50 protein-coding genes and 1 pseudogene (1 of these 51 running past the window's edge) are annotated in these 57062 nt (G+C 71.0%); 22 read left to right on the top strand and 29 right to left on the bottom strand.

The features are described 5' to 3' along the window. Window positions 1-491: 491 nt before the first annotated feature. Window positions 492-995 (bottom strand): CAP domain-containing protein, encoded by a 504-nt coding sequence (locus tag DPQ23_RS12825; RefSeq protein ID WP_112875192.1) that lies wholly within the window; start codon window positions 993-995, stop codon window positions 492-494. 244 nt (window positions 996-1239) lie between these two features. Here DPQ23_RS12825 and DPQ23_RS12830 point away from each other — a divergent pair, with 244 nt between their 5' ends. From DPQ23_RS12830 to DPQ23_RS12840, 3 genes and pseudogenes are all read left to right on the top strand, one after another. Further along, window positions 1240-3117, top strand: coding sequence for an acyl-CoA synthetase (locus tag DPQ23_RS12830; RefSeq protein ID WP_112875193.1), 1878 nt, complete (start codon window positions 1240-1242; stop codon window positions 3115-3117). A gap of 178 nt (window positions 3118-3295) precedes the next feature. Further along, on the top strand, window positions 3296-4252 hold the full coding sequence (locus tag DPQ23_RS12835) for a rhodanese-like domain-containing protein (protein ID WP_240602733.1): 957 nt from the start codon (window positions 3296-3298) through the stop codon (window positions 4250-4252). Further along, window positions 4249-4500: pseudogene (locus DPQ23_RS12840) on the top strand (HNH endonuclease family protein); the annotation flags it as partial. The gene DPQ23_RS12835 and the pseudogene DPQ23_RS12840, both read left to right, overlap by 4 nt. Here the strand turns inward: DPQ23_RS12840 and DPQ23_RS12845 are convergent. The 4 genes from DPQ23_RS12845 to rimO all read right to left on the bottom strand — a co-directional run bounded on the left by DPQ23_RS12845 (window position 4501) and on the right by rimO (window position 9633). Beyond that, window positions 4501-5295 carry a methyltransferase domain-containing protein gene (locus DPQ23_RS12845; protein WP_162630740.1) on the bottom strand — a complete coding sequence of 265 codons (795 nt, stop codon included), beginning with the start codon at window positions 5293-5295 and terminating at the stop codon, window positions 4501-4503. It lies immediately after the preceding pseudogene. 366 nt (window positions 5296-5661) lie between these two features. Further along, window positions 5662-7317 carry an energy-dependent translational throttle protein EttA gene (gene ettA / locus DPQ23_RS12850; protein WP_112875195.1) on the bottom strand — a complete coding sequence of 552 codons (1656 nt, stop codon included), beginning with the start codon at window positions 7315-7317 and terminating at the stop codon, window positions 5662-5664. Between the two features lie 67 nt (window positions 7318-7384). Beyond that, window positions 7385-8254, bottom strand: coding sequence for a sulfotransferase family protein (locus tag DPQ23_RS12855; protein WP_240602736.1), 870 nt, complete (start codon window positions 8252-8254; stop codon window positions 7385-7387). Then, complete coding sequence (rimO, locus tag DPQ23_RS12860; RefSeq protein WP_112875196.1) at window positions 8251-9633, bottom strand: 30S ribosomal protein S12 methylthiotransferase RimO; 1383 nt, start codon at window positions 9631-9633, stop codon at window positions 8251-8253. The genes DPQ23_RS12855 and rimO overlap by 4 nt, the downstream gene beginning before the upstream one ends. Before the next feature lie 160 nt (window positions 9634-9793). On the opposite strand from rimO, the gene DPQ23_RS12865 reads away from it, so the two are divergent. Next, the gene (locus tag DPQ23_RS12865) at window positions 9794-10285 is read left to right on the top strand and encodes a hypothetical protein (protein ID WP_205961465.1); all 492 of its coding nucleotides are present in this window, start codon (window positions 9794-9796) and stop codon (window positions 10283-10285) included. Window positions 10286-10354: 69 nt separating this feature from the next. Here the strand turns inward: DPQ23_RS12865 and DPQ23_RS12870 are convergent, their stop codons facing one another. The 5 genes from DPQ23_RS12870 to DPQ23_RS12890 all read right to left on the bottom strand — a co-directional run bounded on the left by DPQ23_RS12870 (window position 10355) and on the right by DPQ23_RS12890 (window position 14746). Then, a complete protein-coding gene (locus DPQ23_RS12870) occupies window positions 10355-11116 on the bottom strand; it encodes an ABC transporter permease (RefSeq protein ID WP_112875241.1) in 762 nt (253 codons plus the stop codon). 5 nt (window positions 11117-11121) lie between these two features. Further along, complete coding sequence (locus tag DPQ23_RS12875; RefSeq protein WP_112875197.1) at window positions 11122-12048, bottom strand: ABC transporter ATP-binding protein; 927 nt, start codon at window positions 12046-12048, stop codon at window positions 11122-11124. A gap of 177 nt (window positions 12049-12225) precedes the next feature. After that, the gene (locus DPQ23_RS12880; protein ID WP_112875198.1) at window positions 12226-13038 is read right to left on the bottom strand and encodes a lysophospholipid acyltransferase family protein; all 813 of its coding nucleotides are present in this window, start codon (window positions 13036-13038) and stop codon (window positions 12226-12228) included. Continuing rightward, entirely contained in the window at window positions 13038-13892 is an 855-nt protein-coding gene (locus DPQ23_RS12885) for a cell division protein FtsX (protein ID WP_170310797.1), read from the bottom strand. The genes DPQ23_RS12880 and DPQ23_RS12885 overlap by 1 nt, the downstream gene beginning before the upstream one ends. Before the next feature lie 179 nt (window positions 13893-14071). Then, the gene (locus DPQ23_RS12890; protein ID WP_112875199.1) at window positions 14072-14746 is read right to left on the bottom strand and encodes a cell division ATP-binding protein FtsE; all 675 of its coding nucleotides are present in this window, start codon (window positions 14744-14746) and stop codon (window positions 14072-14074) included. 171 nt (window positions 14747-14917) lie between these two features. Here DPQ23_RS12890 and DPQ23_RS12895 point away from each other — a divergent pair, with 171 nt between their 5' ends. Continuing rightward, a complete protein-coding gene (locus DPQ23_RS12895) occupies window positions 14918-15949 on the top strand; it encodes a zinc-ribbon domain-containing protein (RefSeq protein ID WP_162630741.1) in 1032 nt (343 codons plus the stop codon). 190 nt (window positions 15950-16139) lie between these two features. On the opposite strand, the gene DPQ23_RS12900 is transcribed toward DPQ23_RS12895, so the two are convergent. The 6 genes from DPQ23_RS12900 to argH all read right to left on the bottom strand — a co-directional run bounded on the left by DPQ23_RS12900 (window position 16140) and on the right by argH (window position 22256). Next, window positions 16140-18731: a DUF4175 domain-containing protein gene (locus DPQ23_RS12900; RefSeq protein ID WP_240602746.1), complete on the bottom strand. Its 2592-nt coding sequence runs from the start codon at window positions 18729-18731 to the stop codon at window positions 16140-16142. A gap of 104 nt (window positions 18732-18835) precedes the next feature. After that, on the bottom strand, window positions 18836-20101 hold the full coding sequence (gene lysA / locus DPQ23_RS12905) for a diaminopimelate decarboxylase (RefSeq protein ID WP_112875201.1): 1266 nt from the start codon (window positions 20099-20101) through the stop codon (window positions 18836-18838). Beyond that, the gene (locus DPQ23_RS12910; RefSeq protein WP_240602748.1) at window positions 20101-20358 is read right to left on the bottom strand and encodes a DUF2834 domain-containing protein; all 258 of its coding nucleotides are present in this window, start codon (window positions 20356-20358) and stop codon (window positions 20101-20103) included. Before DPQ23_RS12910 ends, lysA begins: the two co-directional genes overlap by 1 nt. Window positions 20359-20360: 2 nt before the next feature. After that, the gene (locus DPQ23_RS12915) at window positions 20361-20597 is read right to left on the bottom strand and encodes a hypothetical protein (RefSeq protein ID WP_112875202.1); all 237 of its coding nucleotides are present in this window, start codon (window positions 20595-20597) and stop codon (window positions 20361-20363) included. Window positions 20598-20667: 70 nt separating this feature from the next. After that, entirely contained in the window at window positions 20668-20832 is a 165-nt protein-coding gene (locus tag DPQ23_RS12920; RefSeq protein WP_112875203.1) for an argininosuccinate lyase, read from the bottom strand. Then, window positions 20829-22256 carry an argininosuccinate lyase gene (argH, locus tag DPQ23_RS12925; RefSeq protein ID WP_112875204.1) on the bottom strand — a complete coding sequence of 476 codons (1428 nt, stop codon included), beginning with the start codon at window positions 22254-22256 and terminating at the stop codon, window positions 20829-20831. Before argH ends, DPQ23_RS12920 begins: the two co-directional genes overlap by 4 nt. Before the next feature lie 21 nt (window positions 22257-22277). Here argH and DPQ23_RS12930 point away from each other — a divergent pair, with 21 nt between their 5' ends. Then, the gene (locus tag DPQ23_RS12930) at window positions 22278-22904 is read left to right on the top strand and encodes a TlpA disulfide reductase family protein (RefSeq protein ID WP_112875205.1); all 627 of its coding nucleotides are present in this window, start codon (window positions 22278-22280) and stop codon (window positions 22902-22904) included. Here DPQ23_RS12930 and DPQ23_RS12935 read toward each other — a convergent pair. Next, the gene (locus DPQ23_RS12935; protein ID WP_112875206.1) at window positions 22901-23473 is read right to left on the bottom strand and encodes a DNA-3-methyladenine glycosylase I; all 573 of its coding nucleotides are present in this window, start codon (window positions 23471-23473) and stop codon (window positions 22901-22903) included. The genes DPQ23_RS12930 and DPQ23_RS12935 overlap by 4 nt on opposite strands. Window positions 23474-23562: 89 nt before the next feature. On the opposite strand from DPQ23_RS12935, the gene DPQ23_RS12940 reads away from it, so the two are divergent. Next, a complete protein-coding gene (locus DPQ23_RS12940; protein ID WP_112875207.1) occupies window positions 23563-24396 on the top strand; it encodes an EAL domain-containing protein in 834 nt (277 codons plus the stop codon). A 188-nt stretch (window positions 24397-24584) separates the two neighbouring features. Next, entirely contained in the window at window positions 24585-25310 is a 726-nt protein-coding gene (phbB, locus tag DPQ23_RS12945) for an acetoacetyl-CoA reductase (RefSeq protein ID WP_112875245.1), read from the top strand. 230 nt (window positions 25311-25540) lie between these two features. On the opposite strand, the gene DPQ23_RS12950 is transcribed toward phbB, so the two are convergent. After that, window positions 25541-28072, bottom strand: coding sequence for a transglycosylase domain-containing protein (locus DPQ23_RS12950; RefSeq protein ID WP_112875208.1), 2532 nt, complete (start codon window positions 28070-28072; stop codon window positions 25541-25543). A 384-nt stretch (window positions 28073-28456) separates the two neighbouring features. On the opposite strand from DPQ23_RS12950, the gene DPQ23_RS12955 reads away from it, so the two are divergent. Then, the gene (locus DPQ23_RS12955) at window positions 28457-29848 is read left to right on the top strand and encodes an ammonium transporter (protein WP_112875246.1); all 1392 of its coding nucleotides are present in this window, start codon (window positions 28457-28459) and stop codon (window positions 29846-29848) included. 75 nt (window positions 29849-29923) lie between these two features. Here the strand turns inward: DPQ23_RS12955 and DPQ23_RS12960 are convergent, their stop codons facing one another. Beyond that, window positions 29924-30925: a polyprenyl synthetase family protein gene (locus tag DPQ23_RS12960; RefSeq protein ID WP_112875209.1), complete on the bottom strand. Its 1002-nt coding sequence runs from the start codon at window positions 30923-30925 to the stop codon at window positions 29924-29926. 72 nt (window positions 30926-30997) lie between these two features. On the opposite strand from DPQ23_RS12960, the gene DPQ23_RS12965 reads away from it, so the two are divergent. From DPQ23_RS12965 to DPQ23_RS12975, 3 genes are all read left to right on the top strand, one after another. Beyond that, window positions 30998-31204: a putative signal transducing protein gene (locus DPQ23_RS12965; RefSeq protein WP_112875210.1), complete on the top strand. Its 207-nt coding sequence runs from the start codon at window positions 30998-31000 to the stop codon at window positions 31202-31204. After that, entirely contained in the window at window positions 31201-31956 is a 756-nt protein-coding gene (locus DPQ23_RS12970; RefSeq protein WP_112875211.1) for a tRNA1(Val) (adenine(37)-N6)-methyltransferase, read from the top strand. Before DPQ23_RS12965 ends, DPQ23_RS12970 begins: the two co-directional genes overlap by 4 nt. Before the next feature lie 72 nt (window positions 31957-32028). Next, window positions 32029-32193, top strand: a complete 165-nt coding sequence (locus tag DPQ23_RS12975) for a YdcH family protein (RefSeq protein WP_112875212.1) — start codon at window positions 32029-32031, stop codon at window positions 32191-32193. A 76-nt stretch (window positions 32194-32269) separates the two neighbouring features. On the opposite strand, the gene DPQ23_RS12980 is transcribed toward DPQ23_RS12975, so the two are convergent. Beyond that, on the bottom strand, window positions 32270-32866 hold the full coding sequence (locus tag DPQ23_RS12980; RefSeq protein ID WP_112875213.1) for an MlaC/ttg2D family ABC transporter substrate-binding protein: 597 nt from the start codon (window positions 32864-32866) through the stop codon (window positions 32270-32272). Beyond that, the gene (locus tag DPQ23_RS12985) at window positions 32856-33617 is read right to left on the bottom strand and encodes an MlaA family lipoprotein (RefSeq protein WP_112875214.1); all 762 of its coding nucleotides are present in this window, start codon (window positions 33615-33617) and stop codon (window positions 32856-32858) included. Before DPQ23_RS12985 ends, DPQ23_RS12980 begins: the two co-directional genes overlap by 11 nt. A 237-nt stretch (window positions 33618-33854) precedes the next feature. Here DPQ23_RS12985 and DPQ23_RS12990 point away from each other — a divergent pair, with 237 nt between their 5' ends. From DPQ23_RS12990 to hflX, 6 genes are all read left to right on the top strand, one after another. Continuing rightward, entirely contained in the window at window positions 33855-35597 is a 1743-nt protein-coding gene (locus DPQ23_RS12990; RefSeq protein ID WP_112875247.1) for a type I secretion system permease/ATPase, read from the top strand. Continuing rightward, window positions 35594-37066: an HlyD family type I secretion periplasmic adaptor subunit gene (locus DPQ23_RS12995; RefSeq protein WP_112875215.1), complete on the top strand. Its 1473-nt coding sequence runs from the start codon at window positions 35594-35596 to the stop codon at window positions 37064-37066. The genes DPQ23_RS12990 and DPQ23_RS12995 overlap by 4 nt, the downstream gene beginning before the upstream one ends. 137 nt (window positions 37067-37203) lie before the next feature. After that, window positions 37204-38577, top strand: coding sequence for a Trk system potassium transporter TrkA (gene trkA / locus DPQ23_RS13000; protein ID WP_112875216.1), 1374 nt, complete (start codon window positions 37204-37206; stop codon window positions 38575-38577). Continuing rightward, window positions 38577-40232 (top strand): TrkH family potassium uptake protein, encoded by a 1656-nt coding sequence (locus DPQ23_RS13005; protein ID WP_112875217.1) that lies wholly within the window; start codon window positions 38577-38579, stop codon window positions 40230-40232. The genes trkA and DPQ23_RS13005 overlap by 1 nt, the downstream gene beginning before the upstream one ends. 143 nt (window positions 40233-40375) lie before the next feature. Then, the gene (hfq, locus tag DPQ23_RS13010) at window positions 40376-40609 is read left to right on the top strand and encodes an RNA chaperone Hfq (protein ID WP_112875218.1); all 234 of its coding nucleotides are present in this window, start codon (window positions 40376-40378) and stop codon (window positions 40607-40609) included. Beyond that, on the top strand, window positions 40610-42031 hold the full coding sequence (gene hflX / locus DPQ23_RS13015) for a GTPase HflX (protein ID WP_112875219.1): 1422 nt from the start codon (window positions 40610-40612) through the stop codon (window positions 42029-42031). A 372-nt stretch (window positions 42032-42403) separates the two neighbouring features. On the opposite strand, the gene ntrX is transcribed toward hflX, so the two are convergent. The 5 genes from ntrX to dusB form a co-directional block, all read right to left on the bottom strand. After that, window positions 42404-43789, bottom strand: coding sequence for a nitrogen assimilation response regulator NtrX (gene ntrX, locus DPQ23_RS13020; RefSeq protein ID WP_112875220.1), 1386 nt, complete (start codon window positions 43787-43789; stop codon window positions 42404-42406). Then, window positions 43786-46053 carry a sensor histidine kinase NtrY-like gene (locus tag DPQ23_RS13025; RefSeq protein WP_240602750.1) on the bottom strand — a complete coding sequence of 756 codons (2268 nt, stop codon included), beginning with the start codon at window positions 46051-46053 and terminating at the stop codon, window positions 43786-43788. Before DPQ23_RS13025 ends, ntrX begins: the two co-directional genes overlap by 4 nt. An 83-nt stretch (window positions 46054-46136) precedes the next feature. After that, window positions 46137-47609, bottom strand: a complete 1473-nt coding sequence (locus tag DPQ23_RS13030; protein ID WP_112875221.1) for a response regulator — start codon at window positions 47607-47609, stop codon at window positions 46137-46139. Window positions 47610-47621: 12 nt separating this feature from the next. Further along, entirely contained in the window at window positions 47622-48767 is a 1146-nt protein-coding gene (locus tag DPQ23_RS13035) for a two-component system sensor histidine kinase NtrB (RefSeq protein ID WP_112875222.1), read from the bottom strand. Continuing rightward, entirely contained in the window at window positions 48764-49792 is a 1029-nt protein-coding gene (gene dusB / locus DPQ23_RS13040) for a tRNA dihydrouridine synthase DusB (RefSeq protein ID WP_112875223.1), read from the bottom strand. Before dusB ends, DPQ23_RS13035 begins: the two co-directional genes overlap by 4 nt. Window positions 49793-50053: 261 nt before the next feature. On the opposite strand from dusB, the gene DPQ23_RS13045 reads away from it, so the two are divergent. From DPQ23_RS13045 to DPQ23_RS13060, 4 genes are all read left to right on the top strand, one after another. Further along, the gene (locus DPQ23_RS13045; protein WP_112875224.1) at window positions 50054-51436 is read left to right on the top strand and encodes an L-serine ammonia-lyase; all 1383 of its coding nucleotides are present in this window, start codon (window positions 50054-50056) and stop codon (window positions 51434-51436) included. A gap of 125 nt (window positions 51437-51561) precedes the next feature. Next, window positions 51562-52203: a hypothetical protein gene (locus DPQ23_RS13050; protein ID WP_112875225.1), complete on the top strand. Its 642-nt coding sequence runs from the start codon at window positions 51562-51564 to the stop codon at window positions 52201-52203. A 135-nt stretch (window positions 52204-52338) separates the two neighbouring features. Next, window positions 52339-54579, top strand: coding sequence for a YjbH domain-containing protein (locus tag DPQ23_RS13055; RefSeq protein ID WP_112875226.1), 2241 nt, complete (start codon window positions 52339-52341; stop codon window positions 54577-54579). Then, window positions 54558-55220: a YjbF family lipoprotein gene (locus tag DPQ23_RS13060; protein WP_240602752.1), complete on the top strand. Its 663-nt coding sequence runs from the start codon at window positions 54558-54560 to the stop codon at window positions 55218-55220. The genes DPQ23_RS13055 and DPQ23_RS13060 overlap by 22 nt, the downstream gene beginning before the upstream one ends. A gap of 184 nt (window positions 55221-55404) precedes the next feature. Here the strand turns inward: DPQ23_RS13060 and DPQ23_RS13065 are convergent, their stop codons facing one another. The 3 genes from DPQ23_RS13065 to DPQ23_RS13075 all read right to left on the bottom strand — a co-directional run. Beyond that, a complete protein-coding gene (locus DPQ23_RS13065) occupies window positions 55405-55647 on the bottom strand; it encodes a hypothetical protein (protein ID WP_112875228.1) in 243 nt (80 codons plus the stop codon). 194 nt (window positions 55648-55841) lie between these two features. After that, window positions 55842-56621: a metal ABC transporter permease gene (locus tag DPQ23_RS13070; RefSeq protein WP_112875229.1), complete on the bottom strand. Its 780-nt coding sequence runs from the start codon at window positions 56619-56621 to the stop codon at window positions 55842-55844. Next, window positions 56614-57062: the 3' portion of a metal ABC transporter ATP-binding protein gene (locus DPQ23_RS13075; RefSeq protein ID WP_112875230.1), read on the bottom strand. 355 nt of this gene lie beyond the right edge of the window; 449 of the gene's 804 nt are visible here — the last part of the coding sequence; its start codon lies beyond the right edge, outside the window; its stop codon occupies window positions 56614-56616. The genes DPQ23_RS13070 and DPQ23_RS13075 overlap by 8 nt, the downstream gene beginning before the upstream one ends.

Consider the following 57062-nt stretch of genomic DNA (forward strand, 5'->3'; position numbering starts at 1 on the left):
CGGACATGGAACCTCCCTTTCTTCGGCGCATCCCCCGCAAGCCCTCCACGCCCGCAAGGAAGCCGCTACAGCGACCCGCCCGAACAGACGCTAGCAGCATTGATATGTCCTTGTCACATGCAAACGCCTCAATGCAAATGCCTTCGCACGGGACCGAATGCAGGCGTGGCGATATGCCTTGGACAAAGCCTCCTGCATTGCCGCGCGGCAGACTGTGCAATTTGCAACAATTGGAATCACGCGCGACGGACCCCATTGCAGAGCGCCCGCCGAATCAACCGCAGCCCTGCTTGCATCTGTTCGCACGATCATCCCGGGAATGCAGAGGGACCGCCGGACCGGAATGGGCAGCAGGACTGCCGCATTTCGCAGCAGGCCCGATACGGCGCGCCCCGCCTGTAAAGCGGCACGGCAGGCCGGCTGTCTCGGCCTGCCGCAGCCAACGCCCCGTCCTGCACCCGGGACGCGGATCACCGGTTGCGCCGCAAGCCTCAGCGTCCCTTTGGCGCGGCATAGACGGCCGCCCAGAAGACCGTCCTGCCGTCCGACCCCACGGCCCGGCCAATTCCATAGTCGCGGACCTGCGGGATCAGGATGTTGTCCAGGTGCCCCGGCGAGCCGGTCCACGCACCCAGCACCTGTCCCAGGCCGAACGGCCCTGCGGCAATGTTTTCCGCGGTGATGCGCGGGGCATAGCCCATCTGCTTGACCCGCTGCGCCGGGCCTGTCGTCCGGCTGCCGCGATGCGCCATCGTCCCGCGCCGCGCCATGTCGCAGGCATGTGCGGCCGCAACCCGGGCCAGCACCGCGCTGGGGCGCACCGCGGCCAGCCCCGCCCTGGCCCGCACCGAGTTGGTTGCCACGGCGCCGGCGCGGTTGTCCTGCGCGCTGGTCGGCGCGCAACGGGCGGCGCCGGGCGGCGCCGCCCTGACACTGATGTCCGCCCGCGCCATCGTCACGCTGGCGGCCAGTGCGGCGCCGATGAGCGCCGTCATCACAGCTTGTCCTGCACGCATCAGAAGTCCTCGTCCAAACCCCGGCACGATCCGGGCAGCCGCAGCACCCGATCAACCAAGGGTTGTAAAGGACTTGGGCACCGCGTTGCAAGGCAATCCCACTGACGCTGCGTTGCACAGGCCCGCCATGCTTGCCCGGCCGGCGGAAATCGGCCCATTGTGCGCACAGGGACCGGCCAGCCAGCCGGCAAAGGCCGGACAGCCCGGCCAGTTGGGGGAGAGCATGGGCCGCTTTTCGAGCATCGCAGACCGGGACCGGATCGAAGGGCAGGCCGCCTATGAGGATCGGGACCTGCCCCGGACGATCCATCGCTTTCTGACCGACGTCTCGGACCGGCACGGGACAAGGCCCGCCCTTTCGTTCCAGCTGATGTCGGACCCGCGCGCCCGCGCCTGCACCCTGACCTGGACCGAGCTGCACGAACGGGTCACCGAAACCGCCAACCTGTTTCGCAGCCTTGGCGTGGGACCGACCGACACCGTGGCCTATCTGCTGCCGAACTGCCTCGAGGCGCCGATCGCGCTGCTGGCGGGCGCGACGGCCGGCATCGTGAACCCGATCAATCCCCTGCTGGAGCCTGACCATATCGCCGGCATCCTGCGCGAGACGCGCGCCAAGGTGCTGGTCACCCTGAAGTCCATGCCGAAAAGCGATGTCGCGCAAAAGGCCGCCGCGGCGCTGACGCTGGCCCCGGGCGTCGAGACCGTGCTCGAGGTGGATCTGGCGCGCTATCTGACAGGCGCCAAGAAGCTGGTCGTCCGCTTCATCCGGCCGCGCGTGGTCGCCCGCCACAAGGCGCGGATCCTTGATTTCGAGGCGGCGGCATCGGGTCAGCGTCACGACAAGCTGACCTTCGACGACCCTGTGCAGGACCGCGTCGGGGCCTATTTCCACACCGGCGGGACGACGGGCATGCCCAAGGTCGCGCAGCACAAGGTGTCGGGCATGATCTACAACGGCTTTCTGGGGGGCGAGCTGCTGTTTGACGAAAGCGACGTGCTGATGTGCCCGCTGCCGATGTTCCACGTCTTCGCGGCCTATCCGATCCTGATGTCCTGCGTCCGCTCGGGGGCGCACATGGTCATGCCGACGCCGGCCGGCTATCGCGGCGAGGGGGTCTTCGACAACTTCTGGAAGCTGATCGAGCGCTGGCAGGCGACGTTCCTGATCTCGGTTCCTACCGCGATCGCCGCGCTGATGCAGCGCCCCGTGAACGCCGACGTCTCGTCGCTGCGCACCGCGATCTCGGGCTCGGCCGCGCTGTCGGTCGAGCTTTACAACCGCTTCAAGGCCGCGACCGGGGTCGAGATCGCCGAAGGCTACGGCCTGACCGAGGCGACCTGCCTGGTCAGCTGCAACCCCGTGGACGGGCTGAAGAAGGTGGGCTCGGTCGGCATTCCCCTGCCCTACACCCATGTCCGCATCCTGCGCCACGGGCAGGCGCAGGTCGAGGATTGCGACGTCGACGAGGTGGGCGAGATCTGCGTGGCCAACCCCGGCGTCTTCGAGGGCTCGACCTACACCGAGGCCGACAAGAACCGCGACCTGTTCGCCGAGGGGCACTATCTGCGGACCGGCGACCTGGGCCGGTTGGACGCGGACGGCTATCTGTGGATCACCGGGCGCGCCAAGGACCTGATCATCCGCGGCGGCCACAACATCGACCCGGTCCAGATCGAGGAAGCGATGCTGAGCCATCCGGCCGTGGCCGTCGCGGGCGCCATCGGCCAGCCCGACAGCTTTTCGGGCGAACTGCCCTGCGTCTATGTGGAACTGGTCGCGGGTGCCCAGGTGTCCGAGGCCGAGCTGATGGACCATGCCCGCCGCCACATCCACGAACGCGCGGCCGTGCCCAAGCACCTGGAGATCCTGCCCGAACTGCCCAAGACGGCGGTGGGCAAGATCTTCAAGCCAGACCTGCGGCGCCTTGCCATCGATCGGGTGCTGGACGCCGCGCTGGCCGGAACGGGCGCCCATGTCGTCGAGGTGGTCGAGGACCGCAAGCGCGGCCTGGTGGCCCGGATCGCGCGCGGCCACGCGGACGAAGCCGCGCTTCGCGCCCGGCTGGGCGAGTTCACGGTGCCCTGGGACCTGGTCTGACCGCCGGGCAAGGGCCGGCGCGGCTGGCGACCTGCCCGCGTGGCACCGCGGGCAGCGGCGCGCCCGCGGGACCCTGCGGGCAGACCGCCCGGCCAACGCGACACGGATGCGATTTCCCCTATGCGACCCGCGCGGCACCCGTGCTAGGCTGTCTTGGACCATCCGGGAGAGACGTGCCATGATGCGCCTGCTGACCACCGCCGCCCTGCTGGGCCTGACGACGCTGCCCGCCGCCGCACAGACCGCCGGCCCGGGCGAGGCGATGCAGGCCACGGCCCCGACCGCCCCGGCCCCTGCGGCAGCCGAGGCCCCCCTGCGCGTCGGAATCACCGCCGCCATGCCCCAGGCCGAGTTCCGCACCCCCGAGGGCACGTTCATCATCCGCCGAGACCAGACCCCCGGTGCGACGCTGACCGGCGACTGGGCGCTGACCGGCCACGACTGCCCGCCGTTCTGCATCCAGCCCATGACCCCCGCCCCTGGCGTGACCACCGTGGGCGAGCTGGAGCTGATCGAGGCGATGACCGCGGGCGACACCCTTTTGGTCGATGGCCGCACGCCCGACTGGTTCGCGGGCGGCACCATCCCCGGCGCGATCAACATTCCCTATACGCAGGCGATCGAGCGGCTGGCGGAACTGGGCTGCGAGCCGGACTTCGACGGCAAGTTCGACTGCACGCAGGCCCGCAAGGTGATCCTGTTCTGCAACGGCATCTGGTGCGGCCAGTCGCCGACCGCGATCCGTGCGATGATCGACGCAGGCTATCCGGCCGACCGCATCAGCTATTACCGCGGCGGCATGCTGGACTGGCGGCTGCTGGGCCTGATCGTGCAGGGCGGGGGCGCGCCGGCCAAGACCGACCCGATCGCCGCGCAGGACGTGACGCCCGCCGACCTGGGCACCCCCGGCGCAGGCGCGGCCTCGGCCGCGGCGGACGGCCTGGCGCAGAACGCGGGGCAGAGCGTACCGGACGGGGTGACGACACCGGCCGAAAACCCCGTCGTGGACGCCACCGCCGAAGAGGCCGCCGAAAGCGGCGCGACCCCGGTTGCAGGCGAGCCCACCGCCGCGGGCCCCGGCGACACCGCCCGCCCCGCCGAGGCCGGGGATGACGGGCGCCCCCCCGCCGAGTGAAAGGCGCACGCCCTGCCGGCCAGGGCGGCGACGGCGAAGACCCCGTCTGCCCCCTGTGCCTGCGCCCGATCCCGCCGGGCGTGCCGCAAAGCCGCCACCACCTGATCCCCAAGCTGCGCGGCGGCAAGGGCGGCCAGACGGTGCTGGTCCACCAGGTCTGCCATTCCACGATCCACCGCACGCTGGGCGAGACGGACCTGGCCCGCAACTATGCCACCGTCGAGGCCCTGCGCGCGCATCGCCATCTATTAGAGCCTCATTAATTCCTGGCGCTCATCACACGGCAGACCCTGCGTAGATAAAAAATTCTTCATGCCCACATCCGGGCCCACTTTCTTGAGGGCCTCAACTATAATCAACGTTGCAAATAAAGAAATTTTTTTGTCGCGGCATAATTTTCTAACTCCATGCTGAATTCGATCCAGCATCGGGAATTTTCTATAGTAGTCATGCCCGTAAAAGGCGCAGGACTTGACCTCGCCAAACCCAGCCCGGACAAAACGATGTTCAATCGTTGCAGCTCGCCCTCTGAGGCCCGAATAAAAGGCCGGAAACTTCTTATGTTTGCTGCTGCCAGTGTCTCCACGGCGCTCATCGATAAGATATAAGACAGATTTACTTATTCCCTCAGGCAGCAACCAGTTTGCAAGAAGAGGAGCGGAGTAAAGTTTGGGCGCTAAATGAAGAACAGTTCCGCCAGGTTTGAGCAATTGAAATATGTTTTCATCCATGCGGTGAGAGTTGCGAATATGCTCAGCAAACATCCTTGAAAAAACCACATCGAATTTTCCGACTAGATGACACGGCACTTTCCCCGCGGCATCGAAAACCTCTCTCGCAAAACAACTTGGTAGCGTTGAAAGCTCTTTACTATCAATATCATTTACATAATATTTCACACCGCGTGGCAAATTCTGTTCAGAGAAATGCGGCCTCCCTCCCCCTCCCAACTCCATTATATTCGGAGATTCGTACCGCGCCAATATCTCCATGAGAGATTGATGAAAAACGTCTTGAGCAAGCTCGGCGTTCAAGTGAGTCATCTCAGCTATCATTCTATAAGGATCTCCTACTCAGTTACGAGCAATAAATTGCAAGGAATCTTTGAGAGCCTCAGCGCCTTTACTGCATTTAATTTTTTTACACGCTTATCAGCCGCCTGCGCGCACCGCGCAATTCGCCTAAAGGGACTCGGGCGCCCCCACCCCATCCGCGATGGCCGCGCGATTCAGAGCGGGCGAAAATGACGGCGACAAAAATGTCCGAATATCGACCAAGGTTGGATCAAAGCCGCGCGCAGGCCCGATGAACTCCTCGTAGTGCATGCGGACAGTTGGCTCCGGGTCAGAACTTCAAACTTATCAGTCGACGATTTTGAAATTTTCAGCCGGCTCCAGCCGGCGCAACCCTCACCTCGAAAACTTCTTATACTTCACCCGCTTCGGCTCGATCGAATCCGGCCCCAGCCGCCGCACCTTGTCCTCTTCATAAGCCTCGAAGTTCCCCTCGAACCATTCGACATGGGCGTCGCCCTCGAACGCCAGGATATGCGTGCACAGACGATCCAGGAAGAACCGGTCGTGCGAGATGATGATCGCGCAGCCGGCGAAATCCTCAAGCGCGGCTTCCAGCGCCTGCAGGGTTTCCACGTCCAGGTCGTTGGTCGGCTCGTCCAGCAGCAGGACGTTGCCGCCGGATTTCAGCAGTTTCGCCATGTGGACGCGGTTGCGCTCGCCGCCCGACAGCAGGCCCACCTTTTTCTGCTGGTCAGCCCCCTTGAAGTTGAAGGCCCCGCAATAGGCGCGGCTGGCGATCGTGGCGTCGCCCAGCGTGATGATCTCGGCCCCGCCCGAGATCTCCTCCCACACCGTCGCATTCGGGTTCAGTGCGTCGCGGGACTGGTCGACATAGGACAGTTGCACCGTCTCGCCCAGCACGATCTGGCCCTCGTCGGGCTGCTCGTTGCCGGTGATCATGCGAAACAGCGTCGATTTCCCCGCCCCGTTCGGGCCGATGACGCCCACGATGGCGCCCGGCGGGACCGAAAAGCTCAGATCCTCGATCAGCAGCTTGTCGCCCATGGCCTTCTTCAGGCCCGTGACCTCGATCACCTTGCCGCCCAGCCGCTCGCCGTTCGGAATGACGATCTGTGCGTTGGCGATCTTTTCACGTTCGGATTTCGACGCCATTTCGTTATAGGCATTGATCCGCGCCTTCTGCTTGGCCTGCCGCGCCTTGGCGCCGGCGCGAATCCAGTTCAGTTCGCGCTCCATCGACTTCTGCTTGGCCTTGTCCTCGCGGGCCTCCTGCAGCAGCCGTTTCGCCTTCTGCTCAAGCCAGGCGGAATAATTGCCTTCGTAGGGGATGCCCCGGCCGCGATCGAGTTCCAGGATCCAGCTGGTGATGTCGTCCAGGAAATAGCGGTCGTGCGTCACCGTCAGGATGGTGCCGGGATATTCGATCAGGTGCTTTTGCAGCCAGGCGATGGTTTCGGCGTCCAGGTGGTTGGTCGGCTCGTCCAGCAGCAGCATGTCGGGCGCCTCGAGCAGCAGCTTGCACAGCGCGACGCGCCGGCGCTCGCCGCCCGACAGGCTCTCCACGTCCGCCTCGTCGGGCGGGCAGCGCAGGGCCTCCATCGCGATGTCGACCTGGCTGTCCAGGTCCCACAGGTTCTGCGCGTCGATCTCGTCCTGCAGGGCGGCCATCTCGTCGGCCGTCTCGTCGGAATAGTTCATCGCCAGCTCGTTGTAGCGGTCGAGCTTGGCCTGCTTGGCGCGGACGCCCTCGATGACGTTGCCGCGCACGTTCAGCGCGGGATCAAGCTGGGGTTCCTGCGGCAGATAGCCCACGGTCGCGCCCTTGGCGGCCCAGGCCTCGCCCTGGAAATCCTTGTCGATGCCGGCCATGATCCGCAGCAAGGTCGATTTCCCTGCCCCGTTCACGCCGACGACGCCGATCTTGACGCCGGGCAGAAAGTTCAGGTGGATGTTCTCGAACGTCTTCTTTCCGCTGCCATAGCTCTTGGACACGCCGTCCATGTGATAGACGTACTGATAGCTGGCCATGATCCGCCTCGTGTTCGCTGGGTTGGGTGCTGTCTAGGCCACCTTGGCGCCAAGGAAAAGCACGCGCCTAGCGCATCTGCGCCGTAAACGCCGGCCCGAAGGTCGCCTCGAGGAAGGCGAACTGCGGCTCGAGCCGGGCGCGCAGGGCAAGGCGGGCGGGTTCGGGGACCGAGAGGCCCGAGGCCGCGGCAAAGACCTTGGTGTCGGCGTTGCGATAGTCGTGCGGATCCAGGCCGCAGAACGCCTCGATGTCGCGCAGCACGCCCGCTGGATCGGCGGCGATGCGGCCGAAGGGCAGGATCATCAGCCGGTCGGGCCCGAACCGGGCCTGCCAGCGCGGGACATAGCTGGCATAGTCGCCGCGGTCATACAGGACCGGGTCGTCGATCTCGGCCATCCATGCCTCGACCGAGGCGGGGCGGCGGTTCTTGCGGCTGAGGTTCATCTTCAGCTGGCTGATCGCGCGATCGACCGGGTGGCGCAGGATGTAGACGAATCGCGCCTGCGGCAGGAACCGGGCGACGAAGTCCACGCCCTCGTCCGGCAGGGTCGAATATTCCGGCGTGATGTCGCAGGCGATGGTGCCTAGGGGGGCCGGGGCAAAGACCTGCTTGTACCAGTGGTTGGTGAACATCTCGCCCCGCGTGATGCGGTCGAGATAGGCGGCAAGGGACGCGGGGATGGTCTGGCCCTTGCTTTCATAGCGCTTGTGCTGGTTCTGCCGTGCGCGGCGGAAATGCCAGGGCAGCCAGTCGCGGTGTTCCGGGATGAACCGATGGTTGAAGAACTGCGCTTCCTTGAAGGGCGGCGTCCAGACCTGCGGGTGCTGCGACAGCATCTGCGACAGCCATGTGGTGCCCGCCTTCTGCGCGCCGATGCCGACGATGCCGGGCTTTTTCGGCCGCCCCTCGGGGTCCCATTTGGGCAGGTCGGTCACACCGACCCCCACAGGTCGTATTCGCCCGCCTCGTCCACCGTGACCGTCACCAGATCGCCGGGCGACAGCGTGTCGAACCCCCGGTCGATGAACAGGTTGCCGTCGATCTCGGGGGCGTCGGCCATGGTGCGGCAGGTGGCGCCGGCCTCGTCCACGCTGTCCACGATGACCTGCTGGCGCGTGCCGACCTTGGCCGCCAGCCGTGCCGCCGAGATGGCCTGCGCCCTGGCCATGAAGCGATCCCAGCGGTCCTGCTTGACCGCATCGGGCACGTGGTCGGGCAGCGCGTTGGCGCGGGCGCCGCGGACGTTTTCGTACTGGAAACACCCCACGCGATCCAGTTGGGCCTCGTCCAGCCAGTCCAGCAGGTACTGGAACTCGGCCTCGGTCTCGCCGGGGTAGCCGACGATGAAGGTCGAGCGCAGCGTGATGTCGGGGCAGGCCCCGCGCCAGGCGGCAATCTCGTCCAGCGTGCGGGCGCTGGCGGCGGGCCGCGCCATGCGCTTCAGCACGTCCGGGTGGGCGTGCTGGAACGGGATGTCCAGATAGGGCAGCACCCCCGCCCCCCGCGCCGCCGTGTCCGCCATCAGCGGGATCAGGTCGCGCACATGGGGATAGGGATAGACATAGTGCAGCCGCACCCAGGCCCCCAGGGACCCCAGGTCGCGGGCCAGGTCGGTGACATGCGCGCGGTGGCCGCGTTCGGTCGCGTGGCGGCGGTCCAGCCCATAGGCGCTGGTGTCCTGGCTGATCACCAGCAGTTCGCGCACGCCCGCCTCGACCAGCCTTTCGGCCTCGCGCACGATGGCGTGGGCCGGGCGGCTGACCAGACGCCCGCGCATGTCGGGGATGATGCAGAACTTGCAGGCGTGGTTGCAGCCCTCGGAAATCTTCAGATACGCAAAGTGGCGCGGCGTCAGGCGCACGCCCGAGGCGGGCAGCAGGTCGATGAACGGGTTGGGCGACGGCGGCACGGCGGCGTGGACCGCGTCCAGCACCTGTTCGTACTGGTGCGGCCCGGTCACGGCCAGCACGCGGGGATGCGCGCCGGTGATATAGTCGGGTTCCGCCCCCAGGCAGCCGGTGACGATGACGCGGCCGTTCTCGGCCAGCGCCTCGCCGATGGCGTCCAGGCTTTCGGCCTTGGCGCTGTCCAGAAAGCCGCAGGTGTTCACGATCACCGCGTCGGCGCCGGCGTAATCGGGGCTTATCGCATAGCCCTCGGCCCGCAGGCGGGTCAGGATGCGTTCGCTGTCCACCAGCGCCTTGGGGCAGCCAAGGCTGACCATGCCGATGGTGGGCTGGCCGTCGCGGCGGTCAGCCCCAAAGGACGGCGCGGGGGCCAGGTCCGGCCGCAGGTTCGGAGGATTGAGGCTCATGCCCGCGCATATAGCGACGTTGCGCGCCGACGCAAAGCGCCTGCGGATAGGACGGCGCGTTGCGCCTGTCGCGTGCGGGTGAGGGGGGACGGACGCGGGCGGCGGGCGCCTCGCGCAACCGTGGCTTTCCACCGCCGGCGCCGCGCGGCAGGATGGCGCCATGTTCAGACAACCGCTTCTTGCCGCGGCGCTGGTGCTGGGGTGCCTTTCGGCCGCCTGCGCGGGACCGCTTCCGCCGCTGCGCGCGCCCGCGCCCTTCGCGGACCTGCATCAGGCCGCCGCGCAGGCCAAGCCGATCATGATCGTGAACGACAAGGGCGGGAACGTCATGGCCGCCGTGCAGCGCCGCGCCCGGCTTGAATCGTCAGGCCGCCCGGTCGAGATCCGCGGCTATTGCCGGTCGGCCTGCACGCTGTACCTGACCATGGCGAACGCCTGCCTGGGGCCAAAGGCGACCGTGGGCTTTCACGCCCCGCGCCTGCCGGGCACGCGGATCATCCCGCCGCTGGTCGATCAGATCATGGCGGCCCATTACCGGGGCGGCATCCTGCGGAAATGGAACGACGAGTGGCGCCACAAGCTTGAGATGACCAAGCTGAGCGCGCGGCAGGTCAAGGCGCTGGACCCGCAGATCCGGCTGTGCCCGCGCTAAGGCCCGATCCGCCGGCGGCCCGTCGTCGTGCCTGACCCGGCAGTGCCCCCCGCACCGGCGCGCCCCGGCCTAGTCGCGCAGCCGCCAGCCGGTCGCAAAGATCCACCGGATCGCCGCAAGGCAGATGGCGATCATCGCCGTCACCGCCACCAGCGACAGCCCGACGGGCACGTCGGCAAAGTCGAAGAACGACCAGCGGAACCCCGAGATCAGGTGCAGGACCGGGTTGAACCGCGCGATCGAATCCCATGGCCGCGGCAGCATCGAGGCCGAGTAGAACGCGCCCCCCAGAAACACCAGGGGCGTGATGACCATCATCGGGACGATTTGCAACTGCTCGAAGTTGCGCGCCCACAGCCCGATGATGAACCCCAACAGCGAGAACGCCACCGCCGTCAGGACCAGAAAGGCCAGCATCCAGACCGGATGCGCGACATGGACGCCGACGAAGAAAAAGCTGGTCAGCAGGATCACCAGCGCGATCAGCACGGCCTTGGCGGCGGCCGCGCCCACGAACCCCAGCGTCACCTCGACCCAGCCGGTGGGCGCGACCAGGTATTCATAGATCGTGCCCGAGAACTTGGGGAAATAGATGCCGAAGCTGGCGTTCGACACCGATTGCTGCAGCACCGTCAGCATCATCAGACCCGGCACGATGAACGCGCCATAGGCCACGCCCTCGATCGACTGGATGCGTCCGCCGATGGCTGCGCCGAAGACGATGAAATACAGCACCGTGGAAATCACCGGCGAGGCGAGCGACTGCCAGATGGTGCGGAAAAAGCGCGACATCTCGTGGTGAAAGATGGCTTGGACGGACGGCCAGTTGATCGCGCTCATGCGTTCTCCTCCAGCAGCGCCATGAACACCTGCTCCAGCGACGATTGCCGGGTCGAGACGTCCCGCACCCCGACCCCGCGCGCGTTCAGGTCGGCCAGCAGGCGCCCGATGCCGGTGCGTTCCGCCCGCGCGTCATAGTCATAGGTCAGCACCCGACCGTCATCGGACAGCGACAGGCCCTGCCCCCGCCAGTCGGGCGGCAGCTCGCCCAGCGACCGGTCCAGTTCGACGCGCAACTGCTTGCGGCCGAACTCCTTCATCAGCTCGGCCTTGGGCCGCACCAGCAGCAGCCGGCCCTTGTCCACCACCCCGATCCGGTCGGCCATGTCCTCGGCCTCCTCCAGGTAGTGCGTCGTCAGGATGATGGTCACGCCCGCATCGCGCAGGTCGCGGACGACCTGCCACATCTCGCGGCGCAGATGCACGTCCACGCCGGCGGTGGGTTCGTCCAGAAACAGCACCTTGGGCCGGTGTGACAACGCCTTGGCGATCAGCACGCGCCGCTTCATCCCGCCAGACAGTTCGCGCGTCTTGGAATCGCGCTTGTCCCACAGGGCCAGCGACCGCAGCAGGCTTTCCAGATAGGCCTCGTCCGGCCCCTCTCCGTAAAGGCCGCGCGTGAACCGGACGCTGGCCGCGACCGTCTCGAAGGGTTCGAGCGCGATTTCCTGCGGCACCAGCCCGATCAGGCGGCGCGCGGCGCGCCAGTCGCTGCCGATGTCGTGACCGCCCACCCGCACCGTGCCGGATGTCGGCACGACCAGGCCGCAGATGATCGAGATCAGCGTGGTCTTGCCTGCGCCGTTCGGCCCCAGCAACGCTAGGATCTCGCCCTGCTCGATGGTCAGCGACACGTCGTCCAGCGCGTGCGTGCCGCTGTCATAGCGCTTGGAGAGGTGGTCGATCTGGATGATGGCGGACATGGCGCGGGCTCCGGCTGGCGGCGGCCCGCCAAGGGCTAGGCGGCGCAGGCCGCGATGTCCAGCGGCACGGGGCACGCCCGGCTGAGGGGGGGCGGGCTGCGCAAGGTGTGCCTTGTCCCGCGCGGGGATCAGCGGACGCAACCGGCCGCACCGGACGGGCTGCGGGGACCCGCGCGTTCAGGCCGCGGGCGCGGGCAGCGCAAGGCCCGCCTCGACCATCAGCCGGTCGGATGCGGCCTCGACCTGCGCCTCGACCTGCGCCAGCAGGTCGGCCGGGGGCAGACCGGGGGGAACGGGGGCAAGAAACTCGATCACCGCCACGCCCGGCCGGACCCGCAGCCCGTCGCGGGGCCAGAACATGCCGCAGTTGACCGCCACCGGCTGGCAGGGCAGGCCCGTCGCCTGATACAGCGTGGCGACCCCCGCCTTCCACGGGCGGCGCGCGCCGGGCAGCGTGCGCGTGCCCTCGGGATAGATGATCAGCTGGCCCAGGCCCTGCGCCATCGCGGCATTCACCGCCCGGATCATGGCGCCGCGCGCCTCGGCCCCGCGGCCCCGGTCGATGGGGACCGATCCCACCTCGCGTGCGAACCAGCCCATGATCGGCACGCGCATGATTTCCTTTTTCATGATGAACGCGCGCTGCGGGCAGGCGTGGGAAATCGCCAGGATGTCCAGAAAGCTCTGGTGCTTGGCCGCGACGATGCAGTCGGCCGCGGGGGGCGTGCCCCGCACCTCGACCCGCACGCCGAAATGCCAGCGCGCTGCGCGCAGCATATGGGCGATCCAGACCGTCGCCACCCGCTGCGCGCCCTGTCGCCCGCCGGTCAGCGCCTTGGGCAGGCCCCACAGCCCCAGAACCAGCGTGGCCAGGCCGACGTGCAGGTAATACGTCGCGGACCGCAGCCACCACAGCGGCCCCAGCCGCCCCGGCCGGTATCCCGGACGCCCGGCAGGGGCCGGCGCGCTGTCGGACACGGCGGCCGGCATCAGCGCACCTCGCGCAGCATCCGCAGCGCGGCGGCGCGGGTCGCGGCAAAGCCCAGGGCGGCCGCAATCGCCGGGATCAGCAGCGGCCACAGCCACCCCCACCCGCTGAAGCCCAGGCCGGTCAGAAACCCGCCCGCCGCCTGCATGTCAGGCAAGGCCCAGATCGCGGCCATCCCGACCAGCGTCCCCACGGCCGCGCCGCCCGCCGCCCGCCGCGTGAAGCGGCGCACGAACGCGGTGGCGATGGTCAGGTCGCGCGCCCCGATCAGCCGCATGACCCGGATCACCTGCCCGTTCGCAGCCAGGGCCGCCTGCGCGGCCAGCGTCAGCATCGCGGCCGAGGCCGCCGCGATCAGGGCCAGCGACAGCCAGCCCAGCACCCGCAGCCGCCCCGCCGCCTGAATCAGCGGGCGGCGCCATTCCGTGTGATCGTCCAGCACCGCGCCCGGCGCCTCGCCCGCCAGCCGCAGGCGCAGCGCCTGCGGATCAAGGCCGTCGCCCTGCTGCACCTCGATCAGGCGCGGGACGGGCAGCGCATCGACCGGCACCTCGGGGCCGAACCACGGCTCCAGCAGGGCGGCGACCTCGGCCGCCGGCAGTTCGCGCGCGGCGGCGACGCCCGGCGTGGTGGTCAGCGCGGCCATCGCGGCCGCCGTCTGGGCGTCCAGTTCGGCCGCGGGCGCCGACACCCGCACCGTCAGGGTCTGCGCCAGCCCCTCGGCCCAGCGGTCGGCCAGCCGCCCCGTGGCCAGCGCCAGGGCCAGCGCGAACACGGCCAGGAATGCCATCACGCCGGCGGTGAACATCGTCAGCCGCGCGGTCGCGCCGCTGGGGGGCACGATGCGGTCGGCCATCCCGGCCTCGCGTCCGATCAGCGCCCGGCCCAGCGTCCGCAGGTCAAGCGCCCGCAGATCGGCGCGGATGCGGCGCACCCGCACAGCCTTGACGCCGGCTGCGGCGTCGGTGCCCGCGCCGGCCGCTGCCGCCTGCGCGGGCGATTCCACTGCGTCTGCCGCAGGGATGTCGCCGCGGCTCAAAGCTCGGCCCCCGCGCTTTGCAGCCGGCCGCCCGCGATCCGCAGCACCCGCGCCGCGACATGCTGCTTGGCCGCCCGGATCAGGTTGAGGTCGTGGGTGGCGACCAGCACGGTCTTGCCCGAGCGGTTCAGCTCGATCAGCAGTTGCAACAGCCGCATCGACATCTCCCAGTCCAGGTTGCCCGTCGGCTCGTCCGCCAGGATCAGGTCGGGCGACAGGATCACCGCGCGGGCCAGCGCCGCGCGCTGGCGTTCGCCCCCCGACAGGGCTGGCGGCAGCGCGCGGGCCTGGCTGGTCATCTGGACCCAGGCCAGCAGGTCGCGGATTGCCTGCATGTCCACCGGCTCGCCCGCCAGCATCATCGGCAGGGCGATGTTTTCCGCCACCGGCAGATGATCCAGGAACTGGGTGTCCTGGTGGACGACGCCCACCCGGCGGCGCAGCGCGGCGATGGCGTCGCGGCCCAGCCCCGCCACGTCCTGACCAAAGGCCACGAGCTTGCCCCCCGTGGGCAGCAGATCGGCGATGCACAGCCGCAGCACGGTGGTCTTGCCCGATCCCGACGGCCCGGTCAGGAAATGGAACGAGCCGCGCGGCAGGCTCAGCGACATGCCGTGCAGCAGCGCGCCACCGCCGCGATAGCCGAATGCCACATCCCGCATCTCGATCACGCCCGCACCTCCTGGGCCGGTTCTTGTCCGGCCCGTTGTTCTCTCGGTCCGCTCGTCCTCGACCCACCGGGGGCCGGGCTGCTTGGCGACCGGACCGGGCGTTGATAGAACGTCCCGGCGGCAATGGAAACCACGGGCCGGGCGCGCGCCGGCCACGACGGGAATGGACTCATGCGGCTGGTCTGCCCGCGCTGCGGCGCGCAGTATGAAATCGACGATGACGCGATCCCGTCGCAGGGGCGCGACGTGGAATGCTCGTCCTGCGACAATGTGTGGCGGGCGACGCGCCCGTTCGATCCGGGTGCGCGTCCCGCGCTCAGCCGCCCGCTGAACGATTCGGTGCTGGAGATCCTGCGGCAAGAGGCCGCGCGCGAGCTGGAGGCCCGCGCGGCCGAGCGCGCCGCCGAACGTGCGGTCGAGCGCACGGCGGTCGCGCTGGCGCAGTTCCAGCGGCCGCGCACCGCCGGCGGGCCGGACATGCCGGCGCCGGAGGACGAGGGCCGCGCGACCGGCACCCCTGCGGCGCGGGTCGCGCCCGGTGATCTTGGCGTCGCGGACGGGATGCAGAGCGAGGACAGCGATGGGGCTGTCGGGTCGCCCGTGCCGCCGACTGCGCGCGACAGCGCACCCGCGGGGGTCCTGCGCGCCACGGACAGCCCCCCCGCCGCGGCGCGGGACGAGGCGCTGTCCGGCGGCGCAGAGGACGCGATCCCGCGGCGCCGCAACCCGCCGGTCGCCGTGCGCCCCCCGTCGCCGCCCGTTGCCGCATCACCCGCCGATTCGCCCGGCGGCGCGCGGCGTGACCTGCACGGGGGCACGGCCGACCTGCCGGACGATCCCGGCGGCGCGGCCCCCTCGGCCGATCGGCCTTTGCCGCCCTCGCAGCGCGCAGCCCTGCCGCGCACCGCGCCTGACCCGGTCGGGGCGGCGGTGCCTTACCCTGCCGCGCATCCCGCGCCCCCTGCCTCGGCCCGCAGCCGCGCCCGCGCCCGCCGGGATGCGGGGTTTCACGTCGCGGTCGTGGTCGCGGTGGTCGCTGTTGCGCTGTATGCGCTGGCCCCCAGGCTGGCCGAACAGGGTCCGCTGGGCGCCCGCCTGCTGGAATGGCACGCGCAGGTGAACACCGGGCGCGACTGGCTGGCCGCGCAGGCGGATCGGCTGATCGGGGACGGGACCACCACGGCAGAGCCTGCCGCCGAGTAAGCCGCAGGCCGGCGCCGTCCCGTCCTGTGGGCGCTCATCGCGCTCTGTCCGGGGGCGCGCGCCCCGCGCTGCCTGATGCCGTGGTCCCGGACTGCCGCCGTGCTGCCCGGCGACGCCCGCCCTGCCTCTGTCCTGCGCCAGCGATTCGGGGCTGGCTGACGCCACTGCCCCCATTCCACGGGCTGCGCCCTCAGAAGCGGTCCAGCAGCCGTCCCAGATAATCGCGCTCGTCGCGCGGGCGGTCGGGCTGACCGCTGCGCCGGCGGATCTCGTCCTGCAGGTCGCGGGCGCGGCCGGTGCCGTCCTGCGCGTCGGCAAGCGCGTCGCCCGTGGTGACGGTGCCGCCCTGACCGCCCAGGTCGCGGCCCAGGGGATCGCGGCCGGTCTGGCGGGTTCCGCGCCCGTCACCGCCATCGGCGCGGGCCCCGCCCTGCTGGCCCGGCGTCTGGCCCTGCCCGTCCTGGCCCTGCCCCTGACCCTGATCGCCGGACTGGCCCTCGGCCATGTCGCTCAGGGCGCGCATCCCCTCGCGCATGGCCTCGATCGCGTCGGCCTGGCGGTCCATGGCGCCTGCGGGATCGCTTTCGCGCAGCGCGCGCTCGGCGTCCTCCATGGCGCGGCCGGCCTCGTCCAGCTCTCGGCCGGCGCGATCGCCTGCCTCGGACCCACGGCCCGGCAACAGGCCGCGCTGGCGCCCCAGCTCTTCGCGCAGCGCCCGCTGGCGGTCGGCCAGCGAGCCCCCACCTTGCTGGCTCCCACCCTGCTGCCCTGCACCGGGCTGGCCCTCGCCGGGTTGACCCTCGCCCGGTTGGCCCTCGCCCGGTTGGCCCCCGCCCTGCTGTCCCTCGCCCGGCTGCCCTTGGCCCTGCTGCCCCTCGCCCGGCGACGGCTCGCCTGAAGGGGGGCCGCCGCGCTGCCAGTCGCCCAGCGGGTCCTGCGCCTGCCGCATCGCCTCGTCGGCCAGGCGCTGCTGTTCGCGCAGCGTCTCGGCCAGCTGGCCCGAGGGGCCTTGCCCCTGCCCGCCCTGCCCGCCCTCGCCCTGCGTGACCTTGAGGTTTTCCATCATGCGGTTGAACTGTTCCAGCAGCTCGGCGGCCTCGGCCATCCGCCCCTCGTTCATCAGGCGCTGGATCTCGTCCATCATCTGCTGGATCTGGTCGCCGGTGATCTGCTGGCCCTGCTGCGGCGCGCGGTCGAACCGTTCGGCCGGGTCCTGGCCCTGCTGGGCAAGCATCTCGGTATAGGCGTCGGTCGCGGCCTTCAGCTCGTCCATCAGCTTCTGGATCTCGTCGGGGCTGGCGCCGTTGCGGATCGCCTCGGACAGCCTCTGCTGCGCCTGCTGCATCCGGGCCAGCGCGTCGGGCAGGCCGCCGTCCTCGATCGCCACGGCAGCGGTCCACAGCGCCTCGGCCAGCCGGTCGCGCACCTCGGGGGACAGGGGGCCGGATTCCAGCGCGGCCACGGTCTGCGCGACGGTGCGCGCCGTGTCCGGGGTCAGCGTCGGGTCGGGCCGCCAGATCGCCGCGCGCAGCAGCTGCGCGCTGCGGGCCGCGTTTTCGCGCGACCACAGCAGGTCGCGGCGCAGTTCCACCAGCGCGGCGGCCAAGGGGTCGAAGAACCGCCGCCCCGGCAGGATCATGGCGGTGGGCGGGGTGTCCGCCGCCTGGCCGATCCCGTCCGCGACCGTCAGGCGCAGCGTGACAGGCAGGTTCGCCCAGGGGTGACGGGCCAGGTCGGCCGCCAGCGTCCCCGTCACGTCGCGCCGTGCCCCGGCGCCCGGCAGCGGCAGGTCCAGCACCAGCGGATCGCGCGGCTCGGGCGCGGCGGCCAGGCCGTAGCGGCGATCGACGGCCGCCAGGTCCAGTGTCACCTGCGCCTGGCCCGTCGCGATCCCGTTGTCGTCGCGGGCCGTGAATCCCTGGACCAGCCGCCCGTCGGCGCGCCGGTCCGCCAGCGCGGCAAGGGTCACGGCCGGACCCTGGTCGGGCACGACCGTAACCGCGAACCGCCGCTCGCCCACGGCGACCGCGCCATCACGCTCGGCCGTGAACGCGGGCGCGTCGGGGGGGGCTGCGGGGTCCGCGGGGCCGATGTCCTGCGCCACCGCCGTGCCCGAACCATACAGGCGAAAGGTCAGGACCGAGCCCTCGGGCACCGTCAGCGCGTCGTCCGGCAGCGCGTTCAGATAGATCGTCGGCCGCCGGGTATAGTCGGGCGGCGCGGCCCACCCCTCCCACGCGGGACCGGCGGGGGCGGCATCACCCGTCGTGACGGTGGGTTTCCACGTCGCGGCCAGGGCGGCAAGCCCCTGCCCGGCCGGTCCCACGCCGCCGAACAGCACCGCCATCGCCAGCGCCGTCAGCGCGGCCAGCCGCAGCGCGAACGGGTCCCGCCGCGCCAGCCCGGCATCGGGCGCGACGGGCCGGGCGCGGGCCGCGGCGTCGCGGGCGGCGTCCAGATGCGCGCGCCACAATCCGTCCGCGGCCGCGCCGCCCAGGGCCATCCGGTCGCCCAGCGTCTCCAGCGGCCGTCCCGGCAGGGTGGCATCGACCCGCGCCAGCGCGGCGGCGGCCCCGGGCCTGCGAAAGCGCGCCGTGCCCACGGCAACCGACAGCACCATCGCCGCCGCCCACAAACTCAGCGCCAGCGCCAGCGCGCGGGCCGGCAACGGCGCGACCAGCCCCAGCGCCAGCGCCGCCAGCGCCAGCGCGGCAAGGCTCAGCGCCGGCCAGAAGGCGCGCAGCAGTGATTCGTACCACAGGCCCCACAGCGTCCAGCGCACCGCGCGCCGTGCGACAGCAGGTGCCGCGGCCGGAATCGCGGCCGCGTCGGCCCACGCGCCGTCGTCCGCCGCCGGCCCAGCGTGCGTGCTGTGCCGGCGGCGTCTCACAGCCAGGCCGGGATGCTGTCGCGGGCCAGCATCTCCTCGATCGTGGGGCGGGCGCGGATCAGCGCCCAGCGGTCGCCCGACACCATTACCTCGGGCACCAGGGGCCGGGTGTTGTATTCCGACGCCATCACCGCGCCGTAGGCCCCGGCCGAGCGGAACGCGACAAGCTCGCCCGCCGCCAGCGCGGGCAGCTGCGCCCCGCGGGCGAAGGTGTCGCCCGTCTCGCACACGGGGCCGACCACATCGACGGGGGCCACCGCCGCGCCGACCGCCGGCTGGCGCACCGGGACGATGTCGTGGTGCGCGTCGTACATGGCGGGGCGGATCAGATCGTTCATGGCGGCATCCAGGATCAGGAAGTCCCGCCCCTCGCCCTGCTTGAGATAGATGACCGAGGCCAGCAGCACGCCCGCGTTGCCCGCGATGTTGCGGCCCGGCTCGATCTGGATCTCGCACCCCAGATCGCCCACCGTCTCGCGCACGACCTGGCCGTATTCCATCGGCAGGGGCGGCGCGGCGTTGTCGCGGCGATAGGGGATGCCCAGCCCGCCGCCCAGGTCCAGGCGCGTGATCGCATGGCCGTCCGCACGCAGGGCACGCGTCAGACCGGCCAGCTTGGCATACGCCGCGCGATAGGGGTCCAGGTCGGTCAGCTGGCTGCCGATGTGCATGTCGATGCCGGTGACGCGCAGCCCCGGCAGGGCCGCGGCGTGGGCATAGACCGCGCGGGCCCGCGCAATCGGGATGCCGAACTTGTTTTCGGACTTGCCGGTGGCGATCTTGGCATGGGTGCGCGCATCCACGTCGGGATTGACCCGCACGGTGATGGGCACGACGGTCCCCATCGCGTCGGCCACGGCCGACAGGGCGGCCAGTTCGGCCTCGGATTCCACGTTGAACTGGCGGATGCCGCCCGAGATCACCGACTGCATCTCGTCCCGGGTCTTGCCCACGCCGGAAAACACGATCCGTTCGCCCGGAACGCCCGCGGCGCGCGCCCGGCAGTATTCGCCCCCCGAGACGACGTCCATGCCCGCGCCCAGGTCGCCCAGCAGGCGCAGCACGGCCAGGTTCGAGTTCGCCTTGACCGCAAAGCAGACCAGGTGGTCGGTCCAGTCCAGCGCCTGACGGAACAGGGTGAAATGCCGCGTCAGGGTGGCCGCGGAATAGACATAGACAGGCGTGCCGACACGGGCCGCGATCTGGGGCAGCGGCACGTCCTCGGCGTGCAGGACGCCGTGGGCATAGTTGAAGTGATCCATCAGGCGACCCTGCGCGAACGTAAGAACAGATATAGGGGCAAGGCGCAGCCAAGGCCAAGCGCAAGCGCAGGCAGCGTCACGAGCGCGCCCCAGTTGCGGCGCACCATGGTTTCCACCAGGCACCACGCCGCCAGCGCGGCGATGCCGGCCCAGTCGCCGCCCACCGGCGGCGGCCAGTCGGCGGCCCAGCCCAGCGCCGCGCCGATCCCCGCCAGACCCAGCCACAGCAACCGCAGCGGGGTCAGGCCGAACGGCACGGTCAGCGCGGCTCCAGCCCGACCAGATCCTCTCCCGACAGCGAGACGGGCGCGTGCCGCCGCGACGGGTTATAGACGTAGGTTCCCTTCTGGATCATCACCGCCTCCTGCGCGCTGCCCACGGTGCTCGAGGTGGTGGGCCCGCCGCAGGCGCCAAGCGCCGCCAGCGCCGCCACCCCCCCCGCTGCCCGCCAATATGTGATCCGCCGGTGTGTCGTCGATTTCAGGCCCATCGCCATGCTCTCTGTCCTGTCCTGCCTCGTGCGGCCGTCTGCGCGGCCCTTTGTGTTTCGCCTCGCGCCCGCGGCGTCAGGGCCGGGCGCGCGGTGCGTCGTCGTCTGCCGGCACGCTGATCGTCAGGGTGGCGCCGGTCTGCAACCCCTCGTCCCCCGCCGGGCGTTGCGGCGGTCCATCGACCCCGCAGGCCGCCAGGGCCATCGCCAGCCCCGTGACCAGTGCAAGCCGCCGCATCATCCCCAACTCTCCATGATGCCGCGCCAGCGCGCGACCTGCGCACGCACCTGATCGGGCGCCGTGCCCCCATAGGATTGCCGCGATGCGACCGAGTTGTGAACGCCCAACACGCCGAATACCGCATCCGTGATCGCCGGATGCACCGCCTGCATCTCGGCCAGGGTCAGGTCGGGCAGATCGACGCCGCGCGCCTCGGCGGCGGCGACCAGGCTGCCGGTGACGTGGTGGGCGTCGCGGAACGGCAGGCCCGCCGCCCGGACCAGCCAGTCGGCCAGGTCTGTGGCGGTGGAAAACCCCGACGAGGCCGCGGCCTCCAGCCGGTCACGGTTCACGGTCAGGTCGCCGATCATGCCGGTCATCGCGGCCAGCGCCAGCATCAGCGTGTCGGCGGCGTCGAAGACCTGTTCCTTGTCCTCCTGCATGTCCTTGGAATAGGCCAAGGGCAGGCCCTTCATCACCGTGAACAGCGCCACGGCCGCCCCCAGGATGCGGCCGATCTTGGCGCGGATCAACTCGGCCGCGTCGGGGTTGCGCTTTTGCGGCATGATGCTGGACCCGGTGGACCAGCGGTCCGACAGCGCGACAAAGCGGAACTGCGCGCTGGACCAGATCACCAGTTCCTCGGCCAGCCGGCTCAGATGCGTGGCGCAGATCGCGGCGGCGCTCAGGAATTCCAGCGCAAAGTCCCGGTCGCTGACGGCGTCGAGGCTGTTGGCCGTCGGCCGGTCGAAGCCCAGCGCCGCGGCTGTCGCGTGGCGGTCGATCGGGAACCCCGTTCCCGCCAGCGCGGCCGAGCCCAGGGGCGATTCGTTCATCCGGGCGCGCGCGTCGGTGAACCGGCCGATGTCGCGGCCCAGCATTTCCACATAGGCCATCATGTGATGGCCCCAGGTGACGGGCTGCGCGGTCTGCAGGTGGGTAAAGCCGGGCATCACCCAGTCCGCCCCCGCCTCGGCCTGCGCCACCAGCGCCCCGATCAGCGCCCGCAGCCCGCCCACCGCCGCGTCGCACTGGTCGCGCACCCACAGCCGGAAATCCGTCGCCACCTGGTCGTTGCGCGACCGCGCCGTGTGCAGCCGGCCCGCCGGCTCGCCGATCAGCGCCTTCAGCCGCGCCTCGACGTTCATGTGGATGTCCTCCAGCGCCGTCTGGAACCGGAATGCGCCCCCCTCGATCTCTGACAAGACGGTGAGCAGGCCTTCCCCGATGGCGCGGGCGTCGCTATCGCTGATGATGCCCTGCGCGGCCAGCATCGCCGCGTGGGCGCGGCTGCCCCGGATGTCCTGGGCGTAAAGCCGGCGGTCGAACCCGATCGAGGCGTTGATCGCCTCCATGATCGCGTCCGGCCCGGCGGCAAAGCGCCCGCCCCACATGCTGTTCGCGGCCCCCGTCGCGGCATCAGTGGGGGCGGGGCGGTCGGTCATCGTCTGTCCTTCGGAGGTTTCATGCTGCGTTCCCTGGTGCTTTATACGGCGCTCGCCCTTGGCGCAAACCTGCCCGCCGGCGCCTCGGCCGCACCCGCGGGCAGCCCCGATTCGGCGCAGCCCGCGGCGGCCCCTGCGCCGGCCCTGACCGCCACGCCCCCAGGTCCCGTGGACTGGCAGGCGGCGCGGGACGCAGGCCTGCCCAAGCTGATCGAATCGACGCCCGCCCCTGCCCCAGACCTGCCGTTTTCCGACCTCGACGGGGGCGCCCACAGCCTTGCGGACTATCGCGGCAAGCTGCTGCTGGTGAACTTCTGGGCGACCTGGTGCGCCCCCTGCCGCGAGGAGATGCCCTCGCTGGACGCCCTGCAGCGGCAGATGGGCGACGACGACTTTGCCGTTCTGACCATCGCGTCGGGGCGCAACCCGCCACCCGCCATCCGCAAGTTCTTTGCAGAAGCCGGGATCACCGACCTGCCGACGCTGACCGACCCCTCGATGGCGCTGGCCCGCGCCTTCGGCGTGCTGGCGATGCCGATCAGCGTGCTGATCGACGCCGAGGGGCGAGAGATCGCGCGCATGGCGGGCGACGCGGACTGGGCCTCGCCCGCCGCGCTGGCGCTGATCGGCCAGCTCAAGGCCCGCTAGCGCCCGGCGCCCAGCCGGTCGGGGTGGCGGTGGCATCCGGTCAGGTGGTCGTTGACCATCCCCGTGGCCTGCATGAAGGCATAGGCGATCACCGGCCCGCAGAAGCCGAAGCCCCGTTGCTTCAGCGCCCGCGCCATGGCGGCGGATCGGGCCGTCTGCGCGGGCACGTCGGCGGCCGCGGTCCAGCGGTTGCGCACCGGCGCGCCGCCGACGAAATCCCACAGGAAGGGGGCGAAGCCCTCGGTCTCCTCGATCCTCAGCCAGGCTTGCGCGCCACGCACCGCGGCCTCGATCTTGCCGCGGTGGCGGACGATCCCCGGGTCGGCCAGCGCCCGCGCCACCTCGGCCTCGCCCCAGCGCGCGACGCCGGCGGGGTCGAAGCCGTCGAACGCGCGGCGGAAGGCCTCGCGCTTTCTCAGGATGGTGATCCAGCTCAGCCCTGCCTGGAACCCGTCCAGCACCAGCTTTTCCCACAAGGCGCGCGGATCGTGGTCCGGCACGCCCCATTCGTGGTCGTGATAGGCCACATACAGCGGATCGGTGCCGCACCAGGCGCAGCGCTGGACCATCGCGTTAACCTTCCCCGCGGATCACGGCTCATCTTTACGGGATGTTAGGGCATTCTCGCCAGTGTGTCCGTACCACGAAGGAGACCGCCATGACCCGATTCGACGCCGATCAGGACACATCCCCGCAGCGTGGGTCGCCCCTGGACTTCGCGGTCGGCGAGTTGTCGCGGCTGACGCTGACGACCGTTCAGCGCGCGGTCGAGCGGGGCGACGGGGTGCTGGCCTTTCAGCCCGTGGTGCAGTCCAGCCGCCCCGACCAGCCCGCCTTTCACGAGGGGCTGATCCGCATCATCGACGACACTGGCCGCTTCGTGCCCCTGCGCGATTTCATGTGGCACGCAGAAACGACCGAGCTGGGGCGCAAGATCGACTGCCTGGCCCTGGCGCTGGGCTTGCGGGCGCTCGCCGAAGAGCCGGGGCTGCGGCTGTCGATCAACATGTCGGCGCGGTCCATCGGCTATCCGCAGTGGCTTGAAACGATGCGCCGGGGGATCGGTGCGGACGACAGCCTGGCCGAGCGGCTGATCCTCGAGATCACCGAAAGCTCGGCCATGGGCATGGCGGACCTGGTGATCCAGTTCATGCGAGAGTTGCAGGGCCGGGGCGTCAGCTTTGCGCTGGACGATTTCGGCGCAGGCTATACCTCGTTCCGGTATCTGCGGGACTTCTCGTTCGACATGATCAAGATCGACGGGCAGTTCATCCGCGCCATTTCGGACCAGCCCGACAACCAGGTCCTGGCCCGCGCTCTGCAATCCATCGCCCATCATTTTGACATGTTCACCGTCGCCGAACAGGTCGAGACGGCAGATGACGCAGCCTATCTGATCGACATGGGCATCGACTGCCTGCAAGGGTTCTATTTCGGGGCGCCGACGATCAATCCGCCCTGGCGCGCGCCGCATTCGTCGGCGCGGCGGTGACCGCCGGCGCCGGAACCCGCCCGGGGAAAGGGCGTTCTTTCGCAGATAACGGACCGGCCCCGGCTTGATTGCAGCCACAGGGCGCACAGTGGCAAACCGCCTGCTTGAACCGCCCTCTTGCGAAACAATCTGTCTCGTTCTAGGCCTTGGACGCAACAGGATTGCGAGTGGCTGTCAAGGAGGGGACGATGGCAAGAGTGGCATTGGTGACGGGGGGATCGCGCGGGATTGGCGCGGCGATATCAAGGGCGCTGAAGGACGCAGGCTACACGGTCGCGGCTAACTATGCCGGCAATGACGAGGCCGCGCAGGCGTTCACCGCCGAAACCGGCATCCGGACGTTCAAGTGGTCGGTGGCCGATTACGACGCCTGCGCCGCAGGCATCAAGCAGGTCGAGCAAGACCTGGGACCCATTGACGTGCTGGTGAACAATGCGGGCATCACCCGCGACAGCATGTTCCACAAGATGACCCCGCAGCAGTGGAAAGAGGTCATCGACACCAACCTGACCGGGCTGTTCAACATGACCCACGGGGTCTGGAGCGGCATGCGCGACCGCAAGTTCGGCCGCATCGTCAACATCAGTTCCGTCAACGGCCAAAAGGGTCAGGCCGGGCAGGCCAACTACTCGGCCGCCAAGGCAGGCGACATCGGCTTTACCCGGGCCCTCGCGCAGGAAGGCGCGCGCATGGGGATCACCGTCAATGCCGTGGCGCCCGGCTACATCGGCACGGAAATGGTGCGCGCCATCGACGAGAAGGTGCTGAACGAGCGCATCATCCCGCAGATCCCCGTCGGGCGCCTGGGCGAGCCTGAGGAAATCGCGCGCTGCGTGCTGTTCCTGGCGTCGGACGACGCAGGCTTCATCACGGGTTCGACCATCAGCGCCAACGGGGCGCAGTTCTTCGCCTGACGACACCGCACGACAGGGCCGGCCCGCCCGGGCCGGCCCATCAGGCACCGCGCGCCGGCTGCCAAACCGCCCGTGGCCCGCATCTCGCCCCAGGGCGCCCGGGGTCGATCACGGGACACCTCCGCAGGCCGCACGCCAAGCCATTGCGCTGCCGGCAGGACCGACAGCCTCCCAGAAAACCACCTGCTGCCCAAGGACAACCCGCCGCGCCCGCGCTGCAGTCGTCCTGCTCAGTTCAGTCCCGGAATACCCTGCAGCGCCTGGCTCAGCGCGTCATCGACGGCCGTGGGATCAGCCAGATCCGCGGGCGGCACGTCGGCCACGCCCGCCCGGGCCTCCGCCACGGCGGCCTCCATGGCCAGGGCCGTGTCGGCGGTCCCCACCGTCGATTCGCGGCTGCGGGGCGGGGCGGCGAGGGCGTCGGGCACCGGCGTCACCCGCACCTCGGCCGGCACCGGCGCGGCCGTGACCTCGACCGGGGCGGGCTGGGGCGCGGGCGCCGGGGCGGGACCGCCCATCGCCTCGGCCATGGCGGCCGACAGCGCGTCGGGCTGCCCGTTCGCGGCGCCGATCTCGACCGAGGGCGCGACCTGCCCCTCGACCGGCTGGGCCGCGGCCACGGCCTCGGCCAGCGCGGCGGCCAGCGGGTCGTTGGCGTCCGTCGAGATGACGTCGGACGCCACGATCACCTGCCCCGCCGCACCGGGCGCCACGACATCCAGCGACTTGGCGGGCAGGCCCTCATGCACCTCGGACATCACCGCCTGCCAGATCTCGGCCGGCAAGCCGCCCCCGGTCACATCCTTCAGCGGGGTGTTGTCGTCATAGCCCATCCACACGCCGGTCACGTACTGCTCGGTAAAGCCGATGAACCAGGCGTCGCGGTACGAGGATGTCGTGCCGGTCTTGCCCGCCGCCTCGCGGCCCTCCAGCCGGGCGCGGCGGCCGGTGCCGTTCTCGACCACCTGCGTCATCATGTAGATCAGCTCGCTTGCCGCCTTGGGCGAGATCACGCGTTCGCCCAGGCCCCCCGCCTGCCCGATCAGCGGCTTGTCGTCGCCCTTGATCCGCAGCTCGACCAGCCCGTAGGGCCGCACCGAGGTGCCGCCATTGCGGATGCCGGCATAGGCGCCGGTCATTTCCAGCAAGGTCGATTCGTCCACGCCCAAGCCCAGTGCCGGACCCGTGGCCATGTCGTTGGCAAAGCCGAAATCCTGCGCCACGCGGCGGACGTTGTCGCGGCCGACGGCCTCCTGCAGGCGGATCGCGGCGGTGTTGATCGACTGCGACAGCGCGGTCGTCAGGGTGATCGTGCCCTTGTAGTTGCGGGTATAGTTCTTGGGCGACCACGGGCCCGATCCCTTGACGTGGATCGTCAGGGGCGCGTCCTGGATGGTGTCGTTGGGGGAAAACCCCTGGTCCAGCGCCGCGGCATAGATGAAGGGCTTGAAGGACGAGCCGGTCTGCCGCTTGGCCTGGGTCGCGCGGTTGAAGGTTCCGGTCGTGGTCGTGTCGCGCCCGCCGATCATGGCGCGGACCGCGCCGTCGGCCGACATCACCACCACGGCGGCCTGCGCCTTGGACCCGTCCTTGACCTTTTCGTCGAACACGCGGGCCAGCGCGCGCTCGGCGGCCCGCTGGATCTGCTGGTCAAAGGTCGTGGTGATCGTCACGTCCTCGGTGGTTTCCGTGGTCAGAAAGCCGGGACCGGACTCCATCACCCAGTCGGCGAAATAGCCGCCCGCCCGCGCCGCCGCCGCCCGGCTGAGGACGGCGGGACTGGCGCTGGCCGCGGCGAACTCGGCATCGTCCAGATAGCCCTGGTCGTGCATCAGCCCCAGGATCACCGCCGCGCGGTCCTGCGCGCGCTGGAGGTTCGACACCGGCGAGAAATAGCTGGGCGCCTTGAGCAATCCGGCCAGCATGGCGGCCTCGGCGGCGTTCACGTCGGCCGCGGGCTTGCCGAAATAACGCTGGCTCGCCGCCTCGAACCCGCGGGCGCCGGCCCCCAGATAGCTGCGGTTCATGTAGATGTTCAGGATGTCCTGCTTGGAATATTTCGCTTCCATGGCAAGGGAATAGGGAACTTCCTTCACCTTGCGCCACAACGAGGACCTGCGGCACTCGGTCTCGTATTCCGCTTCGGACTTCCACTTGATGGGATCGAACTCTTCGCCCAGGCACAGCAGCTTGGACACCTGCTGCGTGATGGTCGAGCCGCCATTGCCCTCCAGCGGGCCGCGGCCCTCGGCCATGTTGATCTTGATGGCACTGGCGATGCCGCGTGGGTCGATGCCCAGGTGGGAAAAGAACCGCTTATCCTCGGTGGCCACGACCGCGTTCTTCAGAACCGGCGCGATGCGGTCGGCGGACACGGTGTTGAAGGTCTCGCCCCGCCAGGCGAACACCCGGCCATCGCGGTCCAGCATCGTCACCGATCCGCGCGCCCGGCCGTCAAACAGCGCCGAGGGTTCCGGCAGCGTGGACCAGTAATAGGCGACCGACACGCCCAGGATCAGGGCGATGGTCAGCCCCAGCCGCCACAGCGATCCCCACACGACCCGCCAGAACAGGCCGAAGGTGCCGGCGATGCCGCGGGTCAGGACGTTGCCGCGCCGGCGCCGGGGCGGCGGCGGGGGTGCCCCGCGCCGGCGCGCCGCCTGCGGCGGCAGCCCGCCCGAGGGGGGCGAGCCGCCCGGCGGCGTCGCATCGGGATAGCGCTTGTCGGCGGTGATGCGCCGCGGACCTGTCGGTCGTTTCATGCCTGTGTTCCTGCCCGGCCGTCCGCGCGGCCTTTCGCGCCTCATACAGCAGCCCGCCCCTGCTGCAAACAGCCGCGGGGGCCCGTGCGCGCGCGGTCGCCCAGTCGTGACCTGCCGTGTTGCGCGCCAGCCTGCCCCGCTGCTGCCGGGTTTTTGGGCAGCGGCGCGCGGCGGGCAGCGCGCGGGCCGGGGCAGGCTGGACCCGCGTGCCCCGCGCAGGCCCCCTGACGTCGTGGCGGCCCGACCCGCGGGCCGCGTCAGACGGATCGAGGGAAGATGACCCACAGCCCCATGCTGCCGGCCCCGTGCCGCCCGCCCTGCCCCGCCCTGCACCCCCGGGCCTCCGCGCCGACACCGTGGCGCCGCGCCCTGCCCGTGGTGCTGATGGCCGCCGCCCTGCTGGCGGGGGCCGACAGCGCCCTGGCGCAGGCCGCGGCGGACGCCGCAGTCGCGGCGCCGACGCCCGTCCCGGTGCCCGACAAGGGCGACACCGCCTGGGTGATGATCTCGGCCATTCTGGTGATGATGATGACCCTTCCCGGCCTTGCGCTGTTCTATGGGGGGCTGGTGCGGTCGCGCAACGTGCTGTCGGTGCTGATGCAGGTGCTGGCCACCTTCAGCGTGATGGCGATCCTGTGGGTCGCGTTCGGCTATTCGCTGGCCTTCACCGGGGCCGCCACGGCCGAGGACGCAGGCCCGCTGACCCCGTTCATCGGCGGGCTGTCCAAGGCGTTCCTGGCGGGCGTTAACACCGGCACCGTCGCGGAAAGCTTTTCCACCGGCGTCTTCATCCCCGAATATGCCTTCGTGATCTTCCAGATGGCCTTTGCCTGCATCGCGCCCGCGCTGATCGTCGGCGCCACCGCCGAGCGGATGAAGTTTTCGGCGATCCTGGCCTTCGTGGTGATCTGGTTCGTGTTCTCGTATCTGCCGATGGCCCACATGGTCTGGTGGTGGGGCGGCCCCAGCGCCTATGGTGCGCCGTCGGGCTATCTGTTCGGGCACGGCGCGCTGGACTTTGCCGGCGGCACCGTCATCCACATCAACGCGGGCATCGCGGGGCTGGTCGCGGCCCTCGTCGCCGGCCCGCGCGTGGGCTGGGGCAAAGAGCTGATGGCCCCCCACAACCTGACCTTTACCCTGATCGGCGGCTGCCTGCTGTGGATCGGCTGGTTCGGCTTCAACGCGGGGTCCAACCTCGAGGCGAACGGCCTGACCGCGCTGGCGATCCTGAACACCGCCGTCGCCACCGCCGCCGCGGCCCTGGCGTGGAGCTTCGGGGAATGGATCATGCGCGGCCACCCCTCGCTGCTGGGGGGCGTGTCGGGCGCGGTCGCGGGGCTGGTCGGGATCACGCCGGGCGCCGGGTTCGTCGGCCCCATGGGGGCGATCGCCATCGGCCTGATCGCCGGCCTGGCCTGCATGTGGGTTGTCGTGGCGCTGAAGGCGCGCATCGGCATCGACGACAGCCTGGACGTGTTCGGCATCCACGGGGTCGGCGGCATCGTCGGCGCGATCCTGACGGGCGTGTTCGCCGCCCCGTCGCTGGGGGGCGCGGGCGTCTTCGACTATGCCGCGGGCGCGGTCGCCGCGTTCGACATGGGCCATCAGGTCTATGTGCAGGCGCTGGGGGTCGCGGTCTGCGTCCTGTGGTCGGGCCTGGTGTCCTTCGTGGCCATCCACCTGGTCAGGGCCGTGATCGGCCTGCGCGTCAGCACCGCCGACGAACGCCAGGGGCTGGACCTGACCACCCACGGCGAGAACGCCTACAACTGAGGGGGGTGCCTGCGCGACGACAAGGCCCGGCGCAGCTGCCGGGCCTTTTTGCGTGACCTGCGGCACGCTGCGTCGTCAGGCGACCCGCGCCACCACGAACTCTGCGAGGTCGGCCAGCAGGTCGCGCAGCTCGCCCCCCGGCACCGCGCCCAGCGCCGTCCGCGCCCGCCCGGCCCAGTCCAGCGCATCGGCCCGCGCCGCCGCGATGGACCCGTGGCGGGCCAGGATCTCCAGCGCCCGGTCCAGGTCGCCGGGGCGCTGCTGGCCCTTCTCGATGGTGCGTTCCCAGAAGGCGCGCTCGTCGTCGTCCGCCGCGGCCACCGCCTTGATGACCGGCAGCGTCAGCTTGCGCTCGCGGAAGTCGTCGCCGACGTTCTTGCCGATCGTCTCGGTCGAGCCGCTGTAATCCAGCACGTCGTCCACGATCTGGAACGCGATCCCCAGCGCATCGCCATAGTCGTGCAGCGCCTGCACCTGTGCGGGCGTGCCGCCTGCGATCACGCCCCCGACCTCGGTCGCGGCGGAAAACAGCGCGGCGGTCTTGCCGCGGACGACCTGCAGATAGATGTCCTCGTCGGTGGCCAGGTCCTGCGCGGCGGTCAGTTGCAGCACCTCGCCCTCGGCGATGGTGGCCGAGGCGCTGGCGAGGATGTTCATGACGCGCATGCTGCCCGTCTCGGTCATCAGCTGGAAGCTGCGCGCGAACAGATAGTCGCCGACCAGCACGCTGGACTTGTTGTCCCACAGCAGGTTGGCGGTGGGGCGTCCGCGGCGCTGGCGGCTTTCGTCCACCACGTCGTCGTGCAGCAGCGTGGCGGTATGGATGAACTCGACCGTGGCGGCCAGCAGGTGATGGTGCGTGCCCCGATAGCCCAGCAGGCGCGCGGCCGCGATCGTCAGCAGCGGGCGCAGCCGCTTGCCGCCGGCGCCGACCAGATGGGCCGTCACCTCGGGGATGCGGGGGGCGTGGCGGCTTTCCATCCGGGTGCGGATCAGCGTGTCCACCGCGGCCATGTCGGCGGACAGCAGGCCCGACAGCCGGTCCAGCGGTTTCGAGACGTGTTCGGTCACACCCATGTCACCCACCCTTTCCGCGAGGGGGATTGCCACGCCGTGGACAGTTTCGCAACCGCGCCCTAGCGTTGGGGGATGAAGGAAATCCTGCGCGCCACCGACCCGCTGACCCTGACCCATGCCGCCGCCGTGCTGGCGGGCGAAGGGATCGCCAGCTTTGAATTCGACCGGCACATGAGCGTGCTGGACGGCTCGATCGGCATCCTGCCGCGGCGACTGATGGTGGCCGACCGCGACCAAGCCCGGGCCGGCGCGATCCTGCGCGACCTCGGGATCACATGATCGAGGCGCCCGACGGCGCAACGCGCCGCGATGCGTTCCTGGGCGGCCGCCTGCATCTGACGCAGCCTGCCCGCGGCTATCGCGCCGGGGCCGACGCGGTGATGCTGGCCGCGGCCTGCTCGGCTGCACCGGGGACGCGTGTGCTGGACCTGGGCTGCGGCGCGGGGGCGGCGATGCTGTGCCTGGGGGTGCGGGTGCCCGGCCTTGACCTGACGGGCGTGGAACGCGACCCCGGCATGGCCGACCTGGCCCGCGACAACGCGGCCGCCAACGCCATCGTGGCGCGCGTCGTCACCGCGGACGTGACCGCCCTGCCCGCGGCCCTGCGCGCCGAACGCTTTGACCATGCGATCGCCAACCCGCCGTTCTTCGGTCCCGGCACCCAGGCGCCCGATCCCGCGCGCGCCGCCGCCCGGCACGAGGACGCCCCCCTGCCCGCCTGGATCGACGCCGCCCTGCGCCGGCTGCGTCCCGGCGGCACGCTGACGCTGATCCACCGGGCCGAGGCGCTGGACCGCATCCTGATCGGGCTGGACGGGCGGGCGGGCGATGTGGCCGTGCTGCCGGTCGCGGCGCGGGCCGACCGTGCCGCCGGGCGGGTGATCGTGCGGGCGCGCAAGGGCGCGCGCGGACCGCTGCGGCTGCTTGCGCCCTTTGTCATGCACGCCGCGGCGGCACATCTGCGCGACGGCGAGGATCTGACGCCCGCCGCGCAGGCAGTTCTGCGACACGCGGCGCCGATCGCGCCATAGTTGTCGCCGGGGGGTGACAGAATCGGGGCGTTGTGATGGAATCGTGACACCGACCACAGTCAGGAGGATGAGATGACCGTTCAGTCCCATGTCCAGGAACTGCGCAGGAAGCACCAGAATCTGTCGGAGGAGGTCGAGCGCGCGCAGCGTACGCCCAGCGCGGACGACCTGGCCATCGCAGCCATGAAAAAGGAAAAGCTGCGGCTCAAGGAGGAAATCTCTCGTCTCAGCCACTGACGACGGACCGCCACGCGCGCGGACATGGAACGACAAGGCCGGCGCCCGCGCGCCGGCTTTTGCCATTCGCCGGCGGTCAGCCCGCCTGCCGCAGGTCGGCGGTCAGCGCGCCGACATCGCCGCGGCGGCGGGCCAGCATCGCCGCGATCTCCTCGCGTTCCGAGGCGAGCATGTTCACCCCCTCGATGATGATGTTGAAGAACTTGGGCCGCCCCGAGCGATCCGAGACATGCCATTCCACCGCCATCGGGCTTTGCCCGCGCAGATAGGCGGTCGACTGGACGGCCCAGAAGGATTTCAGCGGACGCGCGCCGTTGACCTCGACCCGGCCGCCGATGAACTCGCGAAAGCGCTTGCCGTACTTGCGCCCGATGTATCCCTGCAGGGCGGCCTTGAACGCCTTGAACTGGGCGGGATCGACCTGGCGCGCCGCCGGCCCCAGGGCCGAGCGCGCGATGGCGTCCACGTCGGCATGGCGGGCGAAGATGCCCTCGAATTCGCGATACATCTGCGCGGGCGCGCGGCCCGAGTTGATGATGGCATAGACCTCCTCGACCGCGCGCTGGATCAGCGCCACGGCGGCGGACTGGTCCAGCGCGCGGGCCGGGGCCGCAACAAGGATGCAGCCCCCGGCGATCAGGCCCAGGACGCCGCGGCGTGTGTCATTCGGCATAAGGGTCAATGGCGTCCTGCTCCTGCTTCAGTTCGAACCGGCGGTGCTGCAGGTACAGCAGCCGGGTCTGCGCGTAACTGTCGGCACTCTCGTGCAGAACCGAGTCGACGGTCGAGCCGAATTGCGTCCGATCACCCGCTTTTGACGCGACCCGCGCGGCCAGCTTGGCCGTCCGCTGATCGCGGTTCAGCCAGTTGTCCACGGGATCGATCACCGTATTGACGATCATGCCGGCCAGGTCGCGTTCGGTGGACGGACCCAGCACCGGCAGTTCCAGATAGGCCCCCTCGGGGACGCCCCAGACGTGCAGCGTCTCGCCGAAGTCGGTGTCGATCTCGGGCAGGGCAAAGTCGGCGCCCGCGGGGTCCAGCACGCCGCCCAGGCCCACGGTGGTGTTGACCAGGAACCGGAACGTGTTGCGGATCGCGGGTTCGGGCCGGCCCTGCAGCAGGCTGTTGACCACCTTTCCGGGCAGCGACAGGTTGGCGCTGACATTGCCGATCATCTCGATCGGTCCCGGCGGCGCCGCATTCGGCCCCCCCGCGGTCGCCCCCTTCGCAGTCGTGGCAGCAGGTGCGGTGGGCGCGTTTCCGCCGGCCCTGCGCGCCAGCGGGCGCAGCACGGTGGCGTCCAGCCCCTTGTTGAAGGCATGAACACGCCGGTTGAACGGCTCGTAGGGATCATTGACCCCGCCCGGCGGCGCCGAGGCGCAGGCGGACAGTGTCAGAAACAGCAGGATGGCTGCGCGCACGAACGGTTCCTTAAGGCTTGCCCGGCTATCAGGGCGGCGACGGACTGGTGAACTGGGGCCTGTTTCGGCGCCTGCCGATGGGATAGACAAGGGATTGACGCGCGGCAACCGCTGCGCCACGGACCGGACGCGCTGGCGGGACAACGCCCGCGCGGGTCACGCGACGATGCGGCCGGGCAACCGGCAGGCAGGACGACACGAGCGGCGGCGGCCGCGCAACTTGGGATGACGGGAACGATGGTGGCGATACCGGGACGCCATGACGGGTTTGCCGAACTGCGCGCCGCGCGGGGCGGAAACGCCGGTCTGATTGCGGCGGTCGCGGTGTTTTCCGTGGCCGTCAACCTGCTGAACCTGACCGGCCCGCTGTTCATGATGCAGGTCTATGACCGGGTGCTGGGCAGCGGCTCGGTCCCGACACTGGCCGCGCTGTTCGGGCTGGTGGCGTTCCTGTTTGCGATGATGGGCGTGATCGACCTGGCGCGCAGCCGGGTGATGTCGCGGGTGGCGATGCGCTTTCAGGACCGGCTGGAATCGCGCGTGTTCCAGGCCGCCCTGCAGGACGGCGCGCTGACCGGCCAGCAGGCCGCGGCCCAGGGCGGGCTGCGCGATCTGGAGGCGGTGCGCCAGTTGCTCGGCTCTCCGGTGCTGATGGCGCTGTTCGACCTGCCGTGGGCGCCGGTGTTCCTGGCGGGGCTGTTCCTGTTCCATCCCGTGCTGGGCGTGGTGGCGGTGATCGGCGGGCTGATCCTGGTCCTGACAACGTATCTCAACCAGCGGCTGACGCGCCTGCCGTTGCAGACGGCCGCAGTCGCGGGCCAGTCGGCCGACCGCGCCGCCGATCTCTATCGCGACGAGGGCGAGCTGATCGGCGCGCTGGGCATGCGCAAGGCCAGCTTTGCCCGCTGGCGCGGCGCCCGCGACCGGGCGGCCGGCGCGACGATGGTGGGCAGCGACCGCGGTGCGCTGTTCGCGGTCTTTTCGCGCACCTTCCGGCTGTTTCTGCAATCGGCGCTGCTGGCCGCAGGCGCCTGGCTGGTGCTGCGCCAGCAGGTGACGCCGGGGGCGATGATCGCCAGCTCGATCCTGATGGGCCGGGCGCTCGCGCCCGTGGAACAGGTCGTCGGCGGCTGGTCGCTGGTCCAGCGCGCGACGGACGGCTGGAACCGGCTGGGCGGGCTGCTGTCGCGCCGCCCGCCGGAGCCCCAGCGAACCCCCCTGCCCCGTCCCGCCGCCCGGCTGGAGGTCGCGAACCTGTCCGTGGTGCCGCCGGGGCAGACCTCGGCCACGCTGCGGGGCGTCAGCTTCGTCGTGGGGCCGGGCCAGGCGCTGGGCGTGATCGGCCCGTCGGGGGCGGGCAAGTCGACGCTGGCGCGCGCGCTGATCGGGGCATGGCCGCCAGCGGCCGGCAGCATCCGGCTGGATGGCGCCACGCTGGACCAGTACGACCCCGACGTGCTGGGGCGGCTGATCGGCTATCTGCCGCAGCAGGTGACGCTGTTCGACGGCACCATCGCGGAAAACATCGCGCGCCTGTCGCCGCGCCCGGACCCCGACGCGGTCGTCCGCGCCGCCACCGCCGCCGCCGCGCACCGCATGATCCTGGACCTGCCGCAGGGCTACGACACGCCCATCGCGCAGGCGGGGGCGCGGCTGTCGGGGGGCCAGATCCAGCGCGTGGGCCTCGCGCGGGCGCTGTATCAGGACCCGGTCCTGTTCGTGCTGGACGAGCCGAACTCGAACCTGGACAACGAAGGGTCCGAGGCGCTGAACATCGCCATCCGCGCCATCAAGGCCCGCGGCGGCGCGGTCATCATCATGGCGCACCGCCCGGCCGCCATCGCGGAATGCGAACTGCTGCTGGTCATGGAACAGGGACTCCGCCGCGCCTTCGGCCCGCGCGACGAGGTGCTGAAATCGACCGTCAGCAACGCCGAGCAGATCACCCGCAGCAAGGGCGCGGGCGGAGGTGTGACATGACCCGGCAGCCGTCCCCCTCGCAGGGCTCCCCGGGCAAGATCAGCCCGCGCCCGGCCCCCGTGGCCACGGTCGATCCGGCAGCACCCCTGCCGCGCCTGATGCCCGCCCGCCCGTCGGCACCCCAGGGCACCCAGGGGGTCCCCGCCGACCCGCCTGCGTCCGACCGGGTCGATCCCGCGCGCCGCTGGCCGGCCCGCGGCGCGCTGTGGCTGGGGCTGATCGGGATGCTCGTGCTGATCGGCGGCTTCGGCGGCTGGGCCGTGTTCTCGCGAATCGCGGGGGCGGTCGTGGCGCCCGGCCTGGTCGAGGTCGAACAGCACCGGCAGGTCGTCCAGCACCCCGACGGCGGCGTCGTGGCCGAGATCCTCGTGCGCGAGGGACAGCGCGTCCAGGCCGGCGACACGCTGATCCGGCTGGACGGCTCGCTGCTGAAGACCGAACTGGCCATCGTCGAGGGGCAGTATTTCGAGGTTCTCGCCCGCCGTGGCCGGCTGGAGGCCGAGCGGGCCGACGCCGACAGCATCACCTTCCCCGACGAGCTGCGCCGGGTCGCGGCCGAGCGCCCCGAACTGCGGACCCTGATGGAGGGCCAGGTCAGCCTGTTCGAGACGCGCCGCGACACGCTGGCGCAGTCCGTGGACCAGCTGGACAAGCAGGCCGAGCAGGTCCGGCTTCAGATCGACGGGATCGACGCGCAGACGACCGCGCTGGTGACCCAGCGCGAACTGATCGGCGAGGAGTTGACCGATCAGCGCAGCCTGCTGGACAAGGGCCTGGCCCAGGCGCCCCGCGTGCTGGCGCTGGAACGCGAGGCCGCGAGCCTCGACGGCCGCCGCGGCGAGGCCGTCGCCCTGCGCGCCCAGAGCGAGGCGCGGCTGACCGAGATCGACATCACCAAGCTGAAGCAGGCCGCCGAGCGCCGCGAGACGGCCGAGACCGAGTTGCGCGACCAGGGCTATCGCGAGCTTGAGCTGGCCGAGCGCCGGCGCGGGCTGACCGAGCAGGTCTCGCGGCTCGACATCCGCGCCCCGGTCGCGGGCATCGTGCTCCAGATGCAGGTGACGACACCCCGGTCGGTCGTCCGCGCCGCCGACCCGGTGCTGCACATCGTGCCTCAGGACCGTCCGCTGGTGATCGCGGCGCGGATCGCGCCCATCAACATCGACGAGGTCAGCGCGGGCCAGGACGTCAAGCTGCGGTTCTCGGCGTTCTCGAGCCGCACGACGCCCGAGATCCAGGGCGTGCTGGCGCAGGTCTCGGCCGACGCCGTGGCCGATCAGGCGACGCAGGTGCAGTACTACCGCGCCGAAGTCACCATCCCCGAATCCGAGCGCGCCAAGCTGGGCGAGCTGGCGCTGGTCCCCGGAATGCCGGTCGAGGTGTTCATCCAGACCGGAGAGCGAAGCCCGCTGGCCTATCTGCTGCGCCCGCTGAGCGACTATTTCGTCCGGGCCTTCCGCGAAAGCTGACCGCAGGCGCGCGGCGCCGCATCCCCGCCCGACGGGGCAAGCGGCTTGCCCCTGGACGCCCCGCCGGCCTAAGCCTGTCGGGCCGGGTGGCTGACGTGGGGCCGGACCCATGGCCCGGCCGAGTGGAGAGCCAACCGATGCGGATCATCATCTGCGGCGCCGGGCAGGTCGGCTGGCAGATCGCCCGGCAGCTTTCGGGCGAAGGCAACGACATCGTCCTGATCGACCGCGACGAGCGGCTGATCCAGCAGGCCAACGAGGCGCTTGACGTGCAGGGGGTGGTGGGCCACGCCAGCCATCCCGACGCAATGGAACGCGCGGGCGCGCGCGACTGCGACCTGCTGATCGCGGCCACCGCCTCGGACGAGGTCAACATCGTCGCCTGCGAGGTCGCGCACGCCCTGTTCGACGTGCCCCGCAAGATCGCCCGGCTGCGCGCGCCGGCCTATCTCGATCCGCGCTACGCCGATCTCTACCGCGCCAACCACCTGCCGATCGACGTGCTGATCAGCCCCGAGCATGAGATCGCGCTGGCCGCGCTGAGCCGCCTGGACGCGCCCACCACGTTCGACACCGAAACCTTCATGGACGGGCGGGTGCGGATGCTGGGGCTGGCGCTGCCGGCGGATTGCCCGGTCCTGCACACGCCCCTGCGCCAGCTGGACCAGACGTTCTTCGGCCTGCGCGCGGTCGTCGTCGGCATTCGCCGGGGCACCCGGCTGTTCGCGCCCGAACCCGGCGACCAGCTGATGCCGGGCGACCAGGCCTATGTCGTGGCCGCGACCCCCGACGTGGACCGCACGCTGGACATCTTCGGCCGGCCCACGCACGGCGTGCGGCGCGTGGTCATCATCGGCGGCGGCAATGTCGGCGTGGCGGTCGCCCTGGCGCTGGAGGAGCGGGCCGAGCTGAACGTCAAGCTGATCGAGCGCGACCGCGCCCGCGCCGAGACCGCCGCCGACCTGCTGGGGCGCACCATCGTCCTGAACGGCGACGGCATGGGGGCCGACCTGATGGCCGAGGCGGGCGTCCCGCAGGCCGACGTGGTGCTGACGCTGACGCAGGACGACCGCACCAACATCCTGGCTGCCCTGCGCGCGCGGCTGGCGGGCGCGCGCATGGTGATCGCGCTGATCAACGACCCGTCCCTGATCCCGCTGGCCGCAAGCCTGGGGATCGACACGCAGATCAGCCCGCGGGCGGCCACCGTCTCGACCATCCTGCGCCACGTCCGCCGCGGCCGGGTCCGCGACGTCTATTCGCTGGGCGACGCCGAGGCCGAGCTGATCGAGGCGCAGGTGCTGGCCGGATCGGCCCTGGCCGGCACGACCGTGCGCGACATGAAGCTGCCGCGCGGGGCGCTGCTGGCCGCGGTCGAGAAGTCCGGCCAGGTGCTGAAGCCGCGCCCCGACATGCGGCTGGACCAGGGCGACCTGGTGCTGATCTTCGCGTTGGCCGGCGACATCCAGGAGGTCGAGCGCCTGCTTCAGGTCTCGGCCGACTGGTTCTGATGGGCCGCGTCGCGCGCCTGCCGGTGCTGGTGATCGCGGGCCTTGTGATGGCCGCGGCCATGCTGGTCCCGGCGATCCACGCTGCGGTCACCGGGCGCGGCGACATCGCCGCCATCTTTGCGAGCGCCTCCGCCGTGGGGCTGGTCGCAGGCGCGATCCTGGCGCTGGCGACCGAGGCGCCGCCCGCCGCCGCCCCGTCGCGGGGCGTGCTGATGACGATGATCGGGGTCTATGCCGGCCTGCCGCTGATGGCCGCCGTCCCCTTTGCCGCCGTGCAGACCGACACCGGGCTGTTTCATGCCTGGTGGGAAATGCTGTCCTGCCTGACGACCACGGGCGCCACGCTGTACGACGCCGCCCTGCTGCCGCCCAGCCTGCATCTGTGGCGCGCGACGATGGGCTGGTTGGGCGGTCTGTTCATCCTGATCGCGGCCATCGCGCTGATGGCCCCGCTGCGGGTCGGCGGGTTCGAGATCATGGACCGCTCGACCGGCGCCGACGAACGGTTCCAGCGCCTGAAGGGCGCGCCCACGGGGGCCGAACTGCGGCCGGGGCGCGACTATGCCGCCCATCTGGCCGACCCCGCGATGCGCCTGCTGCGGTGGGGCGGGGCGATCCTGCCGCTGTATCTGGGCCTGACGCTGGCGCTGTGGCTGGGGCTGATGCTGGCTGGCGAATCGGGCTTTCAGGCGCTGGTGCGCGCCATGGGCACGCTGTCGACCAGCGGGGTCGCCGCACGCGCGGGTCCGGTGGGCCAGACCGGCGGGGTGGCCGCCGAACTGATCGTGGCGGGCTTCATGCTGTTTGCCCTGTCCCGCCGCACCTGGCCGGGTGGCGGAGAGCTGCTGGCCAGCGCCCGCCTGCGCGACGACCCCGAGCTGCGGATGGCGGCCGGCCTGATCCTGCTGGTCACGGTGACGCTGTTTTTCCGCCCCTTCCTGGGCGCGTTCGAGGCTGTCGATCCGACCGGCGAGCCGCTGCCCGCCGCCGATACGCTGACGGGGGGCCTGGCGCGCGCCGCGGCGGCGGCCTGGGGCGCGGCCTTCACCGCGCTGTCCTATCTGACCACCACCGGCTGGACATCGGTTCACTGGGACGGCGCGCGGGCGTGGTCGGGTCTGTCCGCGCCGGGGCTGATGCTGGCGGGTCTTGCCATCATGGGCGGCGGCGTCGCCACCGCGGCCGGCGGGGTCAAGCTGCTGCGCGTCCACGCGCTGGCGATGCACACCCGGCGCGAACTGGACCGGACCGTCCACCCCGCCTCGATCGCGGGCGGGGGCGCCATCCAGCGGCGGCTGCGGGGCGAGGGCGCCTATCTGGCGTTCATCTTCTTCATGCTGTTCGCGCTGTCGATCGGGGTGACGATCGCTCTGGTCTCGCTGCGTCCCGTCGCGTTCGAGACGGCGACGATCCTCAGCGTGGCGGCGCTGACCAACACCGGCCAGCTGGCCGAGGCGATCCCGCTGATGGCGGTCTTTGACGGCAGCGCGGGGATCGCGGGCGCGCCGTGGCAGGGCTGGGCGGGACTGTCGGTGCTGACGAAATCGGTCCTGGCCGCCGCGATGGTTGCGGGCCGCATCGAGACGCTGGCGATCCTGGCGCTGCTGGCGCCCGCGGGCTGGCGGACGGGCGGCCGGGCGGGCTGGCTGCGCTGACACGGGGGGGGGCGCGTGCCCGGTCCCGCGTGGCGGATGGGAAACACCGCCGCGGGCTGCTGGCGGCGCATCCTTGCAAGGCTGAAATCGCTGACCTAAATGTGAACAGTGTCTGTCCAAGAACAACAAAAAGGGCGCCCCGCATGGCCGGCGACAAGCAGAACCTCCAGGATGCGTTTCTGAACCATGTCCGCAAGGCCAAGGTGCCGGTCACGATCTTTCTGATCAACGGCGTCAAGCTTCAGGGCGTCATCACCTGGTTTGACAATTTCTGCGTCCTGCTGCGCCGCGACGGGCAGTCGCAGCTGGTCTACAAGCACGCGATCTCGACCGTCATGCCGGGCCAGCCCATCAGCCTGTACGAAGGCGAGGACTGATTGGCCGAGACGTTCGAAACGCAGCAGCGCCCGACCCGCGCCTTCGTGGTCCATCCCGACCTGGGCGACCGCCGCGACCAGCGGCGCGCCCCCGAGCTGGCGCTGGAGGAGGCGGTGGCCCTGGCCCGCGCCCTGCCCGCGATCGAGGTCGTGGGCGCAACCGTCGCCAAGCTGCGCAACCCCTCGCCCGGCATGCTGTTTTCCTCGGGCAAGCTGGAGGAGGTCGGGGCCGAGATCGCCGCGGCCGCCGACGGCGAGGGGGCAGAGCTGGTGCTGATCGACGGCCCCGTGACCCCGGTGCAGCAGCGCAACCTGGAAAAGCACCTGAACGTCAAGATCCTGGACCGCACGGGCCTGATCCTGGAAATCTTCGCCGACCGCGCCCGCACCCGCGAGGGCGTGCTTCAGGTGGAACTGGCCGCGCTGTCCTATCAGCGCACGCGGCTGGTGCGCGCCTGGACCCACCTGGAACGCCAGCGCGGCGGCTTCGGCTTTGTCGGCGGCCCCGGCGAGACGCAGATCGAGGCCGACCGGCGCGCCATCGACGACCAGATGATCCGCCTGCGCCGGCAGCTGGACCGCGTGGTCAAGACCCGCACCTTGCATCGCGCCGCGCGGGCCAAGGTGCCCTATCCGATCGTCGCGCTGGTCGGCTATACCAACGCCGGGAAATCGACGCTGTTCAACCGCCTGACCGGGGCCGAGGTGGTGGCCGAGGACATGCTGTTCGCCACGCTCGACCCGACAATGCGGGCGATCAACCTGCCCGGCGCGGATGGCGAGGCGCGGGGGCGGCGCGTCATCCTGTCCGACACGGTGGGCTTTATCAGCGACCTGCCGACCGAACTGGTCGCGGCCTTCCGCGCAACGCTGGAGGAGGTGCTGGAGGCCGATCTGATCCTGCACGTCCGCGACATCAGCCATCCCGAGACCGAGGAGCAGGCCGCCGACGTGGGCGACATCCTCGACAGCCTGGGCGTGGACGAGGACGTGGCCCTGATCGAGGTCTGGAACAAGATCGACGCGCTGTCCCCCGACACCCGTGCCGCGCTGCGGCGCACCGATTCGCGCCGTGCAGACGTGCAGGCGGTCAGCGCCCTGACCGGCGAGGGGCTGGACGACCTGGTCGCCGCGATCGACGCCCGCCTGGCCGAGGTGCTGGACGAGCACCGATCCGAGGCGGTGGTGACGATCCCCCATGACGACGGCCGCCGCAGGGCCTGGCTGCATGCGGCCGGTGTGGTCGAGGGCGAGGAGACGGCGGACGACGCGCAGCGCCTGCGCGTCCGCTGGACCGACCGCCAATGCCGCGCGTTTCAGGCCCTGGACAGCACCGCCGACCCGAAGGCCGAGGACGACGAAAGCGACGATGCCCCGGCCGGTCGCACGCCCGGCGGCTGGGACCCGCTCGCCCGCGACTGAGGGCGTGCGCGGGGGCGCTGCCCCGACGCCGCTGTTGGCGCGCGCCGGTTGCCTCGCCCGTCCGCGCGCGGCGACAGGTGAGGCGCGCCCTGCCCTGACGCCAACGCAGGCGTACCCATCGCCAGCCTTGCCATCAGGCCGGCTGGGGCCCGCACGCTTGCAGCGATGACCTGCACGTCTGCCGCCAGCGGCGCGCAGGCCGAATGCCGGGTGCCGGGTCCGCGCAACGTTCGTCCGCTTGCAGTCGCGGCCTGTCCCTGCCCACGACGGTGTGCGAGGCCGCCACCTCGGCCCGTTGCCGCAGGGGGACTGGCCCGCCTGCGACCGCGGCCGTTCCCTCGGGCGAACGCGCCGGCACGCGGCCCGGCGTGCCTAGGTTCCCATGACCTCTTCCTCGATCCGTCCGCCCACGACGCCCAGCGACTTCAGCTTGCGGTGCAGGGCGGATCGCTCCATGCCGACGAACTGCGCGGTGCGGCTGATGTTGCCGCCGAAGCGGTTGATCTGCGTCAGCAGGTAATCCCGCTCGAACAGCTCGCGCGCCTCGCGCAGGGCCAGCGCGGTGATCTGCGGGCCCAGCGCCAGCGTCTCGCCGGCGTCGTGCGACGGGCCCTGCGGCTGCAGCTCGGCCGGCTGGATCGGGCCGGTGCCGTCGCCCAGGATCAGGACGCGCTCGATCACGTTGCGCAGCTGGCGGATGTTGCCCGGCCAGCGCATCGCCTGCAGCGCGGCGATGCTGTCCTCGGGCAGCGCCCGGGCGGGCAGGCCTTGGCTGGCGTGGAACTGGTTGATGAAATGGCGCGCCAGCTCGGCGATGTCCTCGCGCCGTTCGCCCAGGGCCGGAACGGGGACGGGGACGACGTTCAGCCGGTCGAACAGCTCCTGCCGGAACCGCCCCGCGGCGATCTCGGTCGCCAGGTCCCGGTTTGTGGACGAGATCACCCGCAGGTCCACGCGCACCCGGTCGCTGCCGCCCGCCCGCGTGAACTGCTGTTCGGTCAGCACGCGCAGGATCTTGGGCTGGGTGCCCAGCGGCATGTCGGCGACCTCGTCGAAATAGATGACGCCGCCGTGCGCCTGCTCCAGCAGTCCCGGCTCGACCCCCCGCTCGGGCGTCTCGCGGCCGAACAGCACCTCCTCCATCCGGTCGGGCGCGATCGAGGCGCAGGGAACGGTGACGAACGCCGCGCCCGCGCGCGGGCTGTGGGCGTGGATGTAGCGGGCGGCCAGCTCCTTGCCGGTGCCCGGCTCGCCGGTCAGCATGACCCGGCCGTTGGACTTGGCCACCTTGTCGAGATTGTCGCGCAGCCGGCGGAAGGGCGCGGAATGGCCCAGCATCTCGGTCGAGGCGACCTCCTTGCGGCGCAGCTGGGCGTTCTCGCGGCGCAGGCGGCTGGTTTCCATGGCGCGCGTGATCACGACCATCAGCTGGTCGATGTTGAAGGGCTTTTCGATGAAGTCATAGGCGCCCTGCTTGATCGCGGCGACCGCGATCTCGATGTTGCCGTGGCCCGAGATGATGACCACGGGCACGTCGGGGTTGTTGCGCTTGACCTGCTTGAGGATGTCGATGCCGTCCATCCGGCTGTCCTTCAGCCAGATGTCCAGGATCATCAGCGCCGGTTCCTCGGCGTTGATCGCGGCCAGCGCCTCGTCGGCGTTGGCGGCCACCCGCGTGGCATAGCCCTCGTCCCGCAGGATGTCGGCGATCAGTTCGCGGATGTCGCGTTCGTCGTCGACGATCAGAATGTCGCTCATGTGCCTGTCGCCTCTTCGGTTCTGGTTTTTCGCGCCGCCGCCAGCCGGACGGGCTGGCGTTCGCGCGGCAGTCGGATTTCGGCCATCGCACCGCGGTGGCCATCGCCCTCGGGGGCCGCGTCGGTCAGGATCAGCTGGCCGCCGTGTTCCTCGACGATCTTCTTGACGATAGGCAGGCCCAGGCCGGTGCCGCCCGATTTCATCGTCACATAGGGCTCGAACAGGCGCGAGCGGTCCTCGGGCAGGCCCACGCCGTTGTCGGTGATGCGGATCGTGACCGCGTCCGGGCGCGCCTGCAGGGTGACGGCGACGCGGGGCTGCCAGTCGCCGGGGGCGCGGTCGCGCAGCGCCTCGCCCGCATTCTTCAGCAGGTTGGTGAACACCTGGCCCATCATGCCGGGGTCGCAGTCCACGATCACCGGCTGGTCCGGGATGTCGACCGCAAGCGCCGCCCCCAGCGCCTCGCGTTGCAGGGTGACGGCCTCGTGCAGCAGCCGCGCCAGATCGGTTTCCTTGCGATCGGGCTCGGGCATCCGGGCAAAGCGCGAGAACTCGTCCACGATCCGGCGCAGATCGCCGGTCTGGCGGATGATCACCTCGGTATACTGCGCCAGCGCCTCGCGGTCCTCGTCGGTGGCCGCCAGCTTGCCGAACTTGCGCCGGATGCGTTCGGCCGACAGCTGGATGGGGGTCAGCGGGTTCTTGATCTCGTGCGCCACGCGGCGGGCCACGTCCCCCCAGGCGGCCATGCGCTGGGCCGTGACCAGTTCGGTCACGTCGTCAAAGGCGATCACATAGCCCTCGATGGCGCCAGCGTCGGACAGGCGGGCCGCCATGCGCACCAGCAGGCTTTCCATGTGCCCGTCGCGCATCAGCCGCACCTCGTCCTGGACGCTTTCGGCGACGGACTGGCCCAGCCGGGTGAACAGCGGGGCGAACTCGGGCACGGCCTGCGCCAGCGGCACGTCCTGGCGCCCGGCGGGGTCGAGGCCCAGCAGACGCGTGGCCGAGCGGTTCAGGAAGTCGATCTCGCCCGCCGCATCCAGCCCGATCACCCCCGATGTGACCGACGACAGGACGCTGTCGAACAGCCGCCGCTGGTCGTCCGCCGCGCGATAGCTGTCGACCAGCTCGTCGCGCTGGGCCTTGAGCTGGCGGGTCATCTGGTTGAAGTTCTCACCCAGCGTCTGAATCTCGTCCCCCGTGTCGGACCGGGGCACCTGCACGTTCAGGTTGCCTGCGCCGACCTCCTGGGAGGCGGCGGCCAGCCGCCCGATGGGGCGCGACAGCCGTTCGGCGAACCACAGCCCGGCCCAGATCGCCGCTGCCACCAGCAGCAGCGCAAAGCCCAGATAGACCAGCGAGAACTCGAACAGCACGCGCGACCGGGTCTGTTCAAGTTGCTGGTAAAGGCCCACGGTGGCGCGCGTCTTGTCCAGCAGCCCCAGCAGCTCGCCGTCCACGTCACGGGTGACATACAGATAGCGGTTGGGCAGCCGCGGCATCGCGACCAGCGCGCGGAACTCGTTGTTGTCCCAGTCCTCGATCAGCACCAGCCCGTCCGTCTGGGCGGCCCGGAACTGCTCGGGCGCGGGCTGTTCGTACCAGAACCGATAGCTGCGTTCGCCCCGCGCCCGGATCGCGCCGGTGCCGTCGATGACATAGGCCTCGCGCAGGCCGCGCTGGATCAGGCCCTGCCCTTCGGTCAGCACGGCGCGCAGGGCGCCGTCGTCGATCAGGGGCGCCACGCGGGCCGCGTCGTCGATGACCCGCGCCAGCAGCCGGGCGTCGGCGGTCAGGTCGCGGCGATGCTCGTTCTGATAGGCCTCGGCCGCCGACAGCGAGGTGGCGACGACCTGCTGGACCCGTTGGGAAAACCAGCCCTCAAGCCCGATGTTGACGGTCAGCCCGGCGAACAGCGCGACCAGCACCGTGGGCACCAGCGCGATGCCGGCGAAGACGCCGACCAGGCGCATGTGCAGCCGCGACCCGGCGGCGGCGTTGCGCCGGGCGGCCACCATGCGCGCCAGCCGCGCGCCCACCAGCCCGACCAGCAGCAGGATGTAGATCAGGTCCGCCAGCAGCACGAGCCGCAGCGCCGTGCTTTCGGACGTGGTGCCCAGCGGCCCCATCACGGCATAGGTAGCGAGGGCAAGCACCGGCCCCAGCACGGCAAGCGCCAGCCCCGCCGCGCCCTGCACGCGACGCCGCCGGCGCAGTCGCGCCAGCCTGTCCCAGGATGTCCCTGCAAGGGCTTGTGCCACCTGCCTGCCTCGCTCGGTCTGCCGCTGTTGTCGCGGCTTACTGTGGCGCGGGCGTTACGCCGCCCGTCGCATCTGTGACCGTTTTACATCAGGCGGCGGCGGCGTGTCACCTCGATATTCAGGTCGTTCACCTTCTTGCGAAGCGTATTGCGGTTGATGCCCAGAAGCTCGGCGCAGCGCAGCTGGTTGCCGCCCGAGGCGTCCAGCGCGATCTGGATCAGGGGCCGCTCGATCTCGCGCAGGATGCGGTCGTACAGCCCGGCGGGCGGCAACTGATCGCCGTGCAGGTCGAAATAGCGTTGCAGGTGCTGCTCGACGGACTCGGCCAGCCGTCCGGTCGGTCCGGCCATCGCCGCGGCCTGGGGCAGGGCGGACGCCTCGGGCGTGGCGGGGCCGGCGGTGCGGGCGACGGGGGGCGCGGCCGGCCCCGCCGCATAGCCCGCAGCCCCGCCCAGCGCGGCGCGCACCTCGTCGGCGCCGATGTCGGGGGCGCTGCCGGTGACGGCCAGGCGGCGCAGCAGGTTTTCCAGCTCGCGCACGTTGCCGGGAAAGGGATGGGCGCGCAGCACCTCGGCCGCGTCCTGGCCCAGGGTGCGGCCGGGCAGGCCCTGCCCGGCGGCGCGCGCCAGCAGATGCCGCGCCAGCGGCGGGATGTCGTCCAGCCGCGCCCGCAGCGGCGGCACCGTCAGCACAAGCCCCGCCAGCCTGTAATACAGGTCCTGCCGCAGCCGCCCGGCCGCCATCTCGGCCATCGGATCGGGGCCGGTCGTGGCCACCAGCCGGGGCGCGCGGGCACGGTCGGGGCCGCTCTCGGCGCTTTCGATCAGCCCGACCAGGCGTCCCTGCACCGTCGGGTCCAGGCTGCCCGCATCCTCGATCAGCAGGGTGCCGCCGGTGGCCCGCACCATCGCGTCGCCCAGTGCGTCGAGCGCGTCGGCAGGCGTCAGGCGAACCAGCGCCGCGCCCTTGCGGTCGCCGAACTCGTGCAGCGCCCGCGCCACGGTGGTGCGGCCGGACCCCGATTCGCCCGCGACGATCACCGGCAGGTCGGCATTCACGACGCGGGCCAGCGTGCGAAACAGCGCCTGCATCGCCGGCGCGCGGCCGACCAGCGCCGCGGCGGGATCGGTCGCCGGCGTCTCCGCTCCCTCTGCCCCGCCGTCGCCCGGATTGGCGCCCGTGGCCCGGCGCGGACGGCGCGACAGCCCCGCCCGCACCCGCGCCATCAGGTCGGGCAGGTCGAACGGCTTGGGCAGATAGTCGAAGGCGTCCGCCTCGGTCGCGCGGATCGTGGTGACGATGGTGTTCTGGGCCGAGATCACGATCACCGGCAGGTCGGCGCGCGTGCGGCGGATCTGGGGGATCATGTCGATGCCGTTGCCGTCGGGCATCATCACGTCGGTGACGACCAGGTCGCCGCGCCCCTCCTCGACCCAGCGCATCAGCTGCGACAGCGTGCCCGTGGCATGGACCCGGCAGCCGGCGCGGGTCAGCGCCTGCGTCAGCACGGTGCGGATGGTGCGGTCGTCATCGGCGATCAGGACGGTGCCATCCATCGACGGTCTCCTTCAGCGGGGCGGTTCGGGGTGGCGAGAGTCGGGACGGTGGGGGTGGGGGCCTCGCGGATCGGGCGCGCGGGGCAGCGACAGGCGGAACAGGGTGCGGCCGGGCTGGCTGTCCACGCGGATGCGCGCGCCATGGTCGGTGACGATCTTGCCGACAAGCGCCAGCCCAAGGCCGGTGCCGTTCTCGCGCCCGGACACGAAGGGCTCGAAGATCTGGTCGGCGATCGCATCCGGGATGCCGGGGCCGTTGTCCTCGATCTCGACCTGCAGGGGCAGAGGCTCGCCGGTGTCGGCGCGCACGGTCCCGTCATAGGCGGTGCGGATGCGGATCAGGGGATCGGGCGGCGGCGCGCGCCCCAGCGCCTCGGCCGCGTTGCGCAGCAGGTTCTGGACCAGCTGCACCATGGCGTCGGCATCGACCAGCGCCGGCGGCAGCGAGGGGTCATAGTCGCTGACCATCCGCGGCGCACGGCCCGTCAGCTCGAAGATGCGGCGCGCGCGGTCCAGCACGTCGTGGATGTTGACCGCCCCCCGCCGCGGGGGCGAGGTGTCGCCGAATCGTTCCACCTGGTCCATCAGCGCCACGATGCGACGGCTTTCGGCGACGATCAGGTCGGCCAGGTCGCGGTCCTCGGGGCCCAGTCCCTGCCGCAGCAGCTGCGCGGCGCCGCGGATGCCGGCCAGCGGGTTCTTGATCTCGTGGGCCAGCATCTCGGCCATGCCGATGGCGGCGCGGGCGCCGCGGCGGGGCGGCTCGACCCCGTCGCCGTCCGGCACGATGGCGGCCACGGACCCGCCGCCGGGCAGCGCCGACAGATGGACGGCGCCGCGCCGCAGGGTCCAGCCCCCGGCACGGTCGCCGATCTGAAAGGTCACGCGGCGGCGGTGGACAGGCTCCTCGGAGGCGGCGGCCGCGGCCAGCAGGGCGGGCACCTCGGCGGCGACGCGCAGGCGCGCAAACAGCGACGGATCGCCGGGCGACAGTCCCCGGACCGACCGCGTGGACAGGTTCAGCCACCGCTCGGCCGCCTCGTTCAGGCGCAGAAAGCGCCCCTGGGCGTCGAACAGCACGACCGGCAGCGGCAGCCCGGCAAAGCCCGCCGCGGCGGCAGCCGCGTCGTCGTGGCCGTTGCCGGGCGGCGCGGTCATGCCGCGCGCCCCGGAAACGGCCGCGCCCCTGCGCCGGAAAACACCGCGGCGATGGCCCGGCGGGCGGCAGCCGCGTCGGCGGCGGCCATCAGCGCCCGCCGTGCGGCCGCGGGGTCGGGCAGGTCGGCGGCCTCGGCGTACCAGCCCAGGTGCTTGCGGGCGACGCGCAGGCCCAGGTCGGCGCCATAATGGGACAGGATGTCGTCGTGATGGGCCGCGACCGCATCGGCCAGCGCCGCCCCCTGCGGCACCACGGGCGCGGGTGCGCCGTGCAGGGCGTGGGCGATCTGGGCCACCCGCCACGGCGCCCCCTGCGCGCCGCGCCCGATCATCACCGCATCCGCCCCCGAGGCCGCCCGCGCCGCCCGCGCGCTGGCGGCGTCCACGATGTCGCCGTTGGCGACCAGCGGCAGGCCGGGCACCGCGTCGCGCACGGCGCGGATGGCCGACCAGTCGGCGCGCCCGGTATAGAACTGCGCCCGCGTGCGGCCGTGAACGGCGATCATCCGCACGCCAGCGTCCCGCGCGCGCCGCGCCAGCTCGGGCGCGTTCAGGCAGTCGTCGTCCCAGCCCAGCCGCATCTTCAGCGTCACGGGCAGGTCGGGAACGGCGGCCACGACGGCCTCGATCAGGGCCAGCGCCCGGTCGGGTTCGCGCATCAGGGCCGCGCCGGACAGCCCGCCCGTCACCTTTTTCGCCGGGCACCCCATGTTGATGTCGATGATCCGCGCCCCCATGCCGGCCACGATGCGCGCGGTCTCGGCCATCGCCTGCGCCTCGCGCCCGGCGATCTGGACGCTGACCGGCACGTCACCCTGGGTCCGGGCCTTGGCGCGCACCGCGGCGCGGGTGGAGGGGCGCGGCGTCACCATCTCGGTCGAGGCGACCATCTCGCTGACCACCAGCCCCGCGCCATGCGCGGCGACCGCGCGGCGGAACGGCAGGTCGGTGATCCCCGCCATGGGGGCAAGGAACACCGGCGGGTCCAGCGCAAAGGGGCCAAGGCGGATCGGATCAGCGGTCATGTCTGCAAGCTCTAGTCACCCGGGGCACCCGCGACAGGGGCCTGCCCCGCCCCGCCGCTGGGACGGGCCCCCTGCGATGCGGATTGCCTGTTCGCGCACAGCCATGCACAAAAAAGCGGCAGCTTGCAAACACGACATCGGGATTGCCCGCGCCCTTGCCCAGGCGGCAGTAGAAATGCGACATGAACGGCAAGGGCTGTTGGCCGCGCGGCGTCCCGCGCCCTAGGCTGGCGGCACAGACCTGATGTGCAGGAGGCGCATGTGTTCCTGTCGGTATTCGACCTGTTCAAGGTGGGGGTGGGCCCGTCCTCGTCGCACACGATGGGGCCGATGGTGGCCGGGGCGCGGTTTCTTGACCGATTGCGGGCGGCGCCGTTCCAGGCGCACGGGCTGCGTGCCAGCCTGCACGGCAGCCTGGCGTTCACCGGCAAGGGCCATGCCACCGACCGGGCGACCATCCTGGGGCTGGCGGGGTTCAGCCCCGACACGCTGGACCGCGACCGGGCGGACGCGGTCCTTGCGGCCAACCGCACGGATCATCAGCTGTCGCCGCCCGGACTCGGCACGCTGCGGTTCGATCCCGACCGCGACCTGATCTTCGATTTCGACCGGCCGCTGCCCGGCCATGCCAACGGCATGATCCTGATGGCGACCGACGCGCAGGGCGACGTGATCCTGTCGGAAACCTATTACTCGATCGGCGGCGGATTCGTTCTGACGGCGGACGAGATGGCCGCCCGCGGCGACGAAAGCCGCACCGACGCCACGCCGCGCGTGCCGCATCCGTTTTCCACCGCCGCCGAGATGCTGGCGATGGCCCGCGCCTCGGGCAAGTCCATCGCGCAGATGAAGCTGGAGAACGAGCGCGTCCACCGCAGCGATGCCGAAATCCGGCAGGGCCTTGCCCGGCTGTGGCAGGTGATGCGCGACTGCATGGACCGCGGACTGGCGCAGGGCGGCACCCTGCCCGGCGGCCTGAACATCCGCCGCCGCGCGCACGGCATCCATCAGGCGCTGCTGGCCGAACGCGGCATGAACCAGACCGCGCCCCATATCATCAACGACTGGATGTCGACCTATGCCATGGCGGTGAACGAGGAGAACGCGGCAGGCGGCCAGGTCGTGACCGCGCCCACCAACGGCGCGGCCGGCGTCGTGCCCGCGGTGATCCGCTATTGGCTGGACCATGTGCCGGGCGCGTCCGAAAGCCAGCTGCCCGAGTTCCTGCTGACCGCCGCCGCGATCGGCGGGCTGGTCAAGCACAACGCCAGCATCTCGGGCGCCGAGGCGGGCTGCCAGGCCGAGGTCGGCAGCGCCAGCGCCATGGCGGCCGCGGGGCTGGCGGCGGTCCTGGGCGGCACGCCCGAGCAGGTCGAGAACGCCGCCGAGATCGCGCTGGAGCATCACCTTGGCATGACCTGCGACCCGGTGGCGGGGCTGGTGCAGGTGCCCTGCATCGAGCGCAACGGCCTGGGCGCGATCAAGGCGGTCAGCGCCGCCAGCCTGTCGCTGCGCGGCGACGGGGCGCATTTCGTGCCCCTGGACGCCGCGATCGAGACGATGCGCCAGACCGGCCGCGACATGTCGGACAAGTACAAGGAAACCTCGCTGGGCGGGCTGGCGGTCAACGTCCCGAACTGTTGACGGCAAGACGCCGCGCAGCCGGGCGGATTTCGCATCCCTATGGGCGGCGTGCGCTTGTCAGGACAGGTGCGCCTGTCTAAGGCTGGCATCAAAGAACAAGCCTTGAGCGACGGACAGGACCTGACATGACATCCCGCTTTGCCTTGCTGGCCCTGCCGCTGGCACTGGCCGCCTGCGACGCCCAGTCGCGGGCCGACTTTCGCATGCCCTGGGACCAGCCCGCGCCGCCGGCCGTGGCGCCCGTCGATCCCAACGCGCCGCCCAAGCCGGCGATCCCCGACCCGACCGGCGCCTCGCCGCTGGACCAGCCGCTGGAGGTGGGGGGCGCCACCGCACCCGTCGCCACCGCCGAGCGCAAGACGCTGGAGGCCACGAGCTTCGTCGCCGCGGGCGAGGGATGGAGCGCGACGGTCAGCGACGGCTCGGCCCGTTTCGAGCGGCCCGGCGCCAGGGCCGCGACCGTGGCGGTCAAGCGCGTTCCCTATGCGGGCGGGGTCGAGTACATCGGCACGCTGAACGACCAGCCGTTTGCGCTGACCATCCGCAGCGCGGACTGCGGCGACCAGCCGATGACCGCCATGCTGCGCGCCAACGGTGCCCGCTTTGCCGGTTGCGCGACGCCGGGGGTCCCCGCCGCGACCGGCCCCGCCGCAGCAAGCGCGACGCCGAAAGCCAAACCCGACGCCGTCCCGACCGCTGCCGCGGCGGCCACGACCGCAGAGCTCGGTTCGGCGCCTATCGGTTCGGCCCGACCACCGCGGGCCTGATGCCATCCGGCCGGGGCGGGCCCGCCGCCCCGCCGACCGTTTCCGGCCCCCACCGCCCCGCCAGCGCGGGCCATGCCCAGGATGCTGGGCTCGTCTGCCGGCCCGCCCGGTTCCGACCGTGAAAGGACAGACCCGATGACGCCCCGCCGCACCCGCCCGACGCTGCACACGCGCCGCCTGCTGGCCACGGCCATTCCCGCGGCGCTGCTGGCCCTGGCGCCGATGAACGTGGCGCCCACCGCCGCCCTGGCCGAGCCGATGATCGGCACGATGATGAACCGCTATGGCCTGCCGGGCCTGATCGACACGCCCACCGCCGAGATGCTGCCGGACGCCACGCTGGCCGCGACCGTGTCGGTGTCGCAGTTGGACGAGCGGACCGGCCTTACCTTTCAGCTGATCCCGCGGATGAGCGTGGCGCTGCGCTATGGCAAGTTCGACAGCACCGAACAGCGCCGCGGCTATATCCGCGACCGCTCGTTCGACCTGCGCTTCCAGATCCTCGACGAGGCCGAGAACGGCTGGAGGCCGGCCATCGCCGTGGGCCTTCAGGATGCCGTGGGCACCGGGTTCTATTCGGCCGAATACCTGGTGGCGACCAAGACACTGAACCCGCGGCTGCGCGTCACGGCGGGTCTGGGCTGGGGCCGCCTCGCCTCGTCCGGGGGGCTCGGCTCGATCATTGGCGACCGGCCCGGTCCCGACGAGGGCACCGGCGGGCAGCTGAACGCCAACCAGTGGTTCAAGGGCGAGGTCGCGCCCTTTGCCGGCGTGCAGTGGAAGGCGACCGACCGGCTGACGCTGGCGGCCGAATATTCCGGCGATGATTACGCCTGCGAGACCGGCGACGCCGACAACTGCGCGCGCCGTCCCTGGGTCAGCGACGACGATCCGCTGAAGAACAACATCAACCTGGGGTTCGCCTGGCAGGGCGGCCCGGCGTGGCAGGTCGGTGGCTATCTGCTGGGCGGCAAGCACGCGGGCATCCAGGTCTCGCTGGCGCTGAACCCCAAGCAGTCGCCCTATCCGTCCGGGCTGGAAAAGGCGCCCGCGCCGGTGCGCCCGCGCGCGGCGCCCGCCGCCGACCCCGAGGGGTGGTCGGGCGCCTGGTCGGCCGACCCGACCGCGCAGCCCGCCATCCAGCGGGCCCTGGCCGACGCCCTGGCGAAAGAAGGGCAGACGCTTGAATCCATGGTGCTGACGGCCGACCGGGCCGAGGTCCGCATCCGCAACAACCGCTATATGCAGCAGGCCCAGGCGGTCGGCCGGACGGCGCGGCTGATGACCCGCGCCCTGCCGCCGTCAGTGGACACGCTGGTCGTGACCTCGGTCGAGGACGGGATTCCCACCTCGTCGGTGGTCATGCGCCGCGCCGATGTCGAGCGGCTGGAGAACACCGAGGCCGGCCAGATCGCCAACGCCGCCGTGCTGACCGACGCCGTTGCCCGTCCCGCGGGCCTGGTGGGGACCCCCGGGACCCTGCCCCGGTTCCAATGGTCGCTGCGCCCCTATTACAGCACCGGCCTGTTCGATCCCGACGAGCCGTTCCGCTACGAAGTGGGCGCGGCGCTGAGTTCCAGCTATGAGCTGCTGCCCGGCCTGCTGGTCAAGGGCACGCTGCGCCAGCGCCTGTTCGGCAACGCCGAGCAGGACGCGCCCGGCACGATGACGGTCGAAGAATACGAGGCGATGAGCGTCGAGGAGGTCACGGCCCAGAATGGAGGCGTCTATCGCGTCCGGTCCGACGGGAGGATGTACTCCGGCAACGACTCGCCGCAGGTGCCGGAGCTGACGCTGAACTGGTACGCCCGGCCCACGCCCACGACCTATACCCGCGTCACCGTCGGCCTGCTGGAGCGGATGTACGCCGGCGTCTCCGGCGAGGCGCTGTGGAAGCCGGTCAACTCGCCCCTGGGGCTTGGGGTCGAAATCAACCGCGTGCGCAAGCGCGACTTCCGCGACGCGTTCGAGTTCATCGACTATGAGGTCACGACCGGCCATGTCTCGGCCTATTACGAGTTCGGCAACGGCTTTGTCGGGCAGGTGGACGCCGGCCGCTATCTGGCGGGCGACAACGGCGCGACCCTGTCGCTGACGCGCGAATTCCCCAGCGGCTGGCAGGTCGGGGCCTTCGTCACCAAGACGAACCTCAGCGAGGAGGAGTTCGGCGAAGGCTCGTTCGACAAGGGCATCACGATCCGCGCGCCGTTGGCGTGGGCCATCGGGACGCCCACCAAGCGCACGGTCGGCGGCACGCTGGGGTCGCTGAACCGCGATGGCGGCCAGCGGCTCAGGGTGGACGGACGGCTGTATGACACGGTCCGCGACAGCCACGGCACGCGGATGTATGACGGATGGGGGAAATTCTGGCGATGACCGTGACGTTCACCCGCGGCCTTGTTGCCGCGCTGGCGCTGGCCGCCCTGGCCGCCTGCGGCAACACCCGGTCGGACGGGCCGACGACGCTGGACATCGGGCGCCAGCTGGTGGGGCAGGTTCTGTCGGGCCGGCAGTCCGCCCCCGCGGCGCCCGCCCCGGACCCGCAGGCCATGGCGGCCGAGGCGCTTGCGGTCAACAAGGGCCCGCTGATCATGGTGGGGCTGGAAAGCCTGGGCACCACGCAGGTTCTGGCCCTGACCGGCGAGAACGGCGGCATGCGGACCTACATGACCGAGAGCGAGCAGGCGGTGATCCTGCGCGGGTTCATGCTGACGGGCACGCGGGGCCTGGGCAACGATCTGTCGGTGGCCGAGGCGTCGGGGACGGCGGCCCTGGTCGGCGCGGGCCGGTCGGGAACGGCGCAGCGGACGATGCGCTATTTCTCTGCCGACGGGCTGGAACGGCCCTTGGTCTTCGACTGCCAGATCGGTCCCGGCCCCCGCCCGGGCGTCATGATCGAGGATTGCACCGGCCACGGGCTGAGCTTTCAGAACAGCTATCTGCCGGGCGCGGGCGTGTCGCGGCAGTGGATCGGCCCCGTGCTGGGCTATGCGACCGTGCAGACGCTGCGGCCCTGATCGCCGCCGCCCCGAACGATGAAGGCCCGAACAATGAAACCCCGCCGGTCCGGCGGGGTTTTTTCGTGTTCGTCGAGGGCCCATCAAGGCCGGTAGGGCGGGAATTTGTGCGCTTGCGTGTCCGGAAAATGAAAAGGGCCAGTCCGAAAACTGGCCCCAAATCAGTAATAATCCTTCAGGATTATCAGTTGGTGGTGTCATCACCATCCGTGTCGTCGTCATCATCGTCGTCGTCCGAGGCGACGGCCGCGATCACGCCCAGCAGCAGCAGGGCGGGAACGACCAGACCGGCGTTCGAGGAAGCGGGCTGGGTGTCGACGACAACCGGCTCGACGTCGACGACGGGGGCGACATAGCCACCGGCCAGAGCGGTCGAAGCCGACAGGCCGAGGGCCAGAGCGAAGGTAGCAAATTTCATCATGATCATGCTCCGTACTTTTTTGAAGGCTGCCAGTCCGACAGCATCGAGGCGACAGTTGCACAAACCCCCGATCTTGAAAAGCGCGTTTGCTCCTCGCCATCGGCCGGGTCGGGGCCACTGTTGCATATCGGCCAACAACTTGCAGGGGGGTCGGTTCCGTCCCCGCAAGCGTTCTGCGGGACTGTGGCCGTAATGAGACGCTAGCCCCGGACGGCCGCCACCGCGCCAAAGACGACCGCGGCGGCGACCACGATCGAGGGGCCCGCGGGCGTGTCCCAGCGCAGGCTGCCGGCCAGGCCCGCGATCACGGCGCCCGCCGCGATGGCGCTGGCGGTGACCGCCATGCGTTCGGGTGTGGCGCTGATCATCCGCGCGGCGGCCGCTGGCACGATCAGCATCGCCGACACCAGCAGCGCGCCCACGATCCGAAGCGCCACCGCGACGACAATGGCCAGGGCCATCGCCAGGATCATCCGCTCGCGCGCGGGGTCGATGCCCGCGGCCATCGCAAGCTCCTCGTTCACCGTGGCGGTCACCAGCCGCTGCCAGCGCCAGACCAGCAGCGCCAACACCGCAAGCGAGCCCGCCCAGATCCAGGCCACGTCGGTCCGGGTGACCGACAGGATGTCCCCGAACAGGAACGCGTCCAGGTTCAGCCCGCCCCCCGGCGCCAGGCTGGCCGCCACCAGCCCCAGCGCCAGCGCCGAATGCGCCATCACCCCCAGCGTGGCGTCCGCGCCCTGACCGCGCCGCGCCAGCCGCGCCACCAGCGCGGCCATCGCCAGCGCCACGGCCAGCACGCCCAGGCCCACCGGCAGGTCCGCCGCCAGCGCCAGCGCCACCCCCAGGATCGCCGCGTGGGCGGTCGCGTCCCCGAAATAGGCCATGCGCCGCCAGACCACGAACGACCCCAGCGGCCCCGCCGCCACGGCCAGCCCCAGCCCCGCCAGCCCGGCGCGCAGCAGGAAATCCTCAATCATGGCGGCAGTCGGCTGCAGGCCGGGGGATGGCGGCGCCGGGCCCCTCGCCGTCGTGGCGGTGGTCGTGGTGATGGCGATACAGCGCCAGCGTCCCCTGCCCGTCGCCGAACAGCGCGCGATAGGCAGGCGCGGCGCTGACGTCCTCGGGCGTGCCCTCGCAGCAGATATGGCCATTCAGGCACAGCACCCGGTCGGAGGCGCGCATCACCACCAGCAGGTCATGGCTGACCAGCAGGACGGCGGCGCCGGTCTCGGCCCGCAACGACTCGATCAGACGATAAAAGGCGACGGTGCCGGGCTGGTCCAACCCCTGGGTCGGCTCGTCCAGCACCAGCAGCTGCGGCCGCGTCAGCAGCGCCCGCGCCAGCAGCACCCGCTGGAACTGCCCGCCCGACAGCGCCGCGATCTGCCGCCGTTCCAGCCCCGCGACGCCGGTGCGCG

The organism is Paracoccus endophyticus (genome assembly GCF_003286075.1).
In the GTDB taxonomy this organism is placed as follows: Bacteria; Pseudomonadota; Alphaproteobacteria; order Rhodobacterales; family Rhodobacteraceae; genus Paracoccus; species Paracoccus endophyticus.

Coding starts and splice junctions, on each gene's coding strand:
- DPQ23_RS12825 (WP_112875192.1), bottom strand. CDS start 995: ATGACGGCGCTCATCGGCGCCGCACTGGCCGCCAGCGTGACGATGGCG.
- DPQ23_RS12830 (WP_112875193.1), top strand. CDS start 1,240: ATGGGCCGCTTTTCGAGCATCGCAGACCGGGACCGGATCGAAGGGCAG.
- DPQ23_RS12835 (WP_240602733.1), top strand. CDS start 3,296: ATGATGCGCCTGCTGACCACCGCCGCCCTGCTGGGCCTGACGACGCTG.
- DPQ23_RS12845 (WP_162630740.1), bottom strand. CDS start 5,295: ATGACTCACTTGAACGCCGAGCTTGCTCAAGACGTTTTTCATCAATCT.
- ettA (WP_112875195.1), bottom strand. CDS start 7,317: ATGGCCAGCTATCAGTACGTCTATCACATGGACGGCGTGTCCAAGAGC.
- rimO (WP_112875196.1), bottom strand. CDS start 9,633: ATGAGCCTCAATCCTCCGAACCTGCGGCCGGACCTGGCCCCCGCGCCG.
- DPQ23_RS12865 (WP_205961465.1), top strand. CDS start 9,794: ATGTTCAGACAACCGCTTCTTGCCGCGGCGCTGGTGCTGGGGTGCCTT.
- DPQ23_RS12875 (WP_112875197.1), bottom strand. CDS start 12,048: ATGTCCGCCATCATCCAGATCGACCACCTCTCCAAGCGCTATGACAGC.
- DPQ23_RS12880 (WP_112875198.1), bottom strand. CDS start 13,038: ATGCCGGCCGCCGTGTCCGACAGCGCGCCGGCCCCTGCCGGGCGTCCG.
- DPQ23_RS12885 (WP_170310797.1), bottom strand. CDS start 13,892: ATGGCCGACCGCATCGTGCCCCCCAGCGGCGCGACCGCGCGGCTGACG.
- DPQ23_RS12895 (WP_162630741.1), top strand. CDS start 14,918: ATGCGGCTGGTCTGCCCGCGCTGCGGCGCGCAGTATGAAATCGACGAT.
- lysA (WP_112875201.1), bottom strand. CDS start 20,101: ATGGATCACTTCAACTATGCCCACGGCGTCCTGCACGCCGAGGACGTG.
- DPQ23_RS12915 (WP_112875202.1), bottom strand. CDS start 20,597: ATGGCGATGGGCCTGAAATCGACGACACACCGGCGGATCACATATTGG.
- DPQ23_RS12920 (WP_112875203.1), bottom strand. CDS start 20,832: ATGATGCGGCGGCTTGCACTGGTCACGGGGCTGGCGATGGCCCTGGCG.
- argH (WP_112875204.1), bottom strand. CDS start 22,256: ATGACCGACCGCCCCGCCCCCACTGATGCCGCGACGGGGGCCGCGAAC.
- DPQ23_RS12930 (WP_112875205.1), top strand. CDS start 22,278: ATGCTGCGTTCCCTGGTGCTTTATACGGCGCTCGCCCTTGGCGCAAAC.
- DPQ23_RS12935 (WP_112875206.1), bottom strand. CDS start 23,473: ATGGTCCAGCGCTGCGCCTGGTGCGGCACCGATCCGCTGTATGTGGCC.
- DPQ23_RS12940 (WP_112875207.1), top strand. CDS start 23,563: ATGACCCGATTCGACGCCGATCAGGACACATCCCCGCAGCGTGGGTCG.
- phbB (WP_112875245.1), top strand. CDS start 24,585: ATGGCAAGAGTGGCATTGGTGACGGGGGGATCGCGCGGGATTGGCGCG.
- DPQ23_RS12950 (WP_112875208.1), bottom strand. CDS start 28,072: ATGAAACGACCGACAGGTCCGCGGCGCATCACCGCCGACAAGCGCTAT.
- DPQ23_RS12955 (WP_112875246.1), top strand. CDS start 28,457: ATGGCCGCCGCCCTGCTGGCGGGGGCCGACAGCGCCCTGGCGCAGGCC.
- DPQ23_RS12960 (WP_112875209.1), bottom strand. CDS start 30,925: ATGGGTGTGACCGAACACGTCTCGAAACCGCTGGACCGGCTGTCGGGC.
- DPQ23_RS12965 (WP_112875210.1), top strand. CDS start 30,998: ATGAAGGAAATCCTGCGCGCCACCGACCCGCTGACCCTGACCCATGCC.
- DPQ23_RS12970 (WP_112875211.1), top strand. CDS start 31,201: ATGATCGAGGCGCCCGACGGCGCAACGCGCCGCGATGCGTTCCTGGGC.
- DPQ23_RS12975 (WP_112875212.1), top strand. CDS start 32,029: ATGACCGTTCAGTCCCATGTCCAGGAACTGCGCAGGAAGCACCAGAAT.
- DPQ23_RS12980 (WP_112875213.1), bottom strand. CDS start 32,866: ATGCCGAATGACACACGCCGCGGCGTCCTGGGCCTGATCGCCGGGGGC.
- DPQ23_RS12990 (WP_112875247.1), top strand. CDS start 33,855: ATGGTGGCGATACCGGGACGCCATGACGGGTTTGCCGAACTGCGCGCC.
- DPQ23_RS12995 (WP_112875215.1), top strand. CDS start 35,594: ATGACCCGGCAGCCGTCCCCCTCGCAGGGCTCCCCGGGCAAGATCAGC.
- trkA (WP_112875216.1), top strand. CDS start 37,204: ATGCGGATCATCATCTGCGGCGCCGGGCAGGTCGGCTGGCAGATCGCC.
- DPQ23_RS13005 (WP_112875217.1), top strand. CDS start 38,577: ATGGGCCGCGTCGCGCGCCTGCCGGTGCTGGTGATCGCGGGCCTTGTG.
- hfq (WP_112875218.1), top strand. CDS start 40,376: ATGGCCGGCGACAAGCAGAACCTCCAGGATGCGTTTCTGAACCATGTC.
- ntrX (WP_112875220.1), bottom strand. CDS start 43,789: ATGAGCGACATTCTGATCGTCGACGACGAACGCGACATCCGCGAACTG.
- DPQ23_RS13030 (WP_112875221.1), bottom strand. CDS start 47,609: ATGGATGGCACCGTCCTGATCGCCGATGACGACCGCACCATCCGCACC.
- DPQ23_RS13035 (WP_112875222.1), bottom strand. CDS start 48,767: ATGACCGCGCCGCCCGGCAACGGCCACGACGACGCGGCTGCCGCCGCG.
- dusB (WP_112875223.1), bottom strand. CDS start 49,792: ATGACCGCTGATCCGATCCGCCTTGGCCCCTTTGCGCTGGACCCGCCG.
- DPQ23_RS13050 (WP_112875225.1), top strand. CDS start 51,562: ATGACATCCCGCTTTGCCTTGCTGGCCCTGCCGCTGGCACTGGCCGCC.
- DPQ23_RS13055 (WP_112875226.1), top strand. CDS start 52,339: ATGACGCCCCGCCGCACCCGCCCGACGCTGCACACGCGCCGCCTGCTG.
- DPQ23_RS13060 (WP_240602752.1), top strand. CDS start 54,558: ATGGGGGAAATTCTGGCGATGACCGTGACGTTCACCCGCGGCCTTGTT.
- DPQ23_RS13065 (WP_112875228.1), bottom strand. CDS start 55,647: ATGATCATGATGAAATTTGCTACCTTCGCTCTGGCCCTCGGCCTGTCG.
- DPQ23_RS13070 (WP_112875229.1), bottom strand. CDS start 56,621: ATGATTGAGGATTTCCTGCTGCGCGCCGGGCTGGCGGGGCTGGGGCTG.